This window comes from Dolichospermum sp. LEGE 00240 (assembly GCF_015207875.1).
In the GTDB taxonomy this organism is placed as follows: domain Bacteria; phylum Cyanobacteriota; class Cyanobacteriia; order Cyanobacteriales; family Nostocaceae; genus Dolichospermum; species Dolichospermum gracile.
This window is the reverse complement of sequence record NZ_JADEVZ010000022.1, coordinates 1-55,783: the sequence shown is the minus strand read 5'-3', so window position 1 is coordinate 55,783 and position 55,783 is coordinate 1. Positions and strand designations below refer to the sequence as shown.

The following is a 55,783-nucleotide window of genomic DNA, read 5'->3' as shown; positions in this document are numbered from 1 at the left end:
TCACCGTTGGTACAGGTTGCTTGGATAATTTGCAGCATTATGAATAACCTTAAATCCTATATAAAATTTTTCGGTATGATCCTATTATAAACTACGCACCAAAGATCCCCGATTTCTTTTCAAGATTTTTCTATCATATCCATAATTAATCTTAGAAGTCGGGGATCTAAATCAGGTGAGGTGAATGTTTCTGTGGTGTATCTGTGATGGTTCTATTGTCTTCTCTTATTTACATGATAGTTGGTGATGGTTGGGTGAGATGATGTGAACAGATACAGGGTTTTTGGGTTGTAATTTAGAGTTATTAATAGTGGGTTATGTTGTTGTTCACCCACCTTAAATAACTTTTTTAAGCTGAAATCCAGTTTTCTAATTTAAGCTCGGAAATTCGGCTATAATGACGAGTGTTGTTAGTTACTAAAATATAGTTTTTAGTTATTGCAACACTAGCAATTAGTAAATCGAAATCTGCTACTGGTTGTCCTATTTTTCTAAGTTCTGCTTTTAATTCTCCAAACTTTTTGACAGCATTATTATCTAAATTTATAACTTCAATATCTTGAATGAATTTTTCTACACGAGTTAAATTTTCTGCTACTTTTTGAGAATTGTAAGCACCAAAATACAATTCAGCAACGGTGATGTTGCAAATAGAAATTTGCTCCCATCCTATTTGTTGAATTTTATCTCTGACGGAATTAATGTTTTTAATCCAGTAAATGCAGGTGTCAGTATCTAATAAATAAATCATAAGCTAATATCGTAGTTAGAAATAGTTCGGCTATCATAAACCTCTTTGACTATTTCTTCTGCTGTGCGTTCATCTTCCCAAGCACCATATTTTTCTATAAATGTGTCTTGTGGATGTGGTTTTTGTTTTTGAGTAGATGAGAAATTTATCTCATTTTCTATATGATGATTTTCTGGTTGTGGATAACGTTTTTTGAGTAATTGAATAAAATCAAGTAGTAAGATTTGTGCTTCTTCTGGTAAGGTGTCAATATCTTTAGATACTTCTGCAATTTTTATTACCATGATTAACTCCTCAATTGAGTAAATTTTTTCGGTATGATCCTATTATAAACTACGCCCTGGGTGATAATTCTCAGGTGAGGTGAATATTTACATGATCTGCTTGCAGCAGCGCTTCGCTATCGCTCCAGTAATCCCTAGTCATGGTTGAGTGAGATAATGTGAACAGATACAGGGTTTTCGGGTTGTAATAAGTGCGTTATTAGGTGAATAGAAATTCTATATCCAGTTAGATTAATTAATAGCAACAGAAGACTCAATAACTGATGACAAGAAACCCTTGATTTCTTGTATTAATGGATGTTGTTGCAATATCTTAATTTCATTATCATTTAGATTTCTAAGTATTTTGTCATTGAAAGATTGTTTATTATCTAAAACTGTCTCTAGAAATTCTTTAGGTTTACTTTGAGCTAATTGCCATTCTAAATCGTTAAATTGACGGTTTGCTATTTTTTCAATTAATGATTTATCTTGTAAAAATATGGATTCTATTTCGGGAACTGCTAGAGAAACTTGAAAAGAAATGCCAGATGATGCTTGACTTAATACATAATTAATTAAATCTTTTTTTTCAAATATTTGCGATTCGTTATTTGTATCTGCATCTATGACAAGAGCAACTGGTGTTTTTCGAGTAGCAAGCAGTGAAGTAGCTAAAGAACGCGCTCGGTAAGAACTTCCACCAGCTATAAATTGAATATCTTGAGTTAATTTTTTTGGTAATAATTTCTGTAAAATTTCTATGTCCTTATCACTTTCTGTGAGAATGTATGCTAGTTTCATGAAAAACCTCCTTTACAATGCTGTAATTATTAGATTATAATGTCGTAATTTGGGATACCTTTATGAACACAAACGCGGTATTTTTTGATGAGAAATTTACGTATAGATTTATTTATTAATGAATATTCAATTTCTTCTCCTCCCCACAATAGAATGGTTTGAGGTGCTACAAATCCAGTTAATGTTACTGTAGCTTCTGTAAATCCACTGCGACTAAACACACTACCAATAGCTGTTGCTGGTCTTCGCAATAATTGATTTCTGAGTTTGGCTATGGGTTCAATATTAACTTCCTCGCTGGTATCTTTACATTCTATCAGACAAGCTAGGCTATCTGCATAGACTACGCCATCAATTTGTTCTACTATTTTACCTTGAATTTTAACGGTTTCTGTCCAAGCTATATCAGCACTATCAAGTTGAAATGCACGTAATACCAAATATTCTAACGCTTTACCTGCATCCCAAAAATTAGAGGTCTTTTTTGTTTTAATTTCTGACCATAATTTTACTAAATCATCCCAATTATAAGTAGTAATTCTTGTTTGATATTCTGCATCTGTGGTCATGATTCTATTTCAAGTATATTAATTTGTTGACGATTTAATATTATACTACCAGCACGTAAGCTATTTATTCTAGGATTTGATTTAGTTCGGGTGACAATTATTAGGTGAGGTTAATATTTGTGCGATCGCCCCACTAATCCCTAGTAACGCTTGAGTGAGATAACGTAAACAGATACAGGGTAAGGTTTTCAGGTGCGAACTGCTTGCAGCAGCGCTTCGCTATCGCCCCACTAATCCCTAGTAATGATTGAGTGAGATAATGTAAACAGATACAGGGTAAGGTTTTCAGGTGCGAACTGCTTGCAGCAGCGCTTCGCTATCGCCCCACTAATCCCTAGTAATGGTTGAGTGAGATAACGTAAACAGATACAGGGTAAGGTTTTCAGGTGCGAACTGCTTGCAGCAGCGCTTCGCTATCGCCCCAGTAATCCCTAGTAATGCTTGACTGAGATAATGTAAACAGATACAGGGTAAGGTTTTCAGGTGCGATCGCTCTACTAATCCCTAGTAATGGTTGAGTGAGATAATGTAAACAGATACAGGGTAAGGTTTTCGGACTGCGATCGCCCAGTAATCCCTAGTAATGATTGAGTGAGATAACGTAAACAGATACAGGGTAAGCTTTTCAGGTGCGGATCGCCCTAAACATCCCTAGTAATGGTTGAGTGAGATAATGTAAACACATACAGGTTAGGGTTTTTGGGCTGCGGATCGCTCTACTAATCTCTAGTAATGCTTGAGTGAGATAACGTAAACAGATACAGGGTAAGCTTTTCAGGTGCGAACTGCTTGCAGCAGCGCTTCGCTATCGCCCCAGTAATCCCCAGCAATGGTTGAGTGAGATAATGTAAACAGATACAGGGTAGGGTTTTCAGGTGCGAACTGCTTGCAGCAGCGCTTCGCTATCGCCCTAAACATCCCTAGTAATACTTGAATGAGATAACGTAAACAGATACAGGGTAAGCTTTTCAGGTGCGAACTGCTTGCAGCAGCGCTTCGCTATCGCTCTAGTAATCCCTAGCACCGCAGGGCGGAAGTCAAAAGTCAAAAGTCAAAAGTCAAAAATAATAGTTCATAGGCTTTTTAGTGATTGAGAATGGTTGGCTTATTTACGCCGCAGTGTACTAGTAATGGTTAAGTGAGATAATATGAACTGAATCAATCAAAAATGATTAATTGCTGTTTAAACTAAGATATCTCCGCAAAATATTTTGAGCTTGTTCTAGTAATTCTGCTTCTAATTCTCCTAATTGTTGAGTTAAGCGAATTTTGTCAAAAGTCATGGGTTCAACGCAGATTAAAAGACTATCCACAGAAAGTCCATTTTGCGCTGATGTAGGTACTTCAACTACCGCAGGTGAAATGCGGGGGTTATTCGGTTTTACGGAAGTAAAAGGTAAAACTGTGACTTTGCTGCGTTGGTTGTTAAACAAAGTCCCAGAAATTATCAGTGCTGGACGAGTTTTTTGAATTTCTGTACCTACGGATGGATCAAATGTTACTATCCAGATGCTTCCCATTCGGTAATCGCTATGTTTTGCCATTCACTTTCCCAACCTAATTCTAATTCATCAACCAAAGCGCAAGCTGCGGCTAGTGCTTCATCTTGTTGTTTTTCTTGCCATTGTTTCAAGAGATTTTCAATCAACGCACTACGGTTTTCAACTTTTTGGTCAATGTAATTTAGTAGTTCCTCTGGCAATGAAATTGAGATTTTAGCCATATCCTACCCACAGTCATACTATAAGTAGTATAGCTTAATTTGATATTTTTAGTCTAGTAGTTTGTAAATATAGGATTTGATTTAGTTCGGGTGATAATTCTCGGATGAGGTAAATATTTACACAATCGCACCAGTAATCCCTAATAATGCTTGAGTGAGATAATGTAAACAGATACAGGGTAAGCTTTTCAGGTGCGAACTGCTTGCAGCAGCGCTTCGCTATCGCCCTAAACATCCCTAGTAATGGTTCAGTGAGATAACGTAAACAAATACAGGGTTTTTGGGTTGGAATAAGTGCCTTGTTATAGCAATTACCATTCAAATGAGGTACAAGAAGTAAGAATTGAACGCAGATAAACGCAGATAAACACAGATAATTTTGTACCTCATTAGATTAGAAACCACTATAATGTTTGGTGTTGTTGGGTTTTATCTCGTCAACCCAACCGATACTACTTTAATTTCTTTAACTCTTGTTGAATAACTTTCTGTACAGTTTTAATGATTAAAGTTTCTAAATCTGCTACTGTGAGAGTAGTAATAAGTTGAGTTTGAGCAGATTGGGTATCTTCTACAGTTAATATTTCTTTTAATTCTATTTTTATTTCTTCTTCCAACTGTACTGATTCTAAAGACAATTTTTCCTCTGGTGCTGAGTAACCTAATAACTCATTTTTAATCATATCTTTAGTTATTCGGGAATTTTTGTTATGCCAATTGGACACAATTGAAAAGTACCCAGCAGCATCTTCTAAACAATATTCAAACATAGTTAGTAAAATATCTATCGAGCCATTTTTTTGTAAGAATACTTTCTTAGGATTTTTGCGAAAATAACTTCCATCAATTTTTTTATTTACCGTTATTTCTAGATATTCAAATAGACCATTTAAGCCGTTATATTCGTTGAGTTTTGAATTATTTTCCAAATCAAATATGTTTAATTTATTAAAAGGTGAGTATATAGATAAAGCTTTTAATCTGCTTCTTAATATTCTCAAATCACTACCTATTATATTGAATCCAATAAAGGTCTTATCCTTCAATTTATCAATATCTTGTATAATCTCCTTAATAAGTTCCTCCTCCTCAGTTTCAAACTCCAAAAATTTAACTTTTATATATTGTTGCTTACTTGTTTTTAGAATACGAGTTAGAGTGTATCCATATATTTTTCTTGTGGCTTTTCCCTTGACATAATCTGTCCAAAATTCCAAGTCAAGAAAGACCAAATCATAGATAGAACCAATAGAAAAATTGTTGACAAATTTACCGTCTAGTTTAATTTCTAGCTTATACATAGAATCGTAATCGTGAACATTATTTTTATTTATACAAATGTACAAAATTGAATTTCGCAGAAAAAACCACAAATCCGCGTTAATCAGCGTACATCTGTGTTCTATATTACATTAAATTAAAAGAACGCGGATAAACGCAGATGCGTTTAGAAATTACGGACAACACGCCTTATCTCTACTTTGGGATTACCAAAATTAATTAATAGACATAGAGTAAGTCCAGTTGTTTTCAGATAATTCATACATTGGGAAAAATGCTTACTATCCAGTGTTGTTACTGCCTTTAACTCTACAATAATAGTATTTTCTACCAACAAATCAGCCCTATAATTACCCACAACTATACCGTCATACCAAACTTCCAGCATTTTTTGCTGCTCAACCAACAAACCAGTTTTTCGTAACTCATGCACCAGAGCATTTTCATAAACCTGCTCCAAAAAACCAACCCCCAAAGTATTACCCACCTTAAAAGCACACCCAATAATCTTTTCCGTAACCCCATTCAAATCCAATCTGCGTTCATCTGCGTTCATCTGCGTTCCCTCCAATAAAAAAATCAGCAAATGTACGCAACCCAACGCCAAATCATCCGCGTTAATCTGCGTACATCTGCGTTCTAATTAATGCACCAACTCAATAGCCCGCTTAGTCAACGCTTCCGCAGTCAAGCCATTAAAAGCCATCAACTCACCCGCACTTGCAGTAGTTTCCCCACGCTTCCAGGCAAAAGAATCACGTTTAGAATTACTGCGTAACATGATTGGTTCTAACATCGCCGCAGCACCACCTGTCACACCAATTAAGGCATCTCCACCAAACAATTGCTCAAAATCGGCATCACTTAAAAAACCGTTATCAGGTTCAGAACAAGTATCCCAAGCAGTATCATGAGGACGATATAAACGACGAGGATTGATAATAGAAACAATCTTCACCCCAATACCTTCAGTTTCTAAAAAAGCCGCCGCTTCAAACACAGGAATTAAAGTCAAATCGCCAATTACAGCAAGTACAACAGTCTTCCCACCAGCCACTTCATGTAATAACACCGCACCATCAATTAAGCCTTTTTCAGTTTGGGCAAAGGTGCTACGAATTGGCAAAGGAGACTTACTAGCAGTAATGACAATGCCCTTATTTTTTGTTTGCAAAGCCCAGTCATAACAGACTTGAATACTGTTAGCATCTGGGGGAAATAATGGGAAGACATTTCCGGTTCTCATCAAAGAAGCAAAATAAGCTTCTATTTCTGGTCTTTGGTGAGTCCAACCGTTGCGTCCTTGTTCTAAAGCCCCGGCTGTAAATAATGTAATTGTCGAGGGAGTTTGCCGGCGTAATTCTGCCATTGCTTGGGTGACAGTTTGCCAAATTGGTAAACCATTGATGGCAAAAGATTCATAGGAACACCACAAAGTTCTCGCCCCCATCAAGGATAAACCAGCCGCTAATCCGGCACAAGCATCTTCGCTCAAAGGTTCGTAAACTTGACCTCCTGGGGCTTGATTATATAAATCATCAGTGGTGGGGTGATTGATTTTTAAAGCTTGGTTAATGTTAGCAATTCCTGATGCTTCGTTACCGTCAGCATTAGTCACGAGGAAATTTTTATCCTTATTTCCTACTATTCCCACTAACCTTCCCATTGCCGTTGTCGCCACTTGGGGAACTGCCCCAACCTTATATTCTTCTAATGGTAATTCCCCTAAATCTGCTAAGGGTAATTCAAATTCTGTCACCACAGTTTTCGCAGCCGGACCACCTCCAGCCCGTTCCGCATTTGTCCGCACAATTTGCCATGCTGCGGCTGATAATGCCCGTTTTTGTAATGCGGTGACAATATGGGGCGCGTCTAATGTATCTTTAGGATAGAGGTTGTGTGATTTTGCACCCAAGGCGTGAACCCCTGCCCCTTTGAGTTGTTTGATAATAAATACGGTCAATTTACCGCCAAGTGCTGAACGGGCGGCTTTATCCATGCCTACTAATACGGCTTTGGTAAATTCTAGGCGTTTTTCAAAAGAAAATGCGGTACTATCAACATATTCACCGGCTTGATTTTGGTCGTCAAAATCTTTAGCATTGACTAATACAACTTCGGCAAAACCGTTACCTTGCCAATAGGCGATCATCTCTGCGTTGGTTTTCAAGGATACCATGCTGTGGTGTTCTTGGCTGTAACCGTTCCACACCAACACGGGTAAGAAGTTGGTAACGGTGGGGTAAGCGGTGTTGAAATGTGCCATTGAACTCATGATATAGGGTTCACCCAGTCCCCCGTCTCCCACAGTGAAGGGGAAGAGTTTATCACGGTGCAAGAGGGCAGCAGACATGGCAAAATGTTGTCCTTGTCCCAGGGGTCCTGCCGGTGCGAGAATACCGGGAATGTAGCCGGATAGGTGTCCTAATAATCCATGCTTTTCTCGAAAGCGATCGCGCAATTGTTGTACTGTAGAAATGCCCATGTCTTCCAAAGACCGGTCTAGGAACATGGCACTATAGAAACCGGGGGCGTGATGTCCCACTTCCGTGATAATGTTTTTATGTCCCAGCATGACCAAAGCTGCATAAGCTTCCGCTTGGCTGGCAAAACCGCCGGGATGTCCAGAAGCCTTACTACCTGTGACTTGGAGGGTTAGGTAGCGCAGGGCATCAGCGGCGAGTAGGGTTTGATATACTGCATTTGCATCTGTGGGGGAGGCGATCGCATTCCTGCCCGATTCTATCACGGGAGTTGCCCCATAAGTTTCAAAATCTGGCAATGCTTCCCCAAAATATTGTATCCCTTCACAAAAATTTGGAACTGCGGAAGCTGCCTTTGTCGTAATTACTGTCATGCTAATAAGTACCTTAATAAAATCGGAAAAAACTTGAGTTTCTGGTTCAATGTAACCAAAATCTTACATCTTTGAGGATCTAATAGTTAATTGTATTTTTGCAACATCACCATAAGTAGCCATCATGAACTGCGTACAGCAACACATAAAAAAACCTCTTATTCCCTTCTCGAAGAGCGGGGAGGGGTATTATTTTTAAGTCAAGTTAAATGAACCACGAAGGGACGAAGTACACGAAGGAAGAAGGGAAGAAGATGGTTATCGTCAGCAATTTTGACGGATTCTGAAGAATTATCACTTATGATACTAAAGAATTAACCGCCTATTAAAATGGTACTTAAAGGTCGTCATCACCCAGTTTTTGATCAACTGGAAGTTGAGAATAAGTTGATGATTTTTTAGGTTTTGCCTCTTGCCAAGTTCCCCTGACCCCAAAAGGGTTTATAGTTGAAGTTGAGTTATTCTATAATTAATTGTGTAATCAAAACGGGAGAAAATTATGCAAATAATACCAGGACCCAAAGCATCATCTACTATTCAAGTTTTAAACTGGATATTCAGACCTATGCCTTATATGGTGGAATGTGCTAAAAATTATGGAGATGTTTTTGCTCTAAAATTACGGGGTAATTTACCACCACTGTTATTTGTTCATTCTCCTGAAGCTATTCAGCAAATACTCAGTAATGATCAAAAAGAATTGGAAGCACCAGGAGATTTAAATAGTATTTTTGAATATTTACTGGGCAAAAATTCTGTCATTAGTCTAAGTGGTAAAGAGCATCAACGTCAACGTCAATTAATTATGCCCCCTTTTCACGGGGAAAGAATGCGAACTTATTCAGAATTAATTGAGAATGTCACCACAAAAGTTTTTAATCAACAACAAAAAAATCAATTTTTTAATATTAGGAACATTACCCAAGATATCACTCTTCAGGTAATGATGGAAGCTGTTTTCGGTATCTACGAAGGAGAACGAGCAGCAAAACTTAAACATTTACTTTGTGAAATTTTAGAACAGGGTAGCACTCCTTGGAGGGTGATTTTTATCTATTTTCCTAAATTTAAAGAGATGTTGGGGATTTCAGAAATTTGGAAACGACAAATGAAGAAACAGGAACAAGCTGACCAACTCATTTATCAGGAAATTCAAGAAAGAAGAGAGAATTTTGATCCTCAGCGGACGGATATTCTTAGTTTACTTATGTCTGCTAAAGATGAAAATGATCAACCTATGACTGATGCAGAATTAAGAGATGAATTAATGACTTTATTAGTCGCAGGTCATGAAACTACAGCTACAGCTATTTCTTGGGCTTTTTACTGGATTCATAAGCTCCCAGAAGTTAGAGAAAAGTTATTAGCAGAATTAGATAGTTTAGGAGAAGATTATGATTCTAATACTGTCTTTAAATTGCCATATTTAACTGCAGTTTGTAATGAAACATTAAGGATTTATCCCGTAGGAATGTTAACTTTTCCTAGAATGGTTAAAACCCCTATTTCTCTCTGTGGTTATCAACTTGAACCAGGTACAGTTGTCATAGGTTCAATTTATTTAACTCATCACCGCGAAGATATTTATCCTGAACATGAGAAATTTCACCCAGAACGCTTTTTAGAAAAACAATTTTCTCCTTATGAATTTCTACCTTTTGGTGGTGGTGCAAGACGTTGTATAGGTTTAGCGTTTGCCCAAATGGAAATGAAATTAATATTAGCTAAAGTCATGAAAACATGGTCAATGAAATTAATTGATACTCACGAAATTAAACCACAAAGACGCGGTTTAGTCACAGGTCCAAATCGTCCAATAAATTTAGAGATTCAGAATATTCGTCAACCAAAATCTGCAAATTTAGAGCCAGTGAAAGTTTAATTTAGTCAATTAAGATCCCCGACTTCTTTTTTTATCTTGTAAATAAATTCTGATTATATATGAAAAGTCGGGGATCTGTGTTTATCATCTATTTTTTTAATACTTGCTTGCATTCTCTAAATATAATAATATAAAAAAGCCAGGTTTTTATATCATCAGAGATATGCAAGAATACGACGTTATCATCATCGGCGCTGGACACAACGGTTTAGTTTGTGCAGCTTATTTACTCAAAGCAGGTTATAGCGTCCTTCTACTAGAAAAACGTCCTGTTCCCGGTGGTGCAGCCACAACAGAAGAATGTATTCCAGACAAAGCACCAGGTTTTAAATTTAACTTGTGTGCCATTGACCATGAATTTATTCATCTAGGTCCAGTTGTAGAAGAATTAGAACTAACAAAATATGGCTTAGAATATCTAGACTGTGACCCAGTTGTCTTTTGTCCTCACCCCGACGGTAAATATTTCTTAGCACATAAATCATTAGAAAAAACCTGTGCAGAAATCGCTCGTTACAATGAACGAGACTCTAAAAAATATGCCCAATTTACAGATTATTGGCAACGGGCAATTAACGCCATGACACCCATGTTTAATGCCCCACCCAAATCAATTATAGATATTTTTGGCAACTACAATTTTCAACAGGTTAAAGATTTATTTTCTGTAGTGGGTTCTCCCGCCAAAAGCTTTGATTTTGTGCGAACAATGCTTAATAGTGCCGAAGATATTCTCAATGAATGGTTTGATGAAGAATTTCTCAAAGCACCCCTAGCTAGACTCTCTTCTGAATTAGGTGCGCCACCTTCTCAAAAAAATCTCGCAATTGGGGTAATGATGATGGCAATGCGTCATAATCCTGGCATGGCTAGACCTCGCGGCGGTACAGGTGCATTGGTGCAAGCATTGGTGAAATTAGTTAATAGTAAAGGTGGGGTAATTCTTACAGACCAGCACGTGGAAAAGATTTTAATTAATGATGCTAAAGCCGAGGGTGTGCGGGTGGCAGGTGGTAAAGAATATCGAGCAAAACATGGCGTAATTTCTAATATTGATGCCCAAAGATTATTCTTGCAAATGACAGAAAAAAGTGATATTGATGCCCTTGATCCTGATTTATGGGAAAGATTAGAACGCCGCATTATTAACAACAATGAAACCATCCTGAAAATAGATTTAGCATTAGATGAACCATTACATTTTTCTCACCATGATCATAAAGATGAATATCTCATTGGTTCAATTCTCATTGCTGATTCTATGAATCATGTTGAACAGGCTCATAGTAAATGTACATTAGGCGAAATTCCCGATTCTGACCCCTCCATGTATCTCGTCATGCCTAGCGCCCTTGACCCCAGTTTAGCACCACCTGGAAAACATACTTTATGGATTGAATTTTTTGCACCTTATCAAATTGCTAATGCTAACGGCACAGGTTTAAAAGGAACAGGTTGGACTGATGAATTGAAAAATCAAGTTGCAGATAGAGTAATTGACAAATTAGCAACTTATGCCCCCAATGTGAAAAAAGCAACTATCGCTAGAAGAGTTGAAAGTCCAGCGGAATTAGGGGAAAGATTAGGAGCATACAAGGGGAATTATTATCATATTGATATGACAATGGATCAAATGATCTTTTTCCGACCTTTACCCGAATTAGCTAATTATAAAACTCCCATTGATAATCTCTTTTTAACAGGCGCAGGAACACATCCCGGCGGTTCAATTTCCGGGATGCCAGGACGTAATTGTGCGAGGGTCTTTTTACAAAACAAGCAACCCTTTACTCAAGCTTTAAAAGATGCTGGAAACTCGATTAAGTCTACAGTTGGTTCTGTATTTGGGATGAATTAGATAATACAGATGTAGGGTGCGTTAGTGCAGCGTAGCGCACCAACTTTTATACATCAAAAAGTTGTAATTTTTAAAATACATTAAAAACTCCTATTTATTCTGATTTTAAATTTCTAAAATATCGTGTACAATGTATTAATGACTTATTTTTCTAGCAATACATTTGTATTGCTGATAAGCTGTTGTGCATTTAGTTTGTATAATTCTAGCGGGCAAGATGCCCGCACTACAAAGTTCAAGTAAATTATGGTTATCAAATTTAGCTGCGTAACAGCTTATTATATTGCACTTATGGAAAAACTGACAGTAAAAAACTTTTTAAATATCAAAGATATTGAATTTAATTTATCCAAGATAAATATTATTATTGGACAGCAAGCTAGTGGTAAAAGCATACTTGCTAAATTAGTTTATTTCTTTAAAGATTTTTTCATTAAATATCGTTCTTCCATCCATAAGAAGCAGAAAAAAGCAGAATTTGATAAAAGTATAATTACAACGTTTAAAATTATATTCCCTGAATATTCTTGGAAAAATCAGGAGTTTCAAATTTTATATGAGTTTGATAGTTATTCCGTAGCTTTAAATAACCAAAAATCAGATGACAATAAGTCTAAATTATCTTTGATATATTCTGAATATTTAGTTAAAGTTCGCAGAAAAATCTTAAGCGAATACAACAAAAAAACTCTTGAATATGCAGAAAATAATCCTGAAAAAATAGAAGAATATTACAATACAATTTTCACTGAATATATTCTGAAAGATAATCACTTTAATAGTCTTGAATTGATAACTTTTATTCCTGCTGGGAGGTCGTTTTTTGCTAACTTACAAAATAATATTTTTTCTTTTTTATCAGGAAATATAGTTATAGATTATTTTCTACAGGAATTTGGTTCAGCTTATGAAAGAGTAAAAAATATTTATCAACTTAGAAAATTGATTCATGCGTTAAATCTAAATGATTCAATTGATGAATTAATTAATCAGATAATAGTTGGTAATTATTCCTATGAAAAAGATCAGGACTGGATATTATACACTAATGAAACAAACAAAAATAGAAGGACTAATTTATCACATTCATCCTCTGGACAGCAGGAGGCTCTACCTATGACACTTATATTAGCTATTTTGCCTTTTATTAGCTCAACAACACGCCTTTTTATTATAGAAGAACCAGAAGCACATTTATTTCCTACATCACAAAAACATATTGTAAGTTTAATCAGCCAGGTTTTTAATACAACTGAAAAAAAGCATAAATTTTTTATTACGACTCATAGTCCTTACATACTAACAGCTTTTAATAACCTAATTCAAGCAGGTAACACTCTGAAAGCATTAAGAGAGAAACCTGAACAAAATGATTTACTAGAAGCTTTATTCAAAATAGTTCCAGAAAATCAAACATTAGATATTAATGATGTTGCTGCTTACACCATCAAAAATGGTATGATTGAGAGTTTGATCAATGAAGATAATAACTTGATTGATACAAATATCATTGATGAAGTATCCAACGAATTTAGTCAAGTATTTGAAAAATTAATAGAACTTGAATTTGGAGAATAACATCTGTGGATTTAGATAAATGTTCCGAAAAAATAAGCCATAAAAATATATTAATAGAAGAAAAGAAAAGTAGTAAAATAGTCTTTATAAATGAAAATTCAATAGAACTGACTAAAGTTCAAGTAGATGGCTGTTTAGATATTCAAGGAGTTAAATGTGATTGGTTACTAATTATCAATGAACCTTATATTGAAATTTATATAGAATTAAAAGGTTCTGATGTAGAACACGCTTTTGATCAAATTGAAAATACTATAAAAATTGTCTCCAAAAATTATAAAACAGTCCTCAAGTATTGCTATATAATCACAACTAGATGCCCTATAACATCAACACAAATTCAAGTTAAAGCAAAATTATTCAAAAAGAATTATAATGCAGTGCTAAAGATTAAAAAAACAGGATTTAATGAAAGTTTTAATACGTTCATTATAGATAAATAAATGTATTATTTATGATATTGTATACTATCACATGGAAATCTAGGATTTAGATTTCAAGAGATTAATAATTGAAACGAAGTAAAATAATCAATATAAAATAAACCCTAACCTTCACCCTATGCCCACTGAAACAGTAACTCTCCAAATTCCAGAAATTATCTATCAGCGATTAGTTAATACTGCTAATGCTATTCAACGTCCCTTAGAAGAAGTAATGCTTCATGCTTTGCAAGTTGGTAGTCCACCAGCTTGGGATGATGTCCCAGAAGAATTTCAAGCTGAAATTGCCGCATTAGATAAGCTAGATGACAATACTCCCTGGCAAATTGCCAATAGTCGAAAAACAGCAGATGATATGGACAGATATAACATCCTGCTTGATCATAACTCTAGGGGTATACTTACAGAAGTAGAACAATTAGAGTTGATGTCACTTCGACATGAGGCTGATTTATTTATGTTATGTAAAGCCCAAGCAGCAGTATTACTCAGTTGGCGAGGGTATCGTTTATCAAATTCTTAAATTGTTGTGTCTACATATATTTCTGAAAGTTTAAGACAAAAAATCATAGAGAGGGATAAATCACGTTGCTGTTATTGCTTGACATCTGAAGCAAATAGCGGTATTCCTATGACTTATGATCATATTCACCCAGTTTCTAAGGGTGGAGAAACAACTTTTGAAAATCTTTGTTTAGCTTGTCGTTCATGCAACGAATTCAAAAGTGATGCAGTTGAATCTATAGATCCTTTGAGTGGTGATGGTACAAGATTAGAAGGTATAAATGCTATTGGTCGGACTACAATAGTTAAGCTACGAATCAATAATCCAGTAATTTTGATTGCTCGAAAGCGTTGGGTAATTAGTGGTTGGCATCCTCCTCTTGATTGATAGCATATAAACAAATAACTTAAAAAGTATCTCATTTATTATCAAGACCAACACTTTTGCCTATATTCCTACTGACCACCGTTTCTGTAGCCCGATAAATTCTGCTTCATAAATAGTCCTAAAAAAGTAGTACATTAAAAAGTGCATCTAGTAACATTAAAATTTTGATTAAATCACCTGTGCGGAAAATCGTTATTGCTGGTAACTGGAAAATGTTCAAAACCCAGGCAGAATCCGCAGAATTTTTAAGCGGATTTTTGCCTCACCTGGAGGAAACCCCCTTAGAACGAGAAGTGGTACTATGTCCTCCCTTCACAGACCTAAGCCTGGTGTCTAAATCTTTGCATGGTAGCCGTGTAAACTTGGGCGCACAAAACGTCCATTGGGAACAAAGTGGAGCATATACAGGCGAAATCGCCGCCTCTATGCTAACGGAAATCGGTGTGCGTTTTGTCATTGTGGGACATAGTGAAAGACGGCAATTCTTCGGAGAAACAGACGTAACTGTCAATCTCCGTCTTAAAGCTGCCCAAAAGCATGGACTCACACCCATTCTCTGTGTTGGGGAAACTAAACAACAGCGAGACGCGGGGGAAACAGAATCAATAATTAGCACCCAATTAAAAAAAGACTTGGTAGATATTGATCAAACTCACCTAATTATTGCTTATGAACCAATTTGGGCAATTGGTACTGGTGATACCTGTGAATCTAAGGAAGCAAATCGGGTAATTGGCTTAATTCGCAGTCAATTAACTAATCCCCTCGTTCCTATCCAATATGGCGGTTCAGTCAACCCGAATAATATTGATGAAATTATGGCACAACCAGAAATTGACGGCGCTCTCGTTGGTGGCGCTAGTCTAAAAGCTGATAGTTTTGCCAGAATTGTCAATTATCAATAATGGGGATTGGGGATTGGGGATAAATTAATTACAAATTAAAAGTTGAAAAATTTCATGTCTGACAACTTAACTATCCGAAATCATTGTTTTGATTGGGGAAAGCGGACTTATCTCATGGGAATTTTGAATGTCACCCCGGATAGCTTTAGTGATGGTGGTAAATTTAACACCGCCTCAGCCGCTTTAACCCAGGCACAAGCAATGGTGGCGGCTGGTGCTGATATTATTGATATTGGTGGACAATCAACTCGTCCAGGTGCGGAGCAAATATCCCTAGAAGCAGAACTGGAGAGGGTGCTATCAGTTGTGGAATTGCTACGTCCAGTCGTTGATGTCCCTATTTCTGTAGATACAACTAGAGCAGAGGTAGCCAAAGCAGCAATTATTGCTGGAGCAGATATAGTTAATGATATTTCAGCGGGGACATTTGACCCCCAAATGTTGCCAACTGTTGCTAGTTTAAATGTGCCGATTGTGTTAATGCACATCAAGGGAACTCCCCAAACTATGCAAAAATGTACTGATTATGAGGATTTAATTGCTGATATTTATAAATTTTTATTTGAGCAAATTACAAATGCTAGGCTTTTAGGAATTGATCAAAATAAAATAATTATTGATCCTGGGATTGGTTTTGCTAAGAACTATCAGCAGAATTTAGAAATTTTTCGCTGTTTAGAATCACTAAAAACACTCAATTCTCCAATTTTGGTGGGAGCATCTCGTAAAAGTTTTATTGGTAATATTCTTAATCAACCAGATCCAAGATTACGGGTTTGGGGAACAGCCGCAGCTTGTTGTGCGGCTATTTTTAATGGTGCAGATATTCTCCGAGTTCACGATGTTCGAGAAATGCAAGAAGTTACTCTGGTAGCAGATGCTATTTTTCGTGATAGCGCAGCGTGGCGTTAGCCATAGGTTAGGAGGTAGGGGCGCGGGGCGCGGGGCTAGTTAATGGTATCAAGCTCTAATTAGATCCATTCCCATTACCTTTACCATTGCCATTACCCTTTCCATTAGCGGGATTGTTACCATGATTTTCTTGTACTGAATCAGAAATCAATTCCTGAAACATTTCTGTTGAGTTAGCAGGATCTACAAATACAATTTTGGCATTATTGCTTTCACCCAATTTTTGACTAGCATCTACATAATCTTGGGCAACAAGATACCTTAAAATATCCTTACTTTCGGGGTGAGAACGCAAGGCTTCAGAAATTATTTCTATTGATGTTCTAGTTCCTTCCGCCCGTTTAACGGCTGCTTGTCGCTCTCCCTCTGCTGCTTCTATAGCCGCCTTTTTTTTAATTTGTGCATTTTGTTGAGCTTCCATTGACTTGCGTACAGTTTCTGGTGGGGTAATGCTTTGAATATCTAAACGGATAATTTCAATTCCCCATGCGCCCGTAATTGAATTTAATTCACCTAATATAGTTTTGTCTATCTCTTCTCTAGACATATTAGTATCCTCTAAGGAATTTTGGGCAATATTTTCCCGGAGGGTAGTCGTTGCTATATTGGTTAGTGCTTGTTGTAAATCATCAACAGCATAAAAGCTTTTTTCAATATCTTTGATCCGCCAGTAAATAATTGCATCAACTTCCAAGTAGATACCATCTTTAGTGATTGCATTTTGCGGTTTAATATCTAATAACTGCTCTCTAGTTGTATTCTCCATCACAATTTGATCGAGAATGGGAACTATGAACCTGAGCCCAGGATTTAGTTTGCGATGATACCGCCCCAAGCGTTCAACTAAGGCGACATTCCCCTGATTTACCATCTTTGCAGATGCTAAAGCATAACCTACTAGAGCTAAAAATATGATAAAAATTATTGAGTCCATTCAGTTATTCTCCTATTTTGGCTTTGGGCAGAATTGATTGTTAGGGTTATGGCTGGCATTAACTGTAAATTAAAATGGGTTAAGTGCGGAATTTACCGACTGTTAACTATAAAAATAATAAGCCTGCGATCGCATTATAGTCCATCGCTACACCTCTAATCATGAATTGCCGAAGAAAATAACCTAAAATGTATAATAATTATGTTTTGGGTCTAGATTTTTTGAGTGGAAACCTAGAAAACCAACCTTTGGACTTAAACTAAAATCCAGTCGTGAATAGTCTGATAATCCCCAAGATAGTACCTAAAGGACCGGCTACAGTATTAACTCTATCACCAGCCTTAGCTAACCCATTGCGATCAACTACGACAACATCATTGTTGCGAAGAATCGGATTGGTTTCCTCATTAATTCCTTGAGATAAATCCACCTTAATTGGACGTTTAGTAACTGTACCATTGGCATTGAGGCGAATTAATTCTACAGTTCCCTTACTGGCTCTACCATCATTGAAACCACCAGCAGCTAATAATGCCTGATTTAAAGAGCTATTTGGTTGTAATTTTACCGCCCCTGCTCTTTTGACTTCACCCACTACACCCACTTCAATAGTATTTGGAGACAAAGTTGTTGTTGCTAATTGGGTGGATTCGGCGGCACTAATGTCCGTAGCTGTAGGAATGATGATAGTATCGCCATCTTGCACCACTATGTCTTGATTGATATCACCGCTTTGTAGTAATTCCCAGAGGTTGATATCTATAGTTTGTTCCATACCAGTTCGGGTAGGACGGCGTAATTTAATCTTCCGAACATCCGCAAGGGAGGTAATTCCCCCTGCTAGTTGTAAACTCCGCATCACAGTTGGTAAACCACCACCAGCACCACCACCCTCTGCCCCACCGGCATTTCCAGCGGTAACAAGATAAGAACCAGGACGGTAAACTTGACCAATTACCACCACTGAGCGGGGTGAACTTTGACTAGCAGCAAAGTTGGCTGCAAATAAATTCCGGGCTTCAGCTACATTTAAACTGGCGGCAGTAGGGACCACAATGGTATCTCCATCTCGTAAGGTAATCTCCTGGGATATTCTGCCTGTTTGCGTCAATTCCTTTAAGTTTAGGGCGACTGTCTGCTCTCCTGAACGTCCTACCTTACGGCGTAATTGCACTTGAGTTACATCTGCTGCCAGTGTTACACCCTGGGCTATGGTGAGGGCAGCTAATACCGTTGGGTATTGGACACCAGGGTTATTTCCTGCTCCCCCTTCTAAGCTGAGGGTGTAAGCACCTGGTCTTGTTACTTCTCCAGCAACAAACACATTAATGGGACGGGGTGATAATAAGTTGACGGAAATGAGGGGACGTTTGAGAAAACGAGCATATTTTCTGGCGATTGTATCAGCAGCTTGTTCTGTGGTTAAGCCCGCAACGGGGATACTGCCAATTAAAGGCATATTAATTGAACCACCGGGAGGAACTTGATATTCACCTGTATATTCTGGTACTTCAAATACATTAACACGGATGCGATCGCCCCCGCCTAATAAGTAATCTGTAGCGATACTGGATGTTGATGCTACTGGCTGTTTTTGCGCTAAACTCACCGATGGCAAAGCGATATTCACTGTTGTTAACAATGCTAAACCCATAGTTGAGTGGGTGAGAAATTTACACAAATCTTTATTAAGCATATTTACCTGAGAATTGAAAATGACGATATTTAGAGTTATTCGGAAACATTTTAACATCGAGTATACTGAAGAATCCTAGTGACTCAACAATTTTATTTTCTAATAAATCTTTAGTTTTCCGGACATAAATAATTTGTTGCGTAAGGAATTTGATTTTAAATCTTCTTTGAGGTTAGAAAATATTTTCAGTGCTTTTTGCAAGTTAAGTTTCCTAGCTGATAACAATTTTCGATCCTATATTAACCCCCAACTCGCCAACTGATGGTACAGTCATAGAACTAAATTGATTAGGAGGTCTTAAGATATAAGTAACTTACTTTTAGGATAATCAAATGATGCGCAAAAATTACTACTTATGGGTGATTTATTCCGCTTATTTTTTACTTGGTTGTGCTAATTAAGGGGATGATTTCGGATTTGAATTTGATGGATAAAAAACTCTTCTAGAGATTGACGTGACAGATTCATAGTGATAATTTTTCCTCCCATTAACCTCAAACTAGACAGAAAATCATAATAATCTTCTTGGAGTGTACCCTGCCAAGAACCATCAGACTTAAATTCTAAATTACCTATCCATTTTCTCAAGATTTCCCCGTCTCCACCTTGACCTTTAACATGATAGGTGTTTTGATTACCCAAAAGTTCATTGAGAGAACCGCAACAGATTAATTCTCCTTGATCAAGAATAGCCACGCGATCGCAAATTTGTTCCACTTCACTCAATACATGACTATTAAAAAATATGGTTTTACCAGATGCTTTCAAAGCCAGAATAATTTCTCGCATTTGGTAACGTCCCAGAGGATCAAGTCCAGACATAGGTTCATCCAAAAAAACTAAATCTGGATCATTGATTAATGCTTGAGCCATACCTACGCGCTGAAGCATTCCCTTAGAATAGCGCCGCATTTGCTTTTTGCGAGCATCGGCTTGGGATAACCCCACTAATTCCAACAATTGGGGAATGCGTTGACGTTGTAACTTTTGGGGAATTTGAAATAAACCCGCTGTTAACTGTAAAAATTCCCAACCACTCAGATATTCGTATAAATAGGAATTTTCTGGGAGGTAGCCAATATGCTGCTTGACTTTAGCGTTGCCTATGGGTTTACCTAACAATAATCCCCTTCCAGATGTAGGGCGGATAATTCCCAATAATAATTTTAACAACGTGGTTTTACCCGCACCATTAGGACCCAACAAACCAAAGGTTTCTCCTGGGTACACTTGTAAAGAACAGTTTTTGAGCGATACAACCTTTTGATTGAGCCAAAACCCCGTGCGATAGACCTTTCGCAATTCAGAAGTCAGGACTACGGGTTGTTTATCTAAGGGATTTTGCTGAGAATCGGGGTTGTCTACAACAGAATTCATGGCGATGAAACTACCAACTACTGACTATTTAGAGATAACTACAGATTAACCGATGCTGAGGATTTTTATAACACACCTTTGGAACTAGGAATTGTTTCTGCCCGCCGGGGATCAATTTCCACTGCTATTCGCATGGCTCTAGCAAAGGCTTTGAATGTAGCTTCAATAATATGATGGGAATTAATTCCATCCAATTGGCGAATATGTAACGTCATTTGACTATGATTCACCAACGCCACAAAAAACTCCCGCACTAACTGAGTATCATAAGTCCCCACCCGTTGAGTAGGAATTTCTAAACCATAACTGAGATGAGGTCTACCAGAAAAGTCTAAAGCAACTTGTACCAAAGCTTCATCTAAGGGCGCAAGAAAATTCCCAAAGCGGACAATTCCCTTTTTATTACCCAAAGCTTGAAATAAAGCCTGTCCTAAAGTAATCCCCACATCTTCGTTAGTGTGGTGATCATCAATTTCCCAATCACCCTTAGCTTGAATATCCAAATCGAAAAGCCCATGAGAGGCAATTTGATGGAGCATATGATCTAAAAAGGGAACACCTGTAGAAACTTTACATATTCCTGTCCCATCAAGATTAATAGTGACATGAACATCAGTCTCACCAGTAGTGCGGTGAACTGAAGCTATCCGAGAAGTTTGTGAATTTGTCATTTGTCAGTTGTTAGTTGTCATTAGTCAGTTGTCATTAGTCAGTTGTCAGTTGTCAATTGTCAGTTGCAAAAGAATATTTCTCTTCCCTACTTTTTTCTTCTTTCTTCTTTCTGACTCCTGACTCCTGACTCCTGACTCCTTTCTTTTACTACATTCCCATAATTTCATAACCTGCATCTACATACAGGATTTGTCCAGTAATACCGCTTGCTAAATCACTGCATAAGAAAGCTGCTGTATTGCCCACCTCTAATTGAGTGACAGTGCGACGGAGTGGTGCTACTTCTTCGACGTGGTGAATCATGTCCAAAATGCCACCCACCGCTGAAGATGCTAAGGTGCGAATAGGACCTGCCGAAATACCATTAACGCGAATATTGTCGGGACCAAATTCGGCTGCCAAGTAACGAACACTGGCTTCCAAACCAGCTTTAGCCACACCCATGACATTATAGTTAGGAATTGCTCGAACCGCTCCCAAATATGTAAGAGTAATAATACTTCCGCCTTCAGTCATTAAAGGTTTAGCAGCACCGCTTAATTGTACAAGTGAATAAGTGCTAACTTCCAAAGCCGTATTGAAACCAGAACGAGAAGTTTGACTAAAACCTCCGGTCAAATCCTCTTTTTTTGCAAAGGCCAAACAATGGACTAGAATATCTATTTTCCCCCATTCTTGCCGGATGGTTTCAAAAGTAGATTGAATTTGCTCGTCATTTTCCACATTGCAGGGCAAAAACAGACTAGGACTGAGGGGTTCTACCAATTCAGAAACTTTTTTTTCCATTTTACCCTTGTCATCTGGCAAGTAGGTAATGCCCAAATTAGCTCCGGCTTTGTGTAGTTGTTGGGCAATTCCCCAAGCGATAGAACGGTTATTGGCAATACCTGTAACTAGGGCATTTTTTCCTGATAGATCGAGCATAGAAATTGCTAATGTAATTCATCATTAGGAGCATACTAGAATCTGAGCCTAGTTTGACTGCATTAGGCTAGGGATTTTTCAAAATGCTCCAGAAGTAGGCAGTAAGCCGCAAAAAATCATGGCCATGTTTACAAAAATTCTCAAGAAATTGACAATTTTTAGAGGCAAAACTTTTGGGGTATAATTGGTGAAACTACTTATCAATAATTACTAGCTAAACGGAACAACAATTATGTATCATTATAAACGAAAGGCTAGGAATTCCGCGTTTGAGTATAGGAAAAAACAGCAAGGTTAATGGTGATTTATTGATTTTTCGGGTGTATTCTTAGGTAATTAGTTTTTGTTTTTCTGGCATTGGGTAGGGGAAGGGAGAAATGATAGTGACACAAGATAAAGCCCTGGCAAATGTTTTCCGTCAAATGGCGACCGGGGCTTTTCCTCCGGTGGTGGAAACATTTGAACGGAACAAGACGATCTTTTTTCCGGGAGATCCTGCTGAACGAGTTTATTTTCTTCTCAAGGGTGCTGTGAAACTGTCGAGGGTGTATGAGGCAGGAGAAGAAATAACGGTGGCTCTGCTGCGAGAAAATAGCGTCTTTGGTGTGCTGTCGTTGCTGACAGGCAATAAGTCTGATCGATTTTATCATGCAGTGGCATTTACTACTGTAGAATTACTTTCAGCCCCAATTGAACAAGTTGAACAGGCACTGAAGGAAAACCCAGAGTTATCAATGTTAATGCTGCGAGGTCTGTCTTCGCGGATTCTACAGACGGAGATGATGATTGAAACTCTTGCTCACCGCGATATGGGTTCAAGGTTAATTAGTTTCTTGTTGATTCTTTGTCGAGATTTTGGCGTTCCTTGCGCTGATGGTATTACCATTGATCTGAAGTTATCTCATCAGGCGATCGCTGAGGCAATTGGCTCTACCCGCGTTACAGTCACTAGACTGCTGGGAGATTTACGCGAGAAGAAAATGATTTCCATTCATAAAAAGAAGATTACTGTGCATAAACCTGTTGCTTTAAGTAAGCAATTTACTTAAAAGTTATGGGTAAATGGAGTTGGCACGGCTTCTATTTTTGAGGTAATGCGGTTTTAGGGTCTCCCTAAGTAGCGTCACTACCATAGAGATTAAACCGTTAATTTGGAGGAAAGTCTCAAAATTGTCTAATTCCTACTTTAGCCTAACTCCATTTACTCACAGACAATGGTTGAACGTAGTAGGCTGTATCGGTCAGCATTGCGGTAGTTAAAAATGGCCACCGGGTACATCCTTATTGCGGCAATTCTTATTTTGGGAGGCGTAATTGCCACCGTGGGCGATCGCATCGGCACACGGGTTGGCAAGGCTCGTCTCTCACTCTTCAATTTACGTCCGAAAAAAACTGCTGTAATTGTGACTATTTTTACAGGCAGTCTAATTTCCGCATCAACTTTAGCAATTCTCTTTGCGGCTGATGGTGGATTGCGAAAGGGCGTATTTGAATTAGAGGATATTCAAAGAGATTTAGGGAACAAGCGGGAACAACTAAAAATCGCCGAAGCGCAAAAAAGCCAGGTAGAAGGTGAGTTAAACAGAGCCAGACAAGAAAAAACTCAAGCACAGGAAGAATTACAGAAAATTAATCAGTCATTACAGGCAGCAAATACTAAACAAAAGACCACACAAGCTCAACTCAATCGCACTCTTAACCAGCAAGCTAAGACCCAAGCCCGACTTAATGCAACTCAAAGCCGTCTGGGTGGAATTGTTATTAGGTATCAACAGGCAAGAAGTGAATTACAAACTCTCTATAATCAGCGACAAACATTACAAGCGGCGGTAGAAGAGTTGAAGGCGGAACGACAAAGATTATACGCTGAAGCTAAACAGGCGATTAATGAAGCGAAGACGGTAATTGAAAAACGCGATCGCAAAATTGCTAAATTAGATAAACTTATTCAAAATCGTAACCTCGAAATTAAACAGCGGGAAGAAGTTATTATAACTAGAGAATCTCGCTTGAAAGAATTAGAGAAACAACAACAATTTTTAGATCAGGAAGTAGCTAGACTAGAAAAATATTATCAGTCCTACCGTGACCTCCGCTTAGGTAAACTAGCCTTAGTCAAGGGTCAAGTAATAGCGGCAGGGTTAATTACTGTGGACAAACCTAATGCGGCACAACAGGCAATTATCCAAATTCTTCAGGAAGCTAATCGCAATGCTAATATTCAATTAACCGAACCTGGTGGTACACCAGCGAATAAGGAAATACTCCGTGTTACCAAAGATAAGGTTGAACAGTTAATCGCACAAATTAAAGATGGTCGAGAATATGTAGTGCGAATTTTCTCCGCGGGTAATTATGTCAGAGGTGAGAAGCAAATAGAATTCTTTGCAGACGCAGCCCGGAATCAACTGGTATTTTCATCAGGGGAAGTGTTGGCTACTACCACAGCGGATTTAAAAAATATGACATCCGAACAAATGCGTCAACGCTTAGATTTACTAATTTCCGCTTCCCAATTTCGCGCCCGCAATGCGGGAATTGTCGAAAGTGTCCAAATAGAAGGAACTTTTCCGCGCTTTGTTACCCAATTACAGCAAACGGAACAGGAAGTAGAAATTAAAGCTGTAGCCGCAGACAATACTTATACTGTAGGTCCGCTAAGAGTCAAGTTAGTAGCCCTCTTGAATGGACAAATTCTTTTTAGTACGTGAGGAAGTAGGCAATAGGCAATAGGGAAAAAGAATTAATTTATCCATAACAACTGACCAATGACCAATGACCAATGACCAATGACAAATACACAACCTGTAATTTTAGGATTTGATCCCGGTCGTGATAAATGCGGGATTGCCGTGATGGGGCTGGATCGACAACTGTTCTATCATCAAGTTGTTTTGGCGAATGAGGCGATCGCTAATATTGAAATACAACTGCAAAAATTCCCTGTATCCTTAATGGTGATGGGAGATCAAACAACGGCTAAAAAGTGGAAACAGCAACTTAATCAGGAATTAAGCAAACCCACCAATATCATTTTGGTTGATGAACGTTATTCCACTTTACAAGCACGCGATCGCTATTGGCAGATGTATCCACCCCAAGGCATCACTAAACTATTACCCCAGGGTTTACGTCAACCTCCCCGACCAATAGATGACATTGTGGCCATTCTCCTGATTGAACGATATCTTAACCGACTAACTGACAACTAATTTACAGTTCAGCCCGAATCGTAAAAGCGTAATCCCCTCCAGGTTCTAACTGATAGTCTTGTTGTTCCAAAAAGCGTCCCAGAGGTTCTTTGATTAAAGCACGACCTTGGGAAGGCTTCACAGAAAGTTCTCCCCGGCGGAAATGCCACTGGAAATGCCACTGAAAATTACCGGCGCTAACTTCACCTTCAAGAAAGCCTTGTTGCCAAGATTGGCGGGTAACTCTCACATGAGCAGTAGTTTCTGGCAGACGTTTAGCACTCACGCTTGTTTGATGTCACGTATGGGATAAAAGCCAATTATTTATGTAGGCTACTTATTCTATGTACCAAAAATAGCTTAATTCTACAAACTAATTAAAACAAGATAAGTTAATAAAGTCCAGTTTGTTAACTGTTCTTTTCCGGTCAATTTACAATAAATACAAAATAACAATGCAATTATTACATAAGACTATTTGTGAAGAGTGTGCTTTTTATGTCAAATCAGAATGCACTCACCCCGACGAGTTGGCAGTTAATTGTGCTACTGTCACCTTTTGCAATTCATTTACCCCAGCAGTAGAAATTGACAGTCCTTGTGTGTCTTTTGGTAATGATGATGAATATTAATTTAAGTAATCTGTAGGTTGGGTTGACGCAAGGAAACCCAACACAAAATATTGAGGGAATTATATATAAACTTACTCAACTCCTAATTTTCTACGTCCGAGGCGGATTAAATCATCATAAGCAGAACAAACTTTGTTCACAGCTTGATTTACGTCTTCAACAGCTTTATGATGTATATCAGGCTTAGAATACTTAATTTCAGGATAGATAGCCATCATCCCATTTTCAGTCACAAAAATTACCTGAAATAAAATTAGGAAAAATTCTTCTATACAATTTTTTAACTGACATTTACGAATCTCTAAGTCCAAATCAATAAACTCAAAATCAGGGTTTTCACACTGATATTTATAATTTTTTAAATCATCATGCTCTTCCCTAAGAAATCGTGTACCATAAGTATGATTACGAATAAAAGAAATTGATCCACCTGTACTGGGGAGTATTGACCTGATTTTAAGAAATAATTTCCTATCCAATTCTATGCAGTCTGGATGGATTAAAACGGTTTGACTATTGACTTTTTCATACCATCTATTTCTGTGTTCTCTTATTTCAGATTCTGTATATTTACGCCCTTTTGGATGTTTGGGGTCATAAGCTTTTATTTCTGCATGGCAATCAAAGCAAAGTGGAATACAATTCTCATAAGAATCTTCACCCCCTGCTGATTTCTGAATAATATGATGCAGTTCAATTTTGAAACTACAAAACTTGTGACAGATACAGCAGCATCTACAACAGTCTAAAAGAGCTTTTTCAGCAATCTCAGCAGAAAATCCCATGACAAAATTTAACCTCTGTAGTGGCAAGAGCTAATACCTAAATTGATCGATTCAAGTATAATTATTATATCAGCTAATTATTCCATGAGTACCTAAAGATACTTCTCAAAAATCTCACAATTCATTTGAAGAGGTTTCCAGAAAATGACAGCAACTCAACCAACAGCAGTTACTAATTCAAATCTTTACGAAGAAGATTTTTATTTGTGGATAAAGACAACAGCAAAACAATTAAAAAATGGTAACTTTGCCGAAATTGATTTAGACAATTTGATTGAAGAAATCGAAAGCATGGGTAGAAGTGAAAAAAGAGCATTAAAAAGCAACTTATTAGTTTTATTAATGCACCTTCTCAAATATAAATATCAGCCAGAAAAACGTAGTAATATTTGGTTATCAACTATCTTTGAACATAGACGCAGATTGAAAGAAGACTTAACCGAAAGTCCTAGTTTAAAGAAATACTTATCTGAGGTATTTAACGAATGTTATCAAGATGCCAGAAAACAAGCTTCTTTAGAAACAGGTTTATCACTTGATACCTTTCCCGTAGACTCTCCATTTACCACAGAGGAAAGTTTAAATCAAGATTATTTACCAGAACAACATTGATTTTTCCTTGTCCTCCTTTGCGTCTTTGCTCCTTTGTGCCTTTGCGCGAAACAAAACTAAATCTATGCAATTACCATTAATTAAATATCCCATCTTGGGGATCATAAGTTTATTATTATTACCTGTTAATATCAAACCAGTATTTTCCAATTCTCCCCCTACTCTAATACTGGCACAAAACATAAACAGTAAAGCGGCTACAGACTCTTTAAATCAAGGGTTACAAGCAATTCAATTGGGAAGAATAGAAGAAGCAATTACCGCTTTTCGTCAAGCTATTAAACTAGATTCTAAATTAGCAGCAGCACATTACAATTTAGGTTTAGCACTGCGACAATCAGGAAAATTACAACCTGCGGCAGATGCTTTTTATCAAGCGACTCAAGCCGATTCTCAATTCGCATTAGCCTTTGCAAATTTAGGTGGGGCGTTATTAGAAGGAAATAATTTAGAATTGGCGAAAGACTATTTAAATCAGGCTTTGAAGTTAAATCCAAATCTGGGTTTTGCCCATTATAACATGGGGTTAGTTAAGAAACAGGAGAAAAATTGGTCAAGTGCGATCGCCTCTTTTCAAAAAGCCAGAACAATGAGTCAAAATGCTCCCGAACCTGCCTATCATTTAGGTGTATGTTATTTACAACAAGGAAAAGTTGAACAAGCTAAGGCAGCTTTTAACGAAGCAATCAGAATCAATCCTAAATACGCAGAAGCACACTATGATCTGGGTTCTATTTTGTTTAATCAGGGAAAATTAAATGAAGGTTTAGCAGCTTTCAGAAAATCAGCCGCAGCTAATCCTAATTACGCTAATGCCTATTATGGTGCAGGATTAGTTTTCATGCAGTTAAAGCAGTATAAGGAAGCCGTGCAGGTTTTCCAATATGCTAAAGATTTATATAATATTCAAGGTAATTTACAGTGGGTGAAAAATTCCCAGCATTTCTTACAACAAGCACAAAAATTAAACAGGTAGAGAAGTTGTGTAGCAACGGCTACTTATTAAAGTCCAGAATGTAGGAGAAAAAACTCCACAAAGACAAAAAATCCTTGAGGAGTTTGAGAGAGTATTAACAGCTTTTACCAAGCCATAAAGAATTAAGCCATAACGCACCAAATACTAATTATCTGGAAGTTGTTTTTTCAAAGCATCTAATAAAGCCCAACGGCTATCAATAGGTGGTTCAGAAACAGCCGTATTCAGAATACCTGGACAATTAAGGTTACATAATTGACGCTGAGGTAACGCTAAACACATCTGCTGATAGAGCCATTCACCGGGATCAAAATGACCATCAGGTGCTAAAGTTTCCAGTAAATCCTCTACAGCAACTTCCATTTCTAGAGGAAAATCTTCCGTTTGATTAGCGGTTTCATCTAACCAAATGACTTCCTGAGTATCAAGAACTAAACGATGGTTATACTGCTGCAAACAGCGGTTGCAAGTACAGGTAACAATTGTTTCTGCCTGAGATGAAACTTCTAAATAATTACCCTGATGTTTAACCTGAATAACTCCGCGAACGGGTGTCAATGTTTCTAGTCCAGGCAGAAACTCTTGAACTTGAATTTCCTCTGTCCGCTCCGGCGCTTTAGTTAGCTGCGGAATATAAATAGCGTCCATAGGATTTGTGAAATACCATCAAAATTGATTATTGGTAATGGGTAATGGGTAATTGGTAATATTTTTGTCTGTTCCCTGTTCCCTGTTCCCTGTTCCCTATTACCTAATTATGGTGTGACGGCTTGACGAACAACTAAATGACGATGAGGTTCTTTGCCGCGACTGAAGGTTTCTAAATCCGAAAATTCCTGCAATAAAGTGTGGATTTGTCGGCGTTCTGAGGAACTGAGAGATTGAAGTTCTACCTCTCTTCCAGAGAAACGGACTTCCGCGGCAGCAGTTTCAGCTAAAGTGCGGATTTCGGATTCTCGTCTCACCCGATAACCATTCAATTCAATTGTGTAAGCTGTCTGATTTTCTTCTGGTTGATTTAAGTTGAGAACGGAATTTGCTAGATACTGAATACTATCTAGCACCGAACCGCCAGTACCAATTAAAATCCTAATTTGTTCTGATGTTAAATTGGTTTGATCTATTGTCAACCAGTAGCTTTCTCCTAATGGTGCATCTTGTCCTAAAGATGGCTTAGTTTCTAAATTAGCCCGTACTTGAGTAGATACACCAGTTAGAAGTAGCAAATTTTGTAGCCATTGTTCACTACTCTGCATAGAAATGCCGCTCATAATCAACCAGTAGCCTTTTTCTTAGAACTTTTGGGTTCAAATGGCAACGCTTTTACTTCGATGGTTTGGGCTTCTTTCTCTTGTGAATCTACGATTTTCTGAATTTCTTCTGGTAGAGGTTCACGGGAGAGGATATAGGTTTGGATAGTTTGGAAAACGTTACCAATTACCATATACATAAGTACCCCAGCCGGCAGAGGAAAGAATAGGAACATCCCAGAAAAGATGACAGGGGTAATTTTATTGACTGTATCTTGTTGAGGGTTGCCACCGCTGGAATTTTGCCCAGACAGCATTTGGCTGACATAAAGACTGATACCAAAGAAGACAATCATTGCCACTATATCCCAATGGACTGTGTTATCGGGATCAATGGCGCCTACTCTACCCAAGGCATCAATAAAGAGAAATCCTTTGTCTGCTGCTAGTCCAGGTATTGTCCCTTGAATGGTCACGTCTCCGGGTTCTAGGGCTTCTATATTGCCTTCGGCATCAATTTTAACCCTTTCTTCCCCTTTAATGATTTTCCAGTCAGGTGTCAACTTAGTTTCTGGGTGTTCTGCTAAGAGCAAATCAAATGGTTTACCTTCTACGGTTTGATATTGAATCTTAGTCTTTTCTCCCACTGTTAACTTGTTACCCCCCGGTAATATTGCCGAAATGGGAATGTGTTCTCCATCAGCAATATAAATATTTTGTGGGGAAGTGGCAAAGGCTTGGGGTTGAATGCGCTCGATTTGTTCTTCAGGGAATATTTGCAGGTTAACGGAGTAGTTGACTCCTGCAAAAGGGGAACCTCGCAAAGTTGCAAAGAGTGCTAATAATACTGGCATTTGCAACAGTAGAGGTAGACATCCTGCTAAGGGATTACCAAATTCACTTTGGACCTTGAGCATTTCCTCTTGTTGCTTTTGCTGATCGTCTTTATAGCGCTCTTTGATTTCTGCCATGCGCTTTTGCATGAGAGGCTGCACAACCCGCATCCGTCGCATACTACGGATAGAGCCGGCACTCAGGGGATAGAGTGCAAAGCGGATAATCAATGTTAAAGCTACTATCGCCAACCCATAGCTAGGGACAAAACCATAGAAAAGGTCTATGATTGGCAACATCACGTTGTTCGAGAGAAACCCGATACCAAAATCCATTATTCTGAATTCAACCTGCGGTACTTTGACACTCCCACCCCGGTTGGGAGTGGGATACTTAGTTGAGCCTATCCTCTGACTAGAGGCAGTTCTCTTCCAAGCTTTTGCTCTATATTGTAGAGGTTTTTGTTAAGCATTGCTGCGACTATCCACAAGCTATGGAAGTTAAGGATAGCCGCACATGATCTAAAAATGTGAATGTTAACGCTCTGGAAAAATGACCGGGAATTTTAGATTTTAGATTCAAAAGATTTGGTACAAGCCCCGTTCGCAAGGATGGAAAAATACTCGCTGTGCTGCTTACGCTTCGCTAACGTAAATCCCAAGACTCAATCCAAAATCTAAAATACTCGCTGCGTACGCTTCGCTAACGTAAATCCCAAATCGAGTGACTCATTTAGGATTGCTATATTGGGGATTTCTAGCAGCAATTTTTTCATTAATGTAGTCGTAGACTTCCCGAAAATTGGGAACAGCCCGCATTTCGATGAGAGTACCATTTTTGAGGGTGACTGCCATATCTCCCCATAGGCCGATGCCACGGGGAACTTTGACAACTTTCATCACTTCTGAATAGATTACATCATAGCGATCGCGTCCCATCCAACCACCAGTTACACATATCCTTCGATCTGTGATGCGGAAGCGTAGCCACACTGCCCTGACTATTGCCCCCACAGCTAAGGGTATACCCACCACTGTTAGCCCAATTAGCAGGTTAAAAATCAAATCCCCAATGTGGGGACCACCCTCATAATAAACTTCTTCACGAATACCCATTTAATACCTCAGTTTGTGCCAACAACTGCTCTAATTCTTGCAGAAATTTCTGGGTTTCGCACTCAGATTCTGTTGTTGTTGATTTCACAATTAATACTAGCCGCCATCCTGGGAGTAATTTAGGCAATAGTTGATGTAATGCTGCTGTTATTTGCCTTTTGATTTTGTTGCGAACAACGGCGCGTTTACTGACTTTTGTACTAATGGCAATACCAATTTTTGTGCTAGGGGGGGCAGTATCCAAAGAAGGTTCTGTCGCAAGAGTAGGTTTTAAAGCTCTCAGTGTGAAATGAGAACTATGTCGCCGAATTCCTTCTCGGAAAACTGCCTGAAAATCCTGACGGGATTTGAGCCGATATGCTTTGGGCAAAGCCACAACAGTTCTTAATTACCGAATTTTATTACCCTAAACGCTCAGACGATGCCGTCCTTTTCTTCTTCTGGCACTAATCACGTTTCTGCCGTCTGGTGTTCGCATTCTAGCGCGGAATCCAGATGTTCTTTTTCTCTTACGGCAAGTGCCGCCCAGTGTTCTTTGCATACGGTTCTCCTCTTAGGCGATTTTCATAAAAAGTCACAATCTGGTATTTTACCACTTTACAGGCAATAAAAACATATTTCTGGATGGAGTTGTCTTTTGCCTCTTCCCTCTTCCCTCTTCCCTCTTCCCTATTGCCTCTTGCCTTTTTAGGTAATACTGATAATCCACGTACCAAGATAACGCAGTAATGGGACATCACCGGGGGAAAGAACTTGACATTTGAAATAGTAAACTCCCCCAAAAGCTGGATTCTGTACATTGGATAAGACTAACTCGACTTTGCGACCGGCAGGAACTGGTTCTTCGGGAAATATTTGAATTACACCACCTTCTTTATCCCATTTGACTTCAGATAGGGGGACTTTTTTACCTTTAACTATGACTTCAACACTTTTGGGATCGAAAGTTCCCTTGTAATAATCAGGATAGGTAATGGCAAATTGAGCTACTGCTAGTTTCATTTGTTTGGCAGGAACTCTGAGTATATAACGATCTGTGCTGTTGGTTTGTCCGCCAAAATCTAACCGAAAGGGTAACTGATTTGCGCTGTTAACACCGCTAAAAAGTGTTAAACCATTCTGGGCTAAAGTTATCGCTGGTAAACTCGCTAATAAGCAGCTAGTCACAGCTAAGGCAGAAAGTAGGCGTTTCATAAATTAGGTTTCCTCTAGTTGGTAGTTTGTCACGAAGTATCAGTATTTGTAACTAAACTTTACTACTATATACTTGACAATTGACGTTGGTGAAAGATAAAAGTGCCTTTTTAGTGAAAACTTCCATTCCTGAAACTAAGATTATAGGACTTACGCGCAGTACCAACCTGCGATGAGACGAATAAACGAAATTGTGTTGTTTTTGGCTTTGTGAATAAATTATTGAGTAGGTGTTTATTGGGTTTGACCCAGCCAACAAGAGATAAAATCCAGATTATATAGTTAGGACTTACGCACTAGTTACGGAATAAACGAACCACAGAGGCACAGAGAACACAGAGAAATGAGGGTTTGAGAGATATTTTGCGTAAGTCCTGATAGTTTTGTATTGCTAAAGGATAATTTTTATTGCTAATTATAAATATTTTAGTACACAAGTATATTTTAAATAAATAAAACTTTCAGAGTGAGATTTTTTCCAAATATAAAATAATCTGAAGAACAATATACAAAATGTAGATATCGGCATAGGATGTGCGATAACTAATTCTACTTATAGCTATTTTGCCAGGATGATATTTGCATATTGTCAAGTTGAGATTGTGAATAAAGCCCAAGGATAGGAAAAACAAAAAGGTTGAAAGTTCTATCTACAAAGGTAATTCATGGTTAATCATCCCGACAGCTTAATTAATAGTCAAGGGATTTATTTCTAGGAGATTTCATGAAAATAGCAGTTGCGAAAGAAATAGAAGTTTGTGAACGGCGTGTAGCTTTAATTCCTGACACCGTAGGTAAATTAGTCAAACAAGGTTTAGAAGTTTGGGTAGAAGCTGGTGCGGGAGAAAAAGCATTTTTCAGTGATGCTGACTATGAAGCCGCAGGGGCAAAAATTAGCCATGATTCTGCTCAATTATGGAGTGAAGCAGATATTTTACTCAAAGTTAGCCCACCCCAAACCAGAGAAGATGGCCGGACAGAAATTGAATTACTCAAATCAGGTTCTGTATTAATTAGCTTCCTCAATCCCCTGGGAAATCCCGTAATTGCCCAACAATTGGCAAATCGGCAAATTACGGCTTTGAGTATGGAATTAATCCCCCGTACCACCAGGGCGCAAAGCATGGATGCCTTGTCTTCCCAGGCTTCACTGGCGGGCTATAAAGCCGTATTGATTGCGGCGGCGGCATTACCGAAATACTTCCCCATGTTAACCACCGCTGCGGGGACAATTGCTCCCGCCAAAGTATTTATTATGGGTGCAGGTGTGGCAGGATTGCAAGCGATCGCCACCGCACGTAGACTAGGAGCAGTAGTAGAAGCCTTTGACATCCGCCCAGCCGTTAAAGAAGAAGTCCAAAGCTTAGGGGCGAAATTCGTCGAAGTCAAACTCGAAGAAGAAACCGTAGCCGCCGGTGGTTACGCCAAAGAAATTTCCGAAGACAGTAAAAAGCGTACCCAAGAACTAGTAGCCAGCCACGTCAAAAACTCCGATATCGTCATTACCACTGCCCAAGTACCAGGAAGACAAGCCCCCAGACTGGTGACAGAAGAAATGGTAGCGCAAATGAAACCCGGTTCAGTAATTGTGGACTTAGCCGCAGAACAGGGTGGAAACTGTGCTTGTACAGAAGCAGGTAAAGATATTGTTTGGAACGGCATAACAATTATCGGACCAATTAATTTACCCTCATCCATGCCAGTACACGCCAGCCAACTATATGCAAAAAACGTTACTTCGTTAATGCAACTGTTGATTAAAGACAAAGCCTTAGAAATCAACTTTGATGACGACATAGTTGATGCTGCTTGTGTTACTCATGGTGGAGAAATTAGAAACCAACGAGTAAAGGACGCTTTGCAAGCGGTAGCGGTTTAAAAAGCCCAGGCGAATAGAATTCGCGGCTACACAGGCGAAGTCCGCCTGCGCGGACTAATTATGGAATAACGAACCACAGAGGCACAGAGTTCACAGAGAAATGAGTGTTTAAGGGATATTTTCCATGATTGTTGTAAATCTTCTCTTTGCGTCTTTGCTCCTTTGTATCTTTGCGCGAAACCTCTTAAATCCAAAAATCACATGACACAAGCATTACTTCCGGCTTTATTTGTACTGGTCTTAGCCTCTTTTATCGGCTTTGAAGTCATCAACAAAATTCCCCCCACATTACATACCCCGTTAATGTCCGGTTCAAATGCCATTTCCGGGATTTCGGTAATTGGCGCAATTCTGGCTGCGGGGGAGAAAAACACGAATTTATCGGTAATTCTCGGTTTAATTGCCGTAATTTTGGCAATGGTGAATGTTGTCGGTGGTTTTTTAGTCACTGACAGAATGCTGCAAATGTTTAAAAAAAAGGAAGTTAAAGCATGAGCGATTTTTTACCAACTGGGATTCAGCTAACTTATTTAGTCGCTGCGTCATTATTTATCTTAGGTTTGAAAAAGCTGGGTTCTCCCGCTAGTGCAAGAAACGGTAATCTTATCGCTGCGGTGGGAATGTTATTGGCTATTGTTGCCACGTTGCTAGATCAACAAGTATTAAATTATGAGATGATTTTGGTAGGCTTGGCAATTGGTTCGGTAATTGGTGCTGTTATTGCTTACAAAGTGCAAATGACGGAAATGCCGCAAATGGTGGGTTTACTCAACGGTTTGGGTGGTGCTTCTTCTGCACTTATCGCTGTGGCTGAATTTTGGCGGTTATTAGATAGTTCACAGCCTATCCCCCTCGATGTCAACATTTCCATGTTATTGGATGTGTTAATTGGTGGTGTGACATTAACAGGTAGTTTTCTCGCTTTTGCGAAATTGCAAGGTTTAATTAGCGGTACTCCCATTACCTTTCCTTTGCAACAACCTTTTAACCTCTTGCTTTTGGGTTCTTATGTGGCTGGAAGTGCCTATTTAATCATGACACCAGATAGCCTCCCCGTATTTTTAGCAGTGGTGGCTGTTTCTTTGGTGTTGGGTGTAATGTTTGTACTGCCCATTGGTGGCGGTGATATGCCCGTTGTCATCTCCCTGTTAAACTCGCTCTCCGGTGTGGCTGCGGCTGCGGCTGGGTTTGTGGTGATGAACAATATGTTAATCATCGCCGGTGCTTTGGTGGGGGCTTCTGGTTTAATCCTGACGGAAATTATGTGTAAGGCTATGAACCGTTCTTTGTTCAGTGTCTTATTTAGTGCTTTTGGTTCTGTCTCTACTGCTACTGGTGGTGCGGCTGCTGGTGCTAGTGATCAACCTGTTCGCAGTATTGATGCGGAAGAAGGGGCGATGATGTTGGGTTATGCCCGTTCTGTGGTGATTGTACCCGGATACGGTATGGCGGTTGCTCAAGCACAGCATAGCGTCCGCGAATTGGCTGATCAATTAGAGCGCATGGGTGTGGATGTGAAATATGCGATACATCCGGTGGCGGGGAGAATGCCGGGACACATGAATGTATTATTGGCGGAAGCTAATGTGGCCTATACGCAGTTGTATGATATGGAGGATATTAATCCCCAGTTTGAACAGGCTGATGTGGCGTTGGTGATTGGTGCTAATGATGTGGTCAATCCGGCGGCGCGTAGTGATAAGAATAGTCCTATTTATGGGATGCCGATTTTGGAGGTTGATCGCGCAAAGCAAACTATTGTGATTAAGCGTGGTATGAGTGCTGGTTTTGCTGGTGTTGATAATGAGTTGTTTTATAAGGCTAAAACGACGATGTTGTTTGGTAGTGCTAAGGATATGGTGGCTAAGTTGGTGAGTGAGGTGAAGCAACTTTAAGTTAAACATTTTGATGTATGAGGGTATGTTTTTCATACCCTTTTTTAGTTTGCATTAAAATTTACTATTCTGTAATAAGTATTTTTGATGTATTATAAAGAGTTTCTTTTAGACAGAATATTTCGTAAATTGTAATCTCTACTCTTTCGCCTTCTGTAAAATCTTTTTCTTGTATTGGTATACTGCCTTCATCAACAAATAGCTTTATACTGTTACTGCCTAATCCTTCTATATCTTTCTTTCGGATAATCCCTTGATTATGTTCCAGTAAATTCCTAGTAATAATTGCTTTTTTAATTTCCTGTTTCAACTCCTCATCTATATTCTGTTTAAGACATTGTTCAACGACTTCAATTTTGTCTATATTGTTTATTTTATCAAAACGGTTTATAAAATCTGGTAATTTTTCTGACAAATCATCTTGACTAAAATCAATCTTTATTTTATTAATATTGTAAATATTAGGGTAACTTTTGACATTTGCAAAATGATATTTTACAATTTGCTCAATTATTTGATTTAGAAAGTTATACCATCGTTGTAACATTCGTCCATAAATCAATTCTGCAATTGCACCTTTATGATTCACATAAATTAATATCATGTCATTATAACTTAATCTATTCAAAGTCTCTAATTTTAGCGATTTATCCTCATGGGTAAAAATTTTCAAATCAGAAGATGCGTTACTGTTCATATTAGACATACCTCTTTTAGCGAATTCAATGAAAGTATGTGCAATATCAACCCAGTCTCTTAAATCTTTTTGAAAATCATCTCTAATTTTTCCTAGTTCAATTAATTCTCTCATGGTTATTCTCTTAGACCGAAAATGAGTTATATTCAGACTATTAGTGTAGTATTTATTATCGTGTTTTGCAATGAAATTAAGCAAAAGATGTATAAAAAGGATGTTTAAAATTTGGTAAGTGCGATTTCTAAGGATTACTTGATTTATCTCACTATCTATTGATGACGTTTAGAATACTTTCATTCTTATTAGACGTGACATCCCCAAACTTCCTGAGTGGCAGTAAAGATCAGAATATTTTTCCCTGAGTTGTTGTAAGGAAATTCCTAAACGACTTGCTACGTCTTCTTCTTTAACAGAATTTTGTTCTTTATTTATAGATTGAATAGCTCCTGCCAAAAGTAAACGTCTAAATTTTTTGTCCCCCAAATTGCTGCGGAGAATGTGAGAATTTTCTACAGTATTACTCTTTTTATCTGTCCTTTTAACCCTCTCTTCATTCCAATAATTTTTCCAGCAAGAATGTACTTTCCAAGGATATCCTAAGCTATCAAATAAAACTGAATCACCAAAACCATTAGTATGGTAAAAAACTTCATCTCCACACCACCAGCATTTTGTCGGGTAAGTCTCAGCATCTCTAATTGCCCTATCCATTTTGCTAGAAGATACTGTACTAGCTCCTCTTCCACCTCCATAAGAACTACCGGGAAAACCACAATCACATCCTGGGGGGTGATTCCAAGCGTTACACATAATTTTTGCCCTTACATTGTTTATATATGTAATTGTCTATTTATAACATAATATTTACTTAGTCACGTAGTATTGAATTTAAACTTTCAGTAAAGTTTGGATCTCTTTTTTACTTCTTCCTTCGTGTTCTTCGTGTCTTCGTGGTTAGTTAAAAAAGGATGTTGAGAATTTGAGGTAGTGCAATATTTGGGAGGTATGCGATCGCTGTTTGGGGAGTTGAGGGAGTGCGATCGCTTTTATGGAAGTTGGAGGAAGTGCGATCCGCGAAATTAATCTAAATCTTCCTCAGTCAAACCAGCATCTTTCAAAATACTTTTCAGTGTACCCGTAGGTAAATCACGATTACCATGAACAGGGATACAAAGACGCGCTCTTATACTTTCCTTGTCATAGATATGATGACTACCCTTAACTCTCTTCAAACTCCATCCATAGCCTTCCACAATCTTACACAGAGATTTACCAGAAACCGAACTTCCCATTTTTCCTCCTCATCCGTTGTTAAGTTAGACACTATAATCCCTTGTTATAAGGAATCAATGTGAATTTTCGGATGTCAATGGGAAAGCAACTACATTTTAATAGCTCCAGAGGTTGTTATTTTTGGTACAGATAAAATCTAACACTAAGACTTACAAAAAGTCAATATCTTACTGAAAAAAAATTCTCTATTTCATACAATTGTGTCTTTGCTTGAAAAACATTGATATTTGGGGGAAGTTGAGATCGCACTCTCTTCTCTTCTTCCTTCGCGCTCTTCGTGTCTTCGTGGTTCGTTAAAAAAGGGATGTTGGGAAGTTGAAGGGAGTGCGATCTCTCTTTCTCTGTGTCCTCTGTGTCTCTGTGGTTCGTTAAAAAAGGATGTTGGGGAGTTGAGGGGGTGCGATCGCTATTTGGGAGTTGAGGGGATGCGATCGCTGTTTGGGAAGTTGAAGGGGTGCGATCGCTCTTACTCTGTGTCCTCTGTGTCTCTGTGGTTCGTTAAAAAAGGATGTTGGGGAGTTCAGGGGATGCGATCGCTATTTGGGAAGTTGAGGGGGTGCGATCGCTATTTGGGAAGTTTGAGGGGTGCGATAGCGAAGCGCGACCTAGGAATCGCTGTTTGGGGAAGTTGGAGAGGTGCGATCGCTGTTTGGGAAGTTGAAGGGGTGCGATCGCTTTTCTAATATAATTAAACAATACTACGCGGATCAACAACTACAATATCCGAAAACCGCTTAAAATCATCAACATTAAATGTCAATAAATGTGTAATATTATGAGCTACCATAGCCGCAGCTAAACGTGCATCATGCACCTGTTTTCCCATCACTTGATATTTAATCACCAGAGATTCCCACTCAGTAAAAATTTGTGGTGTATCTAACTCCAATATAAATATCTTTTTAAGTTTTTCGCTTTCTTCTTCAGCTTGAGTGATAGATAAACCTAATCCATTTTTATCAAGAGGTCTTGTAGCAACAGCCCAAAATTCAATTATATTTTGTGGAATAATACATAAAAATTCACCTTGCTTTTTGAGCTTCAAAATTGCCCTTTGAGTATCAAGGTGTATGGGACTATTTTTTTGTACCAAACGCAGTAAAATATTAGTATCTACCAGATATTTCATAACATTTCATCTTCTCTGGTATAAATACTATCTCGACTAATAGCCGCATCTGAAAGTGGTGGTGCTAGAGTAAAAGCAGGACTATTGATTAAATTCATTAGTGCTGTTTCCCAATCTTCCTCTGTTGTTACTTGAGAAAAAGATTTTTCATCTTGATTTTTCAAACTATCTTCAATCAAAGATTCAAGATAAGATTCAATTGATAAACCTTGTTTAGTAGCTTGGGTAATCAGACGAGCTTCTATTTCTGGTTTCAATTGTAGCTGTATAGTTTTATATTGTTTCATATTCTTCGATGCTAGTTAATTAATATCAAGTAAAACTTATGATTAACTTGATATATTAAAAGTATATCAGATTTAAACACCGAAGGTATCGCTTTTGGGGAGTTCAGGGGATGCGATAACGAAATTAATCTAAATCTTCTTCAGTTAAACCAGCATCTTTCAAAATACTTTTCAGTGTACCCATAGGTAGATCACGATTTCCATGAACAGGTATAGAAAGAATCACACTCATATCTTCCTTAACATAGATATGATGACTACCTGTAATCCTTTTTAGATTCCATCCATAGCGTTCCACAATCTTACACAGAGATTTACCAGAAACGGATTTCATAAAGATAACTCAATTAACTGTTTTTCTGGTTCAACTTCTTCTTGCTGACTAGCAACTTCTAACCAACCTTGAACAGCATCTTTCAACATTTCTAATAAATGTTCATAACTTTCACCCCAGGTATGACACCCTGGTAAAGCTGGTACAGAACCACACCATACACCGTCTTCTTCCCAAATAATTGCTTTTATTTTCATAGTCAATTCCTTGAACTAAGGATATTTTACCGCAGGGGGAGTCAGACGTATCAGTTTAATGAAGATGAATAATCGCTATTTGGGGGGTTGAAGGGATGCGATCGCTGTTTGGGGGTTGAAGGGATGCGATCGCTTTTGGGAAGTTGGAGGGGGTGCGATAGCGAAGCGCTGCTGCAAGCAGTTCACTGTTTGGGGAGTTGAAGGGATGCGATCGCTGTTTGGGAGTTGAGGGGATGCGATCGCTTTTGGGAAGTTGGAGGGGGTGCGATAGCGAAGCGCTGCTGCAAGCAGTTCACTGTTTGGGGAGTTGAAGGGATGCGATCGCTTTTGGGAGGTTGAGGGGGTGCGATCGCTGTTTGGGAAGTTGGAGGGGTGCGATAGCGAAGCGCGACCTAGGAATCGCTGTTTGGGAAGTTGGAGGGGTGCGATAGCGAAGCGCTGCTGCAAGCAGTTCGCTGTTTGGGAGGTTGAGGGGGTGCGATAGCGAAGCGCTGCTGCAAGCAGTTCGCTGTTTGGGAGGTTAAAGGGAGTGCGATCTCTCTTTCTCTGTGTCCTCTGTGTCTCTGTGGTTCGTTAAAAAAAGAATGTTTGGGGAAGTTGAGGGGATGCGATAGCGAAGCGCTGCTGCAAGCAGTTCGCTGTTTGGGGGTTGAGGAGTGCGATCGCTATAGTATAATTAGAAAAAAGTCAAAATTTTAAACAATATGGCAACAGGGATACCTGGTAAAAATGGGCGTAACCATAAACAAAATACAACATCTTTCCGAATTGAATATGAAGGAAAAATGCCTATAGAAGATATATTAAAAATTCAGCCAGCTAAGTTAAATCATATAATTAGCATTGAAGGATATCCTAGAAATCAACTAATATATGGAGATAATTTAAACGTTCTTCGTACATTATTAAATAATGATAATGTTGCCGGAAAAGTTAACTTAATATATATTGATCCACCTTATGCAACAGGTAGCAGTTTTGAGTCTCGTAATAGCAATCATGCTTATCATGATCTCATGGCAGGTACAGAATATTTAGAATATTTGCGTCAACGTCTTATTTTAATTAGAGAAATTCTCTCAGAAGAAGGTTCTATTTATGTACATTTAGATGAAAAAATGGCTTGTACTGTCAAAATTATCATGGATGAAATTTTTGGAGTTAAAAATTTTCGGAATTGGATTACTAGAAAAAAATGCAATCCTAAAAACTATACACGCAAACAATATGGTAATGTTGCCGATTTTATTCTTTTTTATACAAAAACAGATAATTATGTATGGAATCAACCTTTTGATGCTTGGACAGAAGACTCGATTAAAAAAGAATATCAATATGTAGAAGAAGAAACAGGAAGACTATATAAAAAAGTTCCTATTCATGCTCCAGGGGTAAGAAAAGGAGCAACCAGTCAATCTTGGAGGGGTATGCTACCACCTCCCGGTAAACATTGGCAATATACACCAGAAACATTAGACGAAATGGATGCACGAGGGGAAATATATTGGTCTTCAACAGGTAATCCCAGAAGAAAAGTATATTTAGATAATAGTCAGGGTATTTCGATTCAAGATATTTGGCTTGATTTTAAAGACGCTCACAATCAAAATATTAAAATCACTGGTTATCCAACGGAGAAAAATTCAGAGATGATGAAACGGATAATTATGGCTTCATCAAATCCAGGAGATATTGTTTTAGATGCCTTTGCAGGAAGTGGAACTACTCTAACAGTATCTGAAGAATTAGGTAGAAGATGGATAGGTATTGATAATTCTTCATTATCTATTGATACTATAATTCAACGTTTAGTGAATGGTAGTGAAGCAATGGGTGATTTTGTTAATGGCAAAAATGGTAGTTGTAAATATAAACAAATCAACTTAATTGATGTTAATAGAATTTTAAAAACAGGTTTAGACTTGTATATTGAAGAATCAGAAATTTTAGAGTTAATTTCTGATCAAATCATCAAAAATTGGAATAGTAAACTTAACTATCTAACCAGCTTTGTGTAAATCTCTCGTCTAACATTTTCAAAGTACAAACCATCACTCTAGTTTGTCCATATTGTTCTAAATTAGCGTAATCATTCCACATAGAACCTAGAAGTAATCCAGGATCATCATTCAGCATCAATACTTTTAATGACAAATTATAGGTTTGAGCATAACTCAAAATTTCTGTTATTTTATCTCGATTGCCACCTGTTCTATCATCTTCCTGAGAACCTCCTCTGTCGGAGTCATAGCGAGCAAATCCAACTACCAATGGAGTACCATCTAAGCGGGATATCAATATATCCGCTGGGGTTTTATATTGCCAGTTATCTAATACTTCATTTAGTATTACATCTCTTCCAGCACGAACAGGACCACGAATTAAATAATCCTTGCTAAATACTTTGTTAAACCATAAGAAAAAACTTTCTGTTAAGTCATAACCTTTTTGTCCTCGCGTACTTTGCTCTAAAAGTATTGCCATGAGAGTCTCATCAGGTATAGGACGGCTTTGCAAATTTTGTTTCACTTGCTCTATTGGACGAAATCTATAGCCAAAGTCTTTAATAATATCAGGTATTTTGGTTTTCCTTTTAGTCATTTCAACTGATGTATCTGGAGAGACATATCTCCGAAATACTCTGAGTAACTGAATTCTCAAGGGATCAGGCTCTTTAGTAATAATTTCAAGTAAATTTGCAGAACTTTGAGCTTGTTCTACAACTTCTGTAAAACGCAATAACACATTCTCATAAAGAATTTTAGCTTCATCTAAGGAATCTGGATAGAAAGGTGAATCAAATATAGTAATCCAATTAGATGCTGTTGCTTTGTAACTAGCAAATGTAGTCAAAATTATTTCCTTATTTTTATGATCAGCACAGGTTATTAATATAAGCAATCGTGGTATTCTTGTCCAGGTCTTTCTTAAAAAAGTGATATTTGGGAGGAAGGTGTGCGATCGCTATAACATTTAAGCAGTAGCGAATGCAGTATATTTCCTTTCTTCAGGAGGATGAAAAGCTAAGACAATATCAAGATTAGAAATACCTAACTTCATTAATTCATTAGCTATTCCTTCCTCAGTCCAATCTTCTTCAATCCAAATTTTATCATTTTTAATTCTGATATTAACTTGGATATTATTTGTTCTTTTTTTGCCATCCCAACCCAAAAAAACCCAAATATAGTGATGATTATTATCATCAAAAATCAAACAACTTTCATCAGTTAAATTTGCCGCACCAGAAACCCAATTATGATATTCTGTGAGAACTTGTTTAATTGCTATTTGATATTGCTCTAGTTTATCCATTGTAATATCTCCTCCTTTTCGACATTAACTACAATCATCAAAATTTGATTTAATTCGACAATCTCTTTGATTGAATCTCTAGTAAAAAAGTTGCGGATTTTTAACATTATAAACACTACCAATACCAGGTAGTCGTGCTAATTGTGAAAAAGTCTGCCTCGTAGCATCAAAAAAACTCAATGCTGCATCAAAATTACTGTCAGCAATATAAGCAAACTGTTCATCAAGGTCAACACTAGCCTTTGGTCTAATTACAATTCGTCTAGTCATTGCTATTACTTGCGGAGTCTCTCTAGAAGCTGAGTGCGTTTTTGTTGCCACCACTCATCCGTAATTTCAATCGCTTCACCACTATCTAAGCCTTCTAATAGCAATGTTTCTAGTCGTGTTTGTGCCACTTTTTCTAAATCTTGACGAATCAAATGTCGAATATATTCGCTTGTGGTACTGTAGCCACATTTTGCAACCTGTTCATTGATAAAGTCCCGCATGGAATCGGGAAGAGAAATATTTACTGTAGTCATAGCTAATAAGTCTTTATATTTCTGATTCTTTAATTATGGCAAATATTGTCAATTTTTGTCAAATGTTTTGTAGCCCACATTCAGCAGGTAATTTCAGACAAAAAATAATATCGGTGACAAGATGGACAAAGGAACTGTAAAATCAGTTTTTGTCTATCTGTGAGTTGAATTGAAGATTTAATCCCATAACTACTATATCTAGATCGGATAAATCTTGAAGACGCTGAATAATTTTTTCTGATCTTTGATTAAGATATTGAATACAAACATTACTATCTAATAAATATTTCATCAGTTTGTATTGCTAACAATTAATCATTTCTTCTAAGCTATCATCTAAAGTATCATCAATACCTAAATTATCTATAATAATTGGATCATCAGCACAACTTCCTGCTGTTTGATTAATAAATTCTTGCCAGTCTAAATTGTGTTTTTCTGTAGTTATCAAAGTTGTTGGTTTATTGATCAAATTTTGACGAAATAAACGGACAATTTCCAATATTTCTGGTATGTATTCTTCTGGAGTTTGGGCAATTTCTAATAATAAATCGTTCCAGGGTGTAGTTGAGGATGTTGCTGTGATGAGTTGGTGATTATTAATCATAAAATACTAGATTTGATTATTTTTACATATTATCAGTATATCAGATCAGAATCAGCAAGTGTAACTTACCCAAAGTATCGCTGTTTGAGAAGTTGAAGGGGTGCGATAGCGAAGCGCTGCTGCAAGCAGTTCGCTCTTTCTCTGTGTCTGGAGTGGTTTGTTAAAAAAGGATGTTTGGGAGTTGAGGGAGTGCGATCGCACACAATAACAAATATAATTAAACAGGGAAGAAATCAGCATCTAATATTTCATCAACAGAAAAAGGACACTCTTGAGGAAAAATAGACAGAGGAAGTCCAGTTTCAATCGCTGCTTCTTTGCGAGCGTGTTGGTAACAATTATCAAAAACTTCGATATAATAGCTTTTTAAACTAGGACTATCTAAAAATGCTTCTTGCAATCTTTGACGATGTTCATAGATTGTATATAGCCAGCTATTAGAGCGGTTTTGGGGTTGGAATTTGTATTTAAGAAGGTGCATAATTAGCACTCTAAGATTACTTCTTAAAGAATTTTTCTCACTTCTTCCCATACTTTCAATTTCTTCAATTAAATTTTCTAATTCTAATTCTGAAAAACTTTTACTTTTTAATAAATAAGCAGTTTTTTCTAACCACAAGTTATGATCTTGTGCATAAAGATTACTACCTTTAGTAACAGATTGATGGATCATAATCTTCTCCTGATTTGATTGATTTTTACAGGTAAGGTTTTCCATTAACTACCAAATTAACCGCAAAACCATTATCAATATTTTATTATATTGATTTAACTTTGTTGATTCTATATTCTAGAATATCACAAATTGATATAATTATATCTGTTTGGGAGTTGAGGGGATGCGATCTCAAGTTGACAGAGAAAGACTTAACACTACAGCTAATGCTTGAGAAATAAGCTGCATTTGTGATTCAGAAAGTTGACCTAATTTTCTAATTAATCGTATTTCTGAAACAGAACGGATTTGAAAAGTATCAACACTAGAAACTTTTGCCAAACTATTCTCTGTACTTAGTTCTAATTTTACCATCCAAGGTCTAATAGAATAACGTTCTTTCCAATCTGTCACTGGAACAATTATCTTCAAAGGTAAAATGCCAATGGCATTATCATTAACTATAATACAAGGACGTTTTTTACTAATTTCCGTACCTATAGTTGGATCTAAATTAACTAACCAGACTTCACCTCTATACATAAGTTTCACAAATTCTGTTAATCTTCATCTGGATAGTCATAAAAATCTTCTCCATCTAAATCGGAGAAAACATTTAATTCACCATCATTTGCATAATCTTCAATAGCTGTAATAGCTGCTAATGCTAATTGATGTTTTTGCTGTTCTTTTGTTAAAAATTCTTGTTGTTCATTAACTAATTGTAAAGCAAATTCAGCTATTTTCAAGCGTTCATTGATACTGAGTTTTGGCAAAGATTTAAGAATTGCTTGCGTTTCCATACTAACTCAACCTCTCAATTTATTCAGTATATCAGAATTTAAAGAAGATATGTTTTAGTGTAACTCACCTGTCACTCTCCTATGTAAGTTAGAATTGACATCTGGGGAGTGCAATAGCGTAAGTGCTGACTTGTCAGTTCGCTGTTTGGGATTTGAGGGAGTGCGATAGCGAAGCGCTGCTGCAAGTAGTTCGCTATTGGGGAGTTGAAGGGGTGCGATCGCTTGTAATTAAACAACACTACGTGGATCAACAACTACAATATCCGAAACCCCTTGCAAATCTTCCTGACATTGGCTCAAAATTTCTGTTAAACATTCATTAATTACATGATAATTTTCATTACCTAATCGAAATAAAATTACACTTCCCATATCAGCTAAAAACTTCATTTTAATATTACGCAGTTTTAAAAGAATAAACCCTTTCTTGAGTCAACCATGCTGCATAAAGCAAAGATTGACGAATATCATCAGCTTCTAAATCAGGATATTCTTCTAAAATCTCCTCTAGTGGTTTTCCATTAGCTACTAAATTTACCACTAAAGAAACAGGTATTCGCATCCCCCGAATACAAGCTTGTCCTGCCATGATTTGCGGATCAAATGTAATTCTTTCTAAATTTAACATAAAAAATATTTGTTCTTCACTATGTTTGATTCTATCAAAAACTTATTCATAACATCACATTGCGATCGCTATTGGAGAAGTTGAAGGGTACGATAGCGAAGCGCTGCTGCAAGCAGTATTTAACATCAAAATATTTATTTTTCACTATCTTACTATCTTTTAGAGGATCATAAATTTATCTATAATATCACAAATTAACGCTCTCTCGTGTTCTTCGATGCTTTGTGGTTTGTTAAAAAAGGTATATTGGGTTTTTGAAGGATGCGATCGCGCAAGTGCCGACTTGTCAGTTCGCTGTTCGGGGATTGAGAGAGTGCGTTAGCGAAGCGCTCCGCAGGAATCAGGTAGGTTGTTGTAGGCGATCGCACACAACAACAAATATAATTAAACTGAAAAAAAATCAGCCCAAGCCGATTGGTGACTTGGGTAAATTGCCTAGATAAATTTGTGAATTTAGTTTAGGAGTAGTTGACACTCTCCGGTCTAAAGACGCGGAGATTCTATAGAGAGTTTCAGTCTATATCCCTCAGTTATCCCAGTTTCAGGCAGGGTTCCTTAAATATTTGGGTTCTTGCCCTGATTTCGTTGGATCTGGCGGGCGAAATCATATCTGACAAGCGTAACTTTCCGAGAGTCTTTCGGTAGCTTTTTACGTCTTTAGTGACAATATAGTTGTATCACGAATATGGATTAAAATCAATGCAGGATAAAGGAAAGCCTCTAGCCTTCATCCCTTGTCTAAAGCACAGATGTAGCTTCCTAAGTCAGCTACATCTTCAAGGGTTTTCGGCATTTCCCTTATAATCTAAACAGCCCCACTGTTTTTATTAAACAAAATGGTGATTGTTTTGAAAATTAACTTTAAATCGTAAACTAAAGTCCAATTTTGCTGATACTGTAAATCTAACCGAATCACATCTTCAAAACTCCGAACTTTAGAGCGACCGTTAACTTGCCATTCACCAGTCATGCCAGGTTTCACGTCAAAACGTTGCCATTCTGGGACTTCATAGCGTTCTACTTCATCGGGTGTCGGTGGTCGAGTCCCGACTAAACTCATTTCTCCTTTGAGAACATTCCAAAATTGAGGTAGTTCATCGAGACTGGTACGGCGTAAAAATTTACCTACTTTAGTAATTCGGGGATCATTATCGTTTTTAAAGAAAGCACCTTCGGCTTGGTTTTTAATTTGGGATTTTCTGGCTTCGGCATCTACACACATAGAGCGAAATTTCCAAATTGCAAACCGCTTACCCATCCAGCCGCAACGGGTTTGCCGAAATAAAATCGGACCGGGATCATCAATTTGAATGGCGATCGCTATGGGAATAAATAAAACAGATGTAATTACTAATCCCACTAATGATCCGACAATATCAATGGCCCGTTTCATCCAAGATGCTACGGAGTTATGAGTTTGGGGAAGTGGATCTACTTTGCGAGAATTATTTTTTCCGGCATCTGTTAAATTATCTGTTGCGATTAATCTGAGGTTGTGAAGAGACTCAATGGGAAACACCTGATCTAGTCCCGTCAGATTTAAAACGGCCATAACTTGGGGTGTCACATGACGCAATGTGACTTTAATTCCCTTTTCTTGAGAATTTTTAAAGTTACTAACCAAAGAACCTAAACCACTACTGTCCATAAAAGTAGTATTTTGAAAATCAATGAAAATTTGCCCAGGTGGTACATCCGCTTGAATTAGGTTTTGGCAAGTTTGTTTAAAATTGACAGCTTCAAGCACAGTTAATCTCACTGGAACTTGCAAGATTGCTGCGTCTTCTAAATAAGTCACTGAAAAATCTACTGATATAGGTTGGCTACTCATAAAAATCTGGACTTTAGTTGCCATATATAATCTAATTTGCTCAACGTTATTTTGCTTTAGAAAAACAATTAACCTTACCTTTAATCTGTCTGATGAAGCACAAGTTGGTAGATCTTTAAAGATTAGAGAAAATATCACCAATAAAGCTTCACAATCACAGCGATTTATAAAGTTTTTGCTGTTGTGAATATGTCGGATCTATTTAGAATCCGTAGGTATGGATTTAAAGTTTCCCCCCAGGAAAAAAAATCGGATGTGATACAATCAAGAGCAAGAAAACCCTGCCCCTAAAGATTTTTGATTTCCTCAATGTATTTTACAAAAAGTCCATATCGCTATATAGCCATTCCCCTACTAGCGAGGTACAAGGTTTTTTCGTCTTAAGGAACAGGGAACAGGGAAAAGTGAATAAGTTGGTGTGTACTTCATTAGACTGGGAAAAGCTATATAACTTGTCTCTAACACTAAATTAGAGGTATTTGTAAAAATAATTGTCTTCCAAAGTACAGTTGTTAAGAAGTTAGAATGGGCAGTTTTAATTAGTTGCGAAGGTGAATGATTCGATTCTGGTATTTTTGTAATGTGTGACTTTCTAAATTATAAAATATTGCAGCGATTGGGTTATTTAAAAATTTTTGATGAGCGAAATAATAAAGTTTGATAAAGTTTTAATATGGCGTGCAGGAGTCAGGAGCAAGAAAGAGGAAAATAGAAGATAGAGGATGAATCCATGTCCTTGTGGGGTGGGCAACACCCAACCCACTAGCTGTGAAGATTTTACCAGAGCATCCGGTAAGCGTAAAGCGAGGGTGTCTTTAGACCTGAGATATAAGCGACTCGTTGAACCAAGAATCTCAGTGGCTTTAGCCCTGAGAGTGTCAAAGACCTGAATCCTCATTCCTCGATTTAGTTTTAGCCTTGTTGGCGCTTCGTTTGAGAGCCGAAAGTCTGGCTTCATATCGAGAGCGCTGACCTTTGCTAGGAGTGTTTTCCACCAAAGTTTTTAAGGCACTACCAAGACTTTTATAGGCGTTAGGTAAACTATAGCCAAAGCGGGTTGCTAGAGTGATCGCTTTTTCGTCCGCATCCAGCAATTCTTTAATTTGTTTACCACCATTATTTTTTTGATATAATCGCCAACCGGACACGCCACAAAGTGCTAAAGCCAATACTAGCAATAATCCATCTTGTACCCACAACTCACCTACAGCACCACCCAAACCAATAGCTAGTGCTGCCATTTCCCAACCATCTTTGGGAATTGTGTCATTTTGAATGCGAGCAACTTCGTGCCAAAACAGCAAATTACGCTGATCCATTGCGAGAGCATCCCACTTCACCAAGTCAATTTGAATTTCTACTTGGTCTTTGCCAATCTCTTCGCAACGAATCAGGGATGGATTAACCTCTATCGTGCCTTCAACTGTTACCCAACTTTGCAATTCTGGGGGTAACAAGCTTTTTAACCGCCGGAGTTCACTCATTTCTGCTTTAGCAGAGGAGGTTGCATAGGATGTCATAAAAATCCAGCCTTACAAAATTTCAGTATATGATCAGGTTATCACTTTGCAGTCTAGGGATTTCAGTAGTTATCCGCCTTAATCATCGGCAAAACTACCGCGCTTTTTCCGGGCTTCCATAGCTTTTTCTAGGAGTTCTAATAATCCAGGAGCTTGTTCTTGAATACTCAACAATAATCTTTCTCCTAAGTCTAGATTGCCCGGATCTTCTCCTGTTTCCATTACCTCTTGCAACCGCGGGAGGGCAATGGTATCCACAATTTGGATTAATCCGCTCAGACAACGGTTAAATTGTCTCTCGGTGAGCATGGAGTCTTCCAGGGGAAATTCGATGATAGCGCGGATTTCACCATCGGATGGATCATATTCCCATTGCAGCATTTTGGTTTCCCAGGAAATAGCCAGCATCGTCTGGAGGATAGCATCTTTGTGGGGATGATCTTTTACTTCTCCCAGCACTTGGGGTGCAAACAGCCGAAAAAATTTTCCTTCCTCATCCAGTTGGACAACTATGAGGAAATCTTCGATGTTTTCAGCTTCAACACCTGTAATAATCCGGTCTTCTTTTTCATCAATACGGTAGTCCCAACCAAGATTATCGAGATACTTGGCTATTTGTTTGAGATTTGCTGCCATAAAAGCCTCGTAAGGAACAGTACAAGAGGCTGTCACCAAAACTATTCTAACCCGCTAGGCGCATTTACTCAATTGCAACAGTAATTTTCACCGAGGTTAATTTATCAGCGTTGCTGATTTGAAGTATGAAATTCCCAAATTGAACCTTTAAAACTCTTGACTTTGCGTCTTTGCGCCTTTGCGTGAGACTAAAATCCATACCCTTAATCAGCAACGCTAATTTATCTTAATCTAGCACATCGTCATCTAAAATTGGTATAATAAAGATCCCTGACTTGTGAAGGAGCAGTCAGGGATCTGAGATTCATAACTTACTTAGCGCAAATTAGTTAAATGTTCTGGAGACAACTAATACTAGGAGCAAAGAAGTATTCACCACCTTGAAGATGTACCCAAAGATCAAATAGGTTTATGGCCGTTGTTCCTTCTTTCCCCCATTGTTGTGGGTATTTTTGCGTTCTGTTAGCCTGATTTGCCTTACCATCACCAGGTTGCGTTTGACCAATAATCGGATCTACTCCCACATTAACGTCAACAAAGTTATTAGCATTAGCCCAAGCAGCTTGCATGAAATTAAATTGATTTGCAATATCAGCTTGAAAACATAGGAAAAATAATCCTGAACCGGTTACCGGTGGTTCAAACCCTGCTTGATCCCACTTCTTCCCATCCGGTAATGATTGATAATCTACCCCATAGCTCACTGCACGACGAGCAATTCTATGGTTTCTCTCTTTTCTTAAAGCTTCATCAAAACTTTCTCCTGCCGAATCTACTCGTCCTGTATCTCCTCTAGGATTAGTTTTGCGGACGTGGGTATGAAATGGACATTTTAATCCCTGTGTATCATCATCATAATTGAAATCGTCAAACTCACCTGCTTTAGTATTAGCTGGTAACTCTGCCCGTCTTAATTCCGAACCTTTCATTGTTAATGGTGTTCCATCTCGAAAACGTCCCATCATTAATGCTGCACCTAATTCGTTATCGCCATTTAATTGTAAGTTTGATTGATCATTCTTAGCGAGGAAATTTTCAGCACTAATAAATGCCTTCACATCTTGTTCAAGTTTTCGACAAACTAAATAACTGCCATAGCTATCTTTCAATTTACCATTAGGATCTTTGGTCAAAACTAGACTAAGAGGGGCGCGGGGATCCCATTTACTATTTTTCCATGTAGCAGAAGAACTTCCAAAGGTCTTGATTTTGGCTTTTTCGATGTCTCTTTTGAGGAATAGAGGTTGACTAATCCCATCAACGAAACCAAAGTGTTCAATATGCTCACCTTTTTCATTTTTGAGGATGAAGCCATCTTCTCTATGAACAACTTGAGCTAGACGATAGAGTTCTCTTGTGATCTTATTAACCGTTTGCAAAAGGCTAACTACATTATCATCAGCAATTAGTAATAAGGCATGAATCTCCTCTTGTAATCCTGGGTCCCATTTTTCAATTACTGGATCACCTAACAATTTTCTGATTGTATCGTTTTTCATACCAAACCGAAAAGATTCATCACCAGGAATTTGAAAAGGTTTAAATCCTAAATACTCATAACCTTTACGGCTGAGAAAGAAATTGACAAATGGATCACCTGCAATTTTTTTGTCTCTGTACAATTTCGCCTCGTCTGCTTGTTTCTGAGCAGATGTTATTTTCGTTGCAAACCCCCTAATCCATTCTTTTAATTGTTGGACTTGATTAGGTTTGAATTGCAGAAACAAATGCACACTACTATCTCTTCCATGTCCTCGGAGAATATTCCCTTGTAAATCCTTGAGTAAATCTGCATATTTACCAGGATTTTCAGTATCAATACCTTCTTCGGGAAGTGTTTGCAAATCTGCTTCTGTTAGTTCCATTAATTCCATTGTTGGTAGTTCCTATTTTTTAGTTTGTAGATCCACTGTTGCTATATTCAGTTACAGCAACAGTGAATTGAAAGGGTAGTGAATCTGTCTAGGCTTCTAGTTTTACGAACTTGGCTTCCGAGGGCTTGCCAATATCATTGACGTAAAACATCATGTAGAGGCTTCTAGTTTTACGAACTTGGCTTCCGAGGGCTTGCCAATATCATTGACGTAAAACATCATGTAGTAACCGGGTGGATAAAGATTGGCATTTGTGGGAGCTTGAAAATCGAGAGTAGAATTATCTGCTGCGACATTTTCAATCTTTAAATCTGCCAGCCGTTGTCCATAATCAAAAGAGTGAGTTCCTGAACTTAATTTAGTCAGAACCAGAGAACCTTTGCTGGTAGCATTTGTCAATGAAACTGTGCTTGATTGTCCATATTTCAGGGTTTTAGGAGCAGTGACAATTTCTGGGCGTTGTCCTTCTTTGAACAAATAAGGAGGAGTAAAAATTTCTGCTTGCCAAATTTCTGCGGGGACAAATGGTTCTGGATCATCATCTACAAAATATGTCTTGGGATCTTCGTAATACTTGTCTAAATCGAAGGTTTGTACATCTCCTGATTTGTCTTTTAATTGAGGTTCTGTGTATAATTTGGGTATTGTGTAGTAATTTTTCGGATCTGGTAAAACGTCAACACGGACTGTTCCATCTTGTTTTCTAGCTGCACGACTGGGATTACCACCAATAACTAAGACACGAGCATCAGGCAATAATACAGCATTATTGTGATACAACCTGGGGAATTTACCAGGACTCATTGCTTCGGTTTTATAACCACTAGGTGACAATGAATCAGCAGTCATCAATAGTGGTTCAAAAATAGGTTTATATTCTCCATATTCACCACCATTAACTGTCAATATTTGTTTAGTGGGAAGAATTACAGCCTGATTCATAGAACGGGGTTTATCGAAAAAATCAGGGTAGATTTCCCATGTCCCTTTTTCGTCGGAATTTTTGGGAGCAGACCAACGTTCTAAACTCTTAGCAATTCTGACTCCTTTCTTAGCTAAATTGTCATTGTAGCTATCTTTTTTAAAGGCACCATTTTCTTTTTTACCCAGGTAAGGACGACCAAAGTTAATGTCATTAGTACCAATGATGCCTCCCATTAACAAGACATCACCTTCTTTATTAGGATCTAAGATTCCAGTTCCATAAACTTTGGATATCTCTTTTCTGTCGGGTCCAATTTCAAAACTTACAGAAAATTTACCCAGGCTATCCTTTGTGAGTGACATTAAATAGGTTTTGTTGCTTTCGTGTATTTCCAGTGGGGATTTACCTGCACCATCACCTGTGATTAACAATTTGCCATCCGCAGTGGGAAAAATGCGGGGATAAAGGTCAATGCTATCGTAAGCATCTATGGTTCTGGAAACTGGTTGATTATTGTGGGTGTAATTGTCTTGGTAGGTAATTTTGGTGTTGAAGGGGCTATTTTCTACGTAAGTCAGATCAATATATTGAAAGTTCTTAGTTGTGGGGTCAAAGATTTCAATGGAAGGTGTGATCTGATTTGGTTTGTCATATTTCAAACCGGAAAAAATCACCAGTTTTCCATCGGCTAAGGTGATAGGACTAGGATACCAACGTCCTTCTTTTAAGAATGAACCAACTGTAGACCAGGGTGTGGTCTGCTCTTGCGGATTTTCATTGTTCTGCGGATTTTTCGTGTCCCAGTTGTATAGGTTGGTTTGTTTTGAGCCTTCAAACTTTTCTCCTGGATAGTAGCGATGAGAGCCACTAATAAATAAAACGTTACCATCTGGTAAATGCACGTTGGCTGAACAAAAAGGATCGTTGCTTTGTCCATTTTGTAGTGATGGAGGTGAAGGAATGCGCTCAAATGTATTGGTTTTTGGATCAAATAAGGCAGAGTTATTGACTACTGCACTATCTCTTCCATTGACCCCATCAATAAATTTGTTTCCTGTTCCGTCTTGGACTAATGTGTTACGGTTACTGCTGCCATTGACTATCAATACTTTACCGTTAGGTAATAGTGAAGTATGCACACCTTGCATCCAGTCTTTTTTATCTAGAGGTAAAGGTACTGTTTGCCATTGTCCTTTGGTAGCACTTTCGATATTGGCTGAAATAGCAGTGTCAGCCCTAACAATATCTGGATTGAGAATTAATCCTAAACAAGTTAGAAGAATTATGAGAAATGTTACTTTTTTATGCACTGGTTGATTCTCAATATTGACATATTGAATACATACGACATCTTGTAAAATAAAAATGAGTTCTTTAGATTGTTTTAAGATTTTTTGTCAAAAAAATATATCGTATAATATACAATACTTAATCATTTCACAAAAATTTATATTCACTTAATATTACTTGATAGAGTAGGGCGTAAACGCCAACAAGTAAAGCCGCATTCCCACTCTTACAAGTCACCCGTGAGTTGGGAAAAAGACCCCTTGCAGCGTATGACCGAGGCTATGGTAATGCCAAATTTGTGCAAGCTACGGAGAAGACTGAGACAGACCTATTATTGCGGTTAGCATCTAATAGATGTGTATGGGGTAAAACTGATACTGACAAAGGAAGAGGCTCACCTCGTAAGCATGGTCATAAATTTAAGTTCAATGACCCAGAAACTTGCACAGAAGCAACTGAAACTTTAGAAGTAGAAGACCCGAAAGTTGGACGAGTGAAAGTTAGGAGTCCTATACAGCACTTCCCGATGTTATGAGGTACAAGAACCCCACCCC

Annotated in this window: 67 protein-coding genes (1 of these 67 cut by a window edge); 20 read left to right on the top strand and 47 right to left on the bottom strand. The window is 38.0% G+C overall.

What is annotated here, in order from left to right:
• From IQ226_RS09820 to IQ226_RS09775, 10 genes are all read right to left on the bottom strand, one after another.
• A protein-coding gene (locus IQ226_RS09820; RefSeq protein ID WP_190371845.1) for a hypothetical protein crosses the window boundary here: on the bottom strand, positions 1-38 show its 5' end (the start). Its footprint begins 199 nt before the window's first position; 38 of the gene's 237 nt are visible here — the first part of the coding sequence; its start codon is at positions 36-38; its stop codon lies beyond the left edge, outside the window.
• Between the two features lie 311 nt (positions 39-349).
• Positions 350-751 (bottom strand): type II toxin-antitoxin system VapC family toxin, encoded by a 402-nt coding sequence (locus IQ226_RS09815; protein ID WP_193894964.1) that lies wholly within the window; start codon positions 749-751, stop codon positions 350-352.
• Positions 748-1,035, bottom strand: coding sequence for a hypothetical protein (locus IQ226_RS09810; protein ID WP_193894962.1), 288 nt, complete (start codon positions 1,033-1,035; stop codon positions 748-750). Before IQ226_RS09810 ends, IQ226_RS09815 begins: the two co-directional genes overlap by 4 nt.
• 231 nt (positions 1,036-1,266) lie before the next feature.
• Complete coding sequence (locus IQ226_RS09805; protein WP_193894938.1) at positions 1,267-1,818, bottom strand: hypothetical protein; 552 nt, start codon at positions 1,816-1,818, stop codon at positions 1,267-1,269.
• 29 nt (positions 1,819-1,847) lie between these two features.
• Entirely contained in the window at positions 1,848-2,387 is a 540-nt protein-coding gene (locus IQ226_RS09800) for a hypothetical protein (protein ID WP_193894936.1), read from the bottom strand.
• A 1,172-nt stretch (positions 2,388-3,559) separates the two neighbouring features.
• Complete coding sequence (locus IQ226_RS09795) at positions 3,560-3,931, bottom strand: type II toxin-antitoxin system PemK/MazF family toxin (protein WP_228039348.1); 372 nt, start codon at positions 3,929-3,931, stop codon at positions 3,560-3,562.
• Positions 3,889-4,110 carry a ribbon-helix-helix domain-containing protein gene (locus tag IQ226_RS09790; protein ID WP_053538672.1) on the bottom strand — a complete coding sequence of 74 codons (222 nt, stop codon included), beginning with the start codon at positions 4,108-4,110 and terminating at the stop codon, positions 3,889-3,891. The genes IQ226_RS09795 and IQ226_RS09790 overlap by 43 nt, the downstream gene beginning before the upstream one ends.
• A gap of 452 nt (positions 4,111-4,562) precedes the next feature.
• Entirely contained in the window at positions 4,563-5,411 is an 849-nt protein-coding gene (locus IQ226_RS09785; protein ID WP_193894934.1) for a hypothetical protein, read from the bottom strand.
• 146 nt (positions 5,412-5,557) lie between these two features.
• On the bottom strand, positions 5,558-5,947 hold the full coding sequence (locus IQ226_RS09780; RefSeq protein WP_193894932.1) for a GxxExxY protein: 390 nt from the start codon (positions 5,945-5,947) through the stop codon (positions 5,558-5,560).
• Positions 5,948-6,034: 87 nt separating this feature from the next.
• Entirely contained in the window at positions 6,035-8,248 is a 2,214-nt protein-coding gene (locus IQ226_RS09775; RefSeq protein WP_193894929.1) for a phosphoketolase, read from the bottom strand.
• 499 nt (positions 8,249-8,747) lie between these two features.
• Between IQ226_RS09775 and IQ226_RS09770 the strand changes: the two genes are divergently transcribed.
• The 8 genes from IQ226_RS09770 (at position 8,748) to folP (ending at position 16,718) form a co-directional block, all read left to right on the top strand.
• On the top strand, positions 8,748-10,130 hold the full coding sequence (locus IQ226_RS09770) for a cytochrome P450 (RefSeq protein ID WP_168465990.1): 1,383 nt from the start codon (positions 8,748-8,750) through the stop codon (positions 10,128-10,130).
• A 163-nt stretch (positions 10,131-10,293) separates the two neighbouring features.
• On the top strand, positions 10,294-11,988 hold the full coding sequence (gene crtO / locus IQ226_RS09765) for a beta-carotene ketolase CrtO (RefSeq protein ID WP_193894927.1): 1,695 nt from the start codon (positions 10,294-10,296) through the stop codon (positions 11,986-11,988).
• A 246-nt stretch (positions 11,989-12,234) separates the two neighbouring features.
• Positions 12,235-13,566, top strand: coding sequence for an AAA family ATPase (locus IQ226_RS09760; RefSeq protein ID WP_168465992.1), 1,332 nt, complete (start codon positions 12,235-12,237; stop codon positions 13,564-13,566).
• Between the two features lie 5 nt (positions 13,567-13,571).
• Positions 13,572-14,009: a hypothetical protein gene (locus tag IQ226_RS09755; RefSeq protein ID WP_168465993.1), complete on the top strand. Its 438-nt coding sequence runs from the start codon at positions 13,572-13,574 to the stop codon at positions 14,007-14,009.
• A 118-nt stretch (positions 14,010-14,127) separates the two neighbouring features.
• On the top strand, positions 14,128-14,532 hold the full coding sequence (locus IQ226_RS09750; RefSeq protein ID WP_193894924.1) for a hypothetical protein: 405 nt from the start codon (positions 14,128-14,130) through the stop codon (positions 14,530-14,532).
• A gap of 6 nt (positions 14,533-14,538) precedes the next feature.
• Positions 14,539-14,901: an HNH endonuclease signature motif containing protein gene (locus IQ226_RS09745; protein ID WP_193894922.1), complete on the top strand. Its 363-nt coding sequence runs from the start codon at positions 14,539-14,541 to the stop codon at positions 14,899-14,901.
• Positions 14,902-15,080: 179 nt separating this feature from the next.
• On the top strand, positions 15,081-15,806 hold the full coding sequence (tpiA, locus tag IQ226_RS09740; protein ID WP_193894986.1) for a triose-phosphate isomerase: 726 nt from the start codon (positions 15,081-15,083) through the stop codon (positions 15,804-15,806).
• A 54-nt stretch (positions 15,807-15,860) separates the two neighbouring features.
• Entirely contained in the window at positions 15,861-16,718 is an 858-nt protein-coding gene (gene folP, locus IQ226_RS09735; RefSeq protein ID WP_193894920.1) for a dihydropteroate synthase, read from the top strand.
• A 55-nt stretch (positions 16,719-16,773) separates the two neighbouring features.
• Here the strand turns inward: folP and IQ226_RS09730 are convergent, their stop codons facing one another.
• From IQ226_RS09730 to fabI, 5 genes are all read right to left on the bottom strand, one after another.
• Positions 16,774-17,652, bottom strand: coding sequence for an SPFH domain-containing protein (locus tag IQ226_RS09730; RefSeq protein WP_193894918.1), 879 nt, complete (start codon positions 17,650-17,652; stop codon positions 16,774-16,776).
• Positions 17,653-17,911: 259 nt separating this feature from the next.
• The gene (locus IQ226_RS09725) at positions 17,912-19,348 is read right to left on the bottom strand and encodes a polysaccharide biosynthesis/export family protein (RefSeq protein WP_193894916.1); all 1,437 of its coding nucleotides are present in this window, start codon (positions 19,346-19,348) and stop codon (positions 17,912-17,914) included.
• 393 nt (positions 19,349-19,741) lie between these two features.
• On the bottom strand, positions 19,742-20,725 hold the full coding sequence (locus tag IQ226_RS09720; RefSeq protein WP_193894914.1) for an ABC transporter ATP-binding protein: 984 nt from the start codon (positions 20,723-20,725) through the stop codon (positions 19,742-19,744).
• Positions 20,726-20,790: 65 nt separating this feature from the next.
• Positions 20,791-21,396 (bottom strand): imidazoleglycerol-phosphate dehydratase HisB, encoded by a 606-nt coding sequence (gene hisB, locus IQ226_RS09715; RefSeq protein WP_193894912.1) that lies wholly within the window; start codon positions 21,394-21,396, stop codon positions 20,791-20,793.
• Positions 21,397-21,544: 148 nt separating this feature from the next.
• Positions 21,545-22,321 carry an enoyl-ACP reductase FabI gene (gene fabI, locus IQ226_RS09710; protein WP_193894910.1) on the bottom strand — a complete coding sequence of 259 codons (777 nt, stop codon included), beginning with the start codon at positions 22,319-22,321 and terminating at the stop codon, positions 21,545-21,547.
• Positions 22,322-22,698: 377 nt separating this feature from the next.
• Between fabI and ntcA the strand changes: the two genes are divergently transcribed.
• The 3 genes from ntcA to IQ226_RS09695 all read left to right on the top strand — a co-directional run bounded on the left by ntcA (position 22,699) and on the right by IQ226_RS09695 (position 25,533).
• Entirely contained in the window at positions 22,699-23,370 is a 672-nt protein-coding gene (ntcA, locus tag IQ226_RS09705) for a global nitrogen regulator NtcA (protein WP_027401174.1), read from the top strand.
• Between the two features lie 213 nt (positions 23,371-23,583).
• Complete coding sequence (locus tag IQ226_RS09700; protein ID WP_193894908.1) at positions 23,584-25,032, top strand: DUF3084 domain-containing protein; 1,449 nt, start codon at positions 23,584-23,586, stop codon at positions 25,030-25,032.
• A gap of 78 nt (positions 25,033-25,110) precedes the next feature.
• Complete coding sequence (locus IQ226_RS09695) at positions 25,111-25,533, top strand: Holliday junction resolvase RuvX (RefSeq protein ID WP_193894905.1); 423 nt, start codon at positions 25,111-25,113, stop codon at positions 25,531-25,533.
• A 1-nt stretch (position 25,534) separates the two neighbouring features.
• On the opposite strand, the gene IQ226_RS09690 is transcribed toward IQ226_RS09695, so the two are convergent.
• Positions 25,535-25,798: a DUF3146 family protein gene (locus tag IQ226_RS09690; protein WP_027401177.1), complete on the bottom strand. Its 264-nt coding sequence runs from the start codon at positions 25,796-25,798 to the stop codon at positions 25,535-25,537.
• Positions 25,799-25,967: 169 nt separating this feature from the next.
• Here IQ226_RS09690 and IQ226_RS09685 point away from each other — a divergent pair, with 169 nt between their 5' ends.
• The gene (locus IQ226_RS09685) at positions 25,968-26,144 is read left to right on the top strand and encodes a hypothetical protein (RefSeq protein ID WP_193894902.1); all 177 of its coding nucleotides are present in this window, start codon (positions 25,968-25,970) and stop codon (positions 26,142-26,144) included.
• A 71-nt stretch (positions 26,145-26,215) separates the two neighbouring features.
• On the opposite strand, the gene IQ226_RS09680 is transcribed toward IQ226_RS09685, so the two are convergent.
• Positions 26,216-26,929, bottom strand: coding sequence for an HNH endonuclease (locus IQ226_RS09680; protein WP_193894900.1), 714 nt, complete (start codon positions 26,927-26,929; stop codon positions 26,216-26,218).
• A gap of 144 nt (positions 26,930-27,073) precedes the next feature.
• On the opposite strand from IQ226_RS09680, the gene IQ226_RS09675 reads away from it, so the two are divergent.
• Both IQ226_RS09675 and IQ226_RS09670 read left to right on the top strand, forming a co-directional pair.
• On the top strand, positions 27,074-27,541 hold the full coding sequence (locus tag IQ226_RS09675; protein ID WP_193894898.1) for a DUF29 domain-containing protein: 468 nt from the start codon (positions 27,074-27,076) through the stop codon (positions 27,539-27,541).
• 64 nt (positions 27,542-27,605) lie between these two features.
• A complete protein-coding gene (locus IQ226_RS09670) occupies positions 27,606-28,517 on the top strand; it encodes a lipopolysaccharide assembly protein LapB (RefSeq protein WP_193894896.1) in 912 nt (303 codons plus the stop codon).
• Positions 28,518-28,661: 144 nt separating this feature from the next.
• On the opposite strand, the gene IQ226_RS09665 is transcribed toward IQ226_RS09670, so the two are convergent.
• The 7 genes from IQ226_RS09665 to IQ226_RS09635 form a co-directional block, all read right to left on the bottom strand.
• Positions 28,662-29,165 carry a DUF177 domain-containing protein gene (locus IQ226_RS09665; RefSeq protein WP_193894894.1) on the bottom strand — a complete coding sequence of 168 codons (504 nt, stop codon included), beginning with the start codon at positions 29,163-29,165 and terminating at the stop codon, positions 28,662-28,664.
• Positions 29,166-29,272: 107 nt separating this feature from the next.
• The gene (locus IQ226_RS09660; RefSeq protein ID WP_193894892.1) at positions 29,273-29,788 is read right to left on the bottom strand and encodes a R3H domain-containing nucleic acid-binding protein; all 516 of its coding nucleotides are present in this window, start codon (positions 29,786-29,788) and stop codon (positions 29,273-29,275) included.
• Positions 29,789-29,790: 2 nt separating this feature from the next.
• A complete protein-coding gene (gene yidC, locus IQ226_RS09655) occupies positions 29,791-30,936 on the bottom strand; it encodes a membrane protein insertase YidC (protein ID WP_193894890.1) in 1,146 nt (381 codons plus the stop codon).
• 393 nt (positions 30,937-31,329) lie between these two features.
• The gene (locus tag IQ226_RS09650; RefSeq protein WP_193894888.1) at positions 31,330-31,716 is read right to left on the bottom strand and encodes a PH domain-containing protein; all 387 of its coding nucleotides are present in this window, start codon (positions 31,714-31,716) and stop codon (positions 31,330-31,332) included.
• On the bottom strand, positions 31,703-32,092 hold the full coding sequence (rnpA, locus tag IQ226_RS09645) for a ribonuclease P protein component (protein WP_193894886.1): 390 nt from the start codon (positions 32,090-32,092) through the stop codon (positions 31,703-31,705). The genes IQ226_RS09650 and rnpA overlap by 14 nt, the downstream gene beginning before the upstream one ends.
• 30 nt (positions 32,093-32,122) lie before the next feature.
• Positions 32,123-32,257 (bottom strand): 50S ribosomal protein L34, encoded by a 135-nt coding sequence (gene rpmH, locus IQ226_RS09640; RefSeq protein WP_015209090.1) that lies wholly within the window; start codon positions 32,255-32,257, stop codon positions 32,123-32,125.
• Between the two features lie 146 nt (positions 32,258-32,403).
• Positions 32,404-32,910: a DUF2808 domain-containing protein gene (locus IQ226_RS09635; protein ID WP_193894884.1), complete on the bottom strand. Its 507-nt coding sequence runs from the start codon at positions 32,908-32,910 to the stop codon at positions 32,404-32,406.
• 724 nt (positions 32,911-33,634) lie between these two features.
• On the opposite strand from IQ226_RS09635, the gene IQ226_RS09630 reads away from it, so the two are divergent.
• From IQ226_RS09630 to IQ226_RS09620, 3 genes are all read left to right on the top strand, one after another.
• A complete protein-coding gene (locus tag IQ226_RS09630) occupies positions 33,635-34,789 on the top strand; it encodes a Re/Si-specific NAD(P)(+) transhydrogenase subunit alpha (RefSeq protein ID WP_193894882.1) in 1,155 nt (384 codons plus the stop codon).
• Between the two features lie 201 nt (positions 34,790-34,990).
• Positions 34,991-35,284: an NAD(P) transhydrogenase subunit alpha gene (locus tag IQ226_RS09625; RefSeq protein ID WP_015081070.1), complete on the top strand. Its 294-nt coding sequence runs from the start codon at positions 34,991-34,993 to the stop codon at positions 35,282-35,284.
• Positions 35,281-36,684: an NAD(P)(+) transhydrogenase (Re/Si-specific) subunit beta gene (locus tag IQ226_RS09620; protein WP_193894880.1), complete on the top strand. Its 1,404-nt coding sequence runs from the start codon at positions 35,281-35,283 to the stop codon at positions 36,682-36,684. The genes IQ226_RS09625 and IQ226_RS09620 overlap by 4 nt, the downstream gene beginning before the upstream one ends.
• A 64-nt stretch (positions 36,685-36,748) precedes the next feature.
• Here IQ226_RS09620 and IQ226_RS09615 read toward each other — a convergent pair whose 3' ends face one another.
• From IQ226_RS09615 to IQ226_RS09605, 3 genes are all read right to left on the bottom strand, one after another.
• Complete coding sequence (locus IQ226_RS09615) at positions 36,749-37,495, bottom strand: hypothetical protein (RefSeq protein WP_193894878.1); 747 nt, start codon at positions 37,493-37,495, stop codon at positions 36,749-36,751.
• Between the two features lie 168 nt (positions 37,496-37,663).
• Positions 37,664-38,191: a hypothetical protein gene (locus tag IQ226_RS09610; RefSeq protein ID WP_228039345.1), complete on the bottom strand. Its 528-nt coding sequence runs from the start codon at positions 38,189-38,191 to the stop codon at positions 37,664-37,666.
• A 269-nt stretch (positions 38,192-38,460) separates the two neighbouring features.
• Positions 38,461-38,673 carry a type II toxin-antitoxin system HicA family toxin gene (locus IQ226_RS09605; RefSeq protein ID WP_193894874.1) on the bottom strand — a complete coding sequence of 71 codons (213 nt, stop codon included), beginning with the start codon at positions 38,671-38,673 and terminating at the stop codon, positions 38,461-38,463.
• Positions 38,674-39,099: 426 nt separating this feature from the next.
• On the opposite strand from IQ226_RS09605, the gene IQ226_RS09600 reads away from it, so the two are divergent.
• Positions 39,100-39,357, top strand: coding sequence for a hypothetical protein (locus tag IQ226_RS09600; protein WP_193894872.1), 258 nt, complete (start codon positions 39,100-39,102; stop codon positions 39,355-39,357).
• 5 nt (positions 39,358-39,362) lie between these two features.
• Here the strand turns inward: IQ226_RS09600 and IQ226_RS09595 are convergent, their stop codons facing one another.
• The 5 genes from IQ226_RS09595 to IQ226_RS09575 form a co-directional block, all read right to left on the bottom strand.
• Positions 39,363-39,803, bottom strand: a complete 441-nt coding sequence (locus tag IQ226_RS09595) for a type II toxin-antitoxin system VapC family toxin (protein ID WP_193894870.1) — start codon at positions 39,801-39,803, stop codon at positions 39,363-39,365.
• A complete protein-coding gene (locus IQ226_RS09590) occupies positions 39,800-40,090 on the bottom strand; it encodes a hypothetical protein (protein ID WP_168696952.1) in 291 nt (96 codons plus the stop codon). Before IQ226_RS09590 ends, IQ226_RS09595 begins: the two co-directional genes overlap by 4 nt.
• 124 nt (positions 40,091-40,214) lie before the next feature.
• Entirely contained in the window at positions 40,215-40,424 is a 210-nt protein-coding gene (locus tag IQ226_RS09585) for a type II toxin-antitoxin system HicA family toxin (protein WP_168696953.1), read from the bottom strand.
• Entirely contained in the window at positions 40,421-40,621 is a 201-nt protein-coding gene (locus IQ226_RS09580; RefSeq protein WP_096569238.1) for a type II toxin-antitoxin system HicB family antitoxin, read from the bottom strand. The genes IQ226_RS09585 and IQ226_RS09580 overlap by 4 nt, the downstream gene beginning before the upstream one ends.
• 75 nt (positions 40,622-40,696) lie before the next feature.
• Complete coding sequence (locus IQ226_RS09575; RefSeq protein ID WP_193894868.1) at positions 40,697-41,068, bottom strand: hypothetical protein; 372 nt, start codon at positions 41,066-41,068, stop codon at positions 40,697-40,699.
• A gap of 257 nt (positions 41,069-41,325) precedes the next feature.
• Here IQ226_RS09575 and IQ226_RS09570 point away from each other — a divergent pair, with 257 nt between their 5' ends.
• The gene (locus IQ226_RS09570) at positions 41,326-42,639 is read left to right on the top strand and encodes a site-specific DNA-methyltransferase (RefSeq protein ID WP_193894866.1); all 1,314 of its coding nucleotides are present in this window, start codon (positions 41,326-41,328) and stop codon (positions 42,637-42,639) included.
• On the opposite strand, the gene IQ226_RS09565 is transcribed toward IQ226_RS09570, so the two are convergent.
• The 15 genes from IQ226_RS09565 to IQ226_RS25905 form a co-directional block, all read right to left on the bottom strand.
• Positions 42,614-43,474 carry a hypothetical protein gene (locus IQ226_RS09565; RefSeq protein ID WP_193894864.1) on the bottom strand — a complete coding sequence of 287 codons (861 nt, stop codon included), beginning with the start codon at positions 43,472-43,474 and terminating at the stop codon, positions 42,614-42,616. The genes IQ226_RS09570 and IQ226_RS09565 overlap by 26 nt on opposite strands.
• A 120-nt stretch (positions 43,475-43,594) precedes the next feature.
• Positions 43,595-43,936 (bottom strand): XisI protein, encoded by a 342-nt coding sequence (locus IQ226_RS09560; RefSeq protein WP_193894862.1) that lies wholly within the window; start codon positions 43,934-43,936, stop codon positions 43,595-43,597.
• 78 nt (positions 43,937-44,014) lie between these two features.
• Complete coding sequence (locus IQ226_RS09555) at positions 44,015-44,206, bottom strand: type II toxin-antitoxin system RelE/ParE family toxin (protein WP_193894860.1); 192 nt, start codon at positions 44,204-44,206, stop codon at positions 44,015-44,017.
• Between the two features lie 5 nt (positions 44,207-44,211).
• Positions 44,212-44,460, bottom strand: coding sequence for a type II toxin-antitoxin system ParD family antitoxin (locus IQ226_RS09550; RefSeq protein ID WP_193894858.1), 249 nt, complete (start codon positions 44,458-44,460; stop codon positions 44,212-44,214).
• Between the two features lie 304 nt (positions 44,461-44,764).
• Complete coding sequence (locus tag IQ226_RS09545) at positions 44,765-45,067, bottom strand: hypothetical protein (RefSeq protein ID WP_193894856.1); 303 nt, start codon at positions 45,065-45,067, stop codon at positions 44,765-44,767.
• A gap of 217 nt (positions 45,068-45,284) precedes the next feature.
• On the bottom strand, positions 45,285-45,740 hold the full coding sequence (locus tag IQ226_RS09540; protein WP_193894854.1) for a DUF29 domain-containing protein: 456 nt from the start codon (positions 45,738-45,740) through the stop codon (positions 45,285-45,287).
• 174 nt (positions 45,741-45,914) lie between these two features.
• The gene (locus tag IQ226_RS09535; protein ID WP_193894852.1) at positions 45,915-46,265 is read right to left on the bottom strand and encodes a type II toxin-antitoxin system PemK/MazF family toxin; all 351 of its coding nucleotides are present in this window, start codon (positions 46,263-46,265) and stop codon (positions 45,915-45,917) included.
• A gap of 17 nt (positions 46,266-46,282) precedes the next feature.
• On the bottom strand, positions 46,283-46,525 hold the full coding sequence (locus IQ226_RS09530) for a hypothetical protein (protein WP_193894850.1): 243 nt from the start codon (positions 46,523-46,525) through the stop codon (positions 46,283-46,285).
• Between the two features lie 228 nt (positions 46,526-46,753).
• Positions 46,754-46,915, bottom strand: a complete 162-nt coding sequence (locus tag IQ226_RS09525; protein WP_193894848.1) for a hypothetical protein — start codon at positions 46,913-46,915, stop codon at positions 46,754-46,756.
• A gap of 7 nt (positions 46,916-46,922) precedes the next feature.
• Positions 46,923-47,153 (bottom strand): DUF433 domain-containing protein, encoded by a 231-nt coding sequence (locus IQ226_RS09520; RefSeq protein WP_193894846.1) that lies wholly within the window; start codon positions 47,151-47,153, stop codon positions 46,923-46,925.
• Between the two features lie 805 nt (positions 47,154-47,958).
• On the bottom strand, positions 47,959-49,008 hold the full coding sequence (locus IQ226_RS09515) for a sugar transferase (protein WP_193894844.1): 1,050 nt from the start codon (positions 49,006-49,008) through the stop codon (positions 47,959-47,961).
• A gap of 854 nt (positions 49,009-49,862) precedes the next feature.
• Positions 49,863-50,504 (bottom strand): DUF3318 domain-containing protein, encoded by a 642-nt coding sequence (locus tag IQ226_RS09510; RefSeq protein ID WP_193894842.1) that lies wholly within the window; start codon positions 50,502-50,504, stop codon positions 49,863-49,865.
• 78 nt (positions 50,505-50,582) lie between these two features.
• Complete coding sequence (locus tag IQ226_RS09505; RefSeq protein WP_193894840.1) at positions 50,583-51,140, bottom strand: hypothetical protein; 558 nt, start codon at positions 51,138-51,140, stop codon at positions 50,583-50,585.
• 329 nt (positions 51,141-51,469) lie between these two features.
• The gene (locus IQ226_RS09500; RefSeq protein ID WP_228039344.1) at positions 51,470-53,014 is read right to left on the bottom strand and encodes a peroxidase; all 1,545 of its coding nucleotides are present in this window, start codon (positions 53,012-53,014) and stop codon (positions 51,470-51,472) included.
• Positions 53,015-53,164: 150 nt separating this feature from the next.
• Positions 53,165-55,249, bottom strand: a complete 2,085-nt coding sequence (locus IQ226_RS25905) for a galactose oxidase early set domain-containing protein (RefSeq protein WP_193894838.1) — start codon at positions 55,247-55,249, stop codon at positions 53,165-53,167.
• Positions 55,250-55,473: 224 nt separating this feature from the next.
• Between IQ226_RS25905 and IQ226_RS09490 the strand changes: the two genes are divergently transcribed.
• Positions 55,474-55,764 (top strand): transposase, encoded by a 291-nt coding sequence (locus IQ226_RS09490; RefSeq protein WP_193894836.1) that lies wholly within the window; start codon positions 55,474-55,476, stop codon positions 55,762-55,764.
• The last annotated feature ends 19 nt before the right edge of the window (positions 55,765-55,783 follow it).

What these genes read in the sequence shown, in the direction of transcription:
- IQ226_RS09815 (WP_193894964.1), bottom strand. Translation starts at nt 751, where the DNA reads ATGATTTATTTATTAGATACTGACACCTGCATTTACTGGATTAAAAAC.
- IQ226_RS09810 (WP_193894962.1), bottom strand. Translation starts at nt 1,035, where the DNA reads ATGGTAATAAAAATTGCAGAAGTATCTAAAGATATTGACACCTTACCA.
- IQ226_RS09805 (WP_193894938.1), bottom strand. Translation starts at nt 1,818, where the DNA reads ATGAAACTAGCATACATTCTCACAGAAAGTGATAAGGACATAGAAATT.
- IQ226_RS09800 (WP_193894936.1), bottom strand. Translation starts at nt 2,387, where the DNA reads ATGACCACAGATGCAGAATATCAAACAAGAATTACTACTTATAATTGG.
- IQ226_RS09795 (WP_228039348.1), bottom strand. Translation starts at nt 3,931, where the DNA reads ATGGCAAAACATAGCGATTACCGAATGGGAAGCATCTGGATAGTAACA.
- IQ226_RS09790 (WP_053538672.1), bottom strand. Translation starts at nt 4,110, where the DNA reads ATGGCTAAAATCTCAATTTCATTGCCAGAGGAACTACTAAATTACATT.
- IQ226_RS09785 (WP_193894934.1), bottom strand. Translation starts at nt 5,411, where the DNA reads ATGTATAAGCTAGAAATTAAACTAGACGGTAAATTTGTCAACAATTTT.
- IQ226_RS09780 (WP_193894932.1), bottom strand. Translation starts at nt 5,947, where the DNA reads ATGAACGCAGATGAACGCAGATTGGATTTGAATGGGGTTACGGAAAAG.
- IQ226_RS09775 (WP_193894929.1), bottom strand. Translation starts at nt 8,248, where the DNA reads ATGACAGTAATTACGACAAAGGCAGCTTCCGCAGTTCCAAATTTTTGT.
- IQ226_RS09770 (WP_168465990.1), top strand. Translation starts at nt 8,748, where the DNA reads ATGCAAATAATACCAGGACCCAAAGCATCATCTACTATTCAAGTTTTA.
- crtO (WP_193894927.1), top strand. Translation starts at nt 10,294, where the DNA reads ATGCAAGAATACGACGTTATCATCATCGGCGCTGGACACAACGGTTTA.
- IQ226_RS09760 (WP_168465992.1), top strand. Translation starts at nt 12,235, where the DNA reads ATGGTTATCAAATTTAGCTGCGTAACAGCTTATTATATTGCACTTATG.
- IQ226_RS09750 (WP_193894924.1), top strand. Translation starts at nt 14,128, where the DNA reads ATGCCCACTGAAACAGTAACTCTCCAAATTCCAGAAATTATCTATCAG.
- folP (WP_193894920.1), top strand. Translation starts at nt 15,861, where the DNA reads ATGTCTGACAACTTAACTATCCGAAATCATTGTTTTGATTGGGGAAAG.
- IQ226_RS09730 (WP_193894918.1), bottom strand. Translation starts at nt 17,652, where the DNA reads ATGGACTCAATAATTTTTATCATATTTTTAGCTCTAGTAGGTTATGCT.
- IQ226_RS09725 (WP_193894916.1), bottom strand. Translation starts at nt 19,348, where the DNA reads ATGCTTAATAAAGATTTGTGTAAATTTCTCACCCACTCAACTATGGGT.
- IQ226_RS09720 (WP_193894914.1), bottom strand. Translation starts at nt 20,725, where the DNA reads ATGAATTCTGTTGTAGACAACCCCGATTCTCAGCAAAATCCCTTAGAT.
- hisB (WP_193894912.1), bottom strand. Translation starts at nt 21,396, where the DNA reads ATGACAAATTCACAAACTTCTCGGATAGCTTCAGTTCACCGCACTACT.
- fabI (WP_193894910.1), bottom strand. Translation starts at nt 22,321, where the DNA reads ATGCTCGATCTATCAGGAAAAAATGCCCTAGTTACAGGTATTGCCAAT.
- ntcA (WP_027401174.1), top strand. Translation starts at nt 22,699, where the DNA reads ATGATAGTGACACAAGATAAAGCCCTGGCAAATGTTTTCCGTCAAATG.
- IQ226_RS09700 (WP_193894908.1), top strand. Translation starts at nt 23,584, where the DNA reads ATGGCCACCGGGTACATCCTTATTGCGGCAATTCTTATTTTGGGAGGC.
- IQ226_RS09695 (WP_193894905.1), top strand. Translation starts at nt 25,111, where the DNA reads ATGACAAATACACAACCTGTAATTTTAGGATTTGATCCCGGTCGTGAT.
- IQ226_RS09685 (WP_193894902.1), top strand. Translation starts at nt 25,968, where the DNA reads ATGCAATTATTACATAAGACTATTTGTGAAGAGTGTGCTTTTTATGTC.
- IQ226_RS09680 (WP_193894900.1), bottom strand. Translation starts at nt 26,929, where the DNA reads ATGGGATTTTCTGCTGAGATTGCTGAAAAAGCTCTTTTAGACTGTTGT.
- IQ226_RS09675 (WP_193894898.1), top strand. Translation starts at nt 27,074, where the DNA reads ATGACAGCAACTCAACCAACAGCAGTTACTAATTCAAATCTTTACGAA.
- IQ226_RS09670 (WP_193894896.1), top strand. Translation starts at nt 27,606, where the DNA reads ATGCAATTACCATTAATTAAATATCCCATCTTGGGGATCATAAGTTTA.
- IQ226_RS09665 (WP_193894894.1), bottom strand. Translation starts at nt 29,165, where the DNA reads ATGGACGCTATTTATATTCCGCAGCTAACTAAAGCGCCGGAGCGGACA.
- IQ226_RS09660 (WP_193894892.1), bottom strand. Translation starts at nt 29,788, where the DNA reads ATGAGCGGCATTTCTATGCAGAGTAGTGAACAATGGCTACAAAATTTG.
- yidC (WP_193894890.1), bottom strand. Translation starts at nt 30,936, where the DNA reads ATGGATTTTGGTATCGGGTTTCTCTCGAACAACGTGATGTTGCCAATC.
- IQ226_RS09650 (WP_193894888.1), bottom strand. Translation starts at nt 31,716, where the DNA reads ATGGGTATTCGTGAAGAAGTTTATTATGAGGGTGGTCCCCACATTGGG.
- rpmH (WP_015209090.1), bottom strand. Translation starts at nt 32,257, where the DNA reads ATGCAAAGAACACTGGGCGGCACTTGCCGTAAGAGAAAAAGAACATCT.
- IQ226_RS09635 (WP_193894884.1), bottom strand. Translation starts at nt 32,910, where the DNA reads ATGAAACGCCTACTTTCTGCCTTAGCTGTGACTAGCTGCTTATTAGCG.
- IQ226_RS09630 (WP_193894882.1), top strand. Translation starts at nt 33,635, where the DNA reads ATGAAAATAGCAGTTGCGAAAGAAATAGAAGTTTGTGAACGGCGTGTA.
- IQ226_RS09625 (WP_015081070.1), top strand. Translation starts at nt 34,991, where the DNA reads ATGACACAAGCATTACTTCCGGCTTTATTTGTACTGGTCTTAGCCTCT.
- IQ226_RS09620 (WP_193894880.1), top strand. Translation starts at nt 35,281, where the DNA reads ATGAGCGATTTTTTACCAACTGGGATTCAGCTAACTTATTTAGTCGCT.
- IQ226_RS09615 (WP_193894878.1), bottom strand. Translation starts at nt 37,495, where the DNA reads ATGAGAGAATTAATTGAACTAGGAAAAATTAGAGATGATTTTCAAAAA.
- IQ226_RS09610 (WP_228039345.1), bottom strand. Translation starts at nt 38,191, where the DNA reads ATGTGTAACGCTTGGAATCACCCCCCAGGATGTGATTGTGGTTTTCCC.
- IQ226_RS09605 (WP_193894874.1), bottom strand. Translation starts at nt 38,673, where the DNA reads ATGGGAAGTTCGGTTTCTGGTAAATCTCTGTGTAAGATTGTGGAAGGC.
- IQ226_RS09600 (WP_193894872.1), top strand. Translation starts at nt 39,100, where the DNA reads ATGCGATCGCTGTTTGGGAAGTTGAAGGGGTGCGATCGCTCTTACTCT.
- IQ226_RS09595 (WP_193894870.1), bottom strand. Translation starts at nt 39,803, where the DNA reads ATGAAATATCTGGTAGATACTAATATTTTACTGCGTTTGGTACAAAAA.
- IQ226_RS09590 (WP_168696952.1), bottom strand. Translation starts at nt 40,090, where the DNA reads ATGAAACAATATAAAACTATACAGCTACAATTGAAACCAGAAATAGAA.
- IQ226_RS09585 (WP_168696953.1), bottom strand. Translation starts at nt 40,424, where the DNA reads ATGAAATCCGTTTCTGGTAAATCTCTGTGTAAGATTGTGGAACGCTAT.
- IQ226_RS09580 (WP_096569238.1), bottom strand. Translation starts at nt 40,621, where the DNA reads ATGAAAATAAAAGCAATTATTTGGGAAGAAGACGGTGTATGGTGTGGT.
- IQ226_RS09570 (WP_193894866.1), top strand. Translation starts at nt 41,326, where the DNA reads ATGGCAACAGGGATACCTGGTAAAAATGGGCGTAACCATAAACAAAAT.
- IQ226_RS09560 (WP_193894862.1), bottom strand. Translation starts at nt 43,936, where the DNA reads ATGGATAAACTAGAGCAATATCAAATAGCAATTAAACAAGTTCTCACA.
- IQ226_RS09555 (WP_193894860.1), bottom strand. Translation starts at nt 44,206, where the DNA reads ATGACTAGACGAATTGTAATTAGACCAAAGGCTAGTGTTGACCTTGAT.
- IQ226_RS09550 (WP_193894858.1), bottom strand. Translation starts at nt 44,460, where the DNA reads ATGACTACAGTAAATATTTCTCTTCCCGATTCCATGCGGGACTTTATC.
- IQ226_RS09545 (WP_193894856.1), bottom strand. Translation starts at nt 45,067, where the DNA reads ATGATTAATAATCACCAACTCATCACAGCAACATCCTCAACTACACCC.
- IQ226_RS09540 (WP_193894854.1), bottom strand. Translation starts at nt 45,740, where the DNA reads ATGATCCATCAATCTGTTACTAAAGGTAGTAATCTTTATGCACAAGAT.
- IQ226_RS09535 (WP_193894852.1), bottom strand. Translation starts at nt 46,265, where the DNA reads ATGTATAGAGGTGAAGTCTGGTTAGTTAATTTAGATCCAACTATAGGT.
- IQ226_RS09530 (WP_193894850.1), bottom strand. Translation starts at nt 46,525, where the DNA reads ATGGAAACGCAAGCAATTCTTAAATCTTTGCCAAAACTCAGTATCAAT.
- IQ226_RS09525 (WP_193894848.1), bottom strand. Translation starts at nt 46,915, where the DNA reads ATGAAGTTTTTAGCTGATATGGGAAGTGTAATTTTATTTCGATTAGGT.
- IQ226_RS09520 (WP_193894846.1), bottom strand. Translation starts at nt 47,153, where the DNA reads ATGTTAAATTTAGAAAGAATTACATTTGATCCGCAAATCATGGCAGGA.
- IQ226_RS09515 (WP_193894844.1), bottom strand. Translation starts at nt 49,008, where the DNA reads ATGGCAACTAAAGTCCAGATTTTTATGAGTAGCCAACCTATATCAGTA.
- IQ226_RS09510 (WP_193894842.1), bottom strand. Translation starts at nt 50,504, where the DNA reads ATGACATCCTATGCAACCTCCTCTGCTAAAGCAGAAATGAGTGAACTC.
- IQ226_RS09505 (WP_193894840.1), bottom strand. Translation starts at nt 51,140, where the DNA reads ATGGCAGCAAATCTCAAACAAATAGCCAAGTATCTCGATAATCTTGGT.
- IQ226_RS09500 (WP_228039344.1), bottom strand. Translation starts at nt 53,014, where the DNA reads ATGGAATTAATGGAACTAACAGAAGCAGATTTGCAAACACTTCCCGAA.